Below are 57,146 nucleotides of genomic sequence, written 5' to 3' on the forward strand. Positions count from 1 at the left end.
GATTGCGAACATGAGTCTGCCAAGCCGCTGATGCATCGGACAATTCTTCGGCGGTTAATGGCACGACCAGTATTTCGAGTTCATCAACGGTCGTGTTTTCATCAACTGCCAACGCGAAGAACTCAGTTTCAGCAGCGGATACTTCATCCGTTTCCTGGCCAAACGCAATGAATGGAAAGATAAACAGCAACGCGCAAAGGCAAACATGCACGATCCGATTTCGCTGGTTCCGGTTCATTTTGAATGCTCCGTGGATGAATTTCGTGGCCACCCGAAGTGCGCCCTGTTTCACAATTTCGGGTGGCTGGATTTTTGCAGTGGGCGACCGCAGACACCCGGCACCTGACAGCAAATCCAGCGAGGATTGCGTTAATCATCGTCTCTGGAAGCCCCGCCAGTCGCCTTGATCCTTCCCATCAACACACGTTCCCTATTGGTCGCAGCCTCTTCGGAAGTCTGGATTGGTCCAAAAGTCTGCACGTCATCGACCTCTAAAGTAAACGCAGCCTTCATGAGGACGGGACCATCAACAACCAGCATTTCCCTCTGCGTCGGGTCAATCCTGATTTGACCGGTTACAACGATGGGTTCGTAGACTGTCGATGGCGCCCAGGCTTCACTCAGGCGCAAACGCACCATCTGGTTCGGAGGCGGAGGCGGCACGTGGCTGCACATTCCACGTTCCGGCACGATATATGCCATTTGGGAGCCATCTTCGTCGCGGGGGGCCGGGATCACAAATCCGCCCAATGAAACGGTCACGCCATCGATGTCGACATTGGCGGCCGTGCCCGCCTTCTCACGTCTTTCCATCACAACCCAGCGTTGGGAAATCAGCCAGTCCGCATCAACGCCTTCCTCAGAAAGGGTTGCTTCAGTCGCCTCGATATCCGCTTGAATTTGATCAAACAGCTCTGGCGTCGATCCGCCGTTCTCTAGCTGCGCGCGCAACCGGACCAATTTGCGAAGCGCGTTAAGCTGTTTGCCAGTCAATTCGACGAATGGATCTTCGTAGTCCTGAGCGGTTTCGTCGATCAAGTCTGCCCATTCGATACGTGCAACTTCGGAATGAGCCGGCCATGCTATTAAGCACGCGGCGATTATTGCAAAAGAAAAACGCATTGTCATATGCTCCTCAATCATAGGCCAGACAGCACACCACGCCACCGGCTCCGGCGCGTCAACATTCAGTTCCTCAGACTCGAAATGACGGTGACTTTTGCCCCTGGGCGAAGCAGCAACTCTGGATTCGGGAACTCGGCCCACACATCCATCAGCTGCGTTTTGGGATTAACCTTGAATGCCCCACCAAAGTAATAACCCTCGTAGGGGTACAATTCTCCGTCTGGCATCTGCAAAGAGAGACTGAGCCCTTCAAATGCTTCTGCATCTGTCTCAAATACTTGACGCCTTTTGGTGAATTCCTCGTAGGGCACTTTGACGACAACGTAGACCGGGTCGATATCCGATAGTATCGCCAGCGTTTCGTCCCCCCGTCTTTCCGTACTCAGATACTGATACTGCCTGACATGCGGTTGGCTGATAATCCCCGAAAAAGGCGCATGTAACTCGGTGAAGCTATACGCAAGCTGTGCCCCTTCATAAGCGAGGCCCGCCCGTTCAGCTGCGATTTCAGCAAGATCGCGGTTCACCTGGGAAAGCTGCAACTCCGCTTCCGGTATCAGCTCTTTCAGGTACAGTTCCTTTTTTCGGGCCAATTCAGCGTCGGCGAGCCTGAGTTGGGCTGTCGCATCCTTCAGAGCTGTTTCGCTTAGCCGCATTTCGATGAAGGGACCTTTCTTGCCAAACTCGAACAGAAGGTCGCCTTGCTGAACATATTGGCCGGCGTGAAACGTAATTCGGGTGACCACATTGTCGACCAGTGGCGACAGCTCTGCTTCGCGACTTGGCTGTACATAGCCCTCAAAGCGTATTGTTTGCGGGACTTCAGTTGCACCGTTTTCCTGAGCGAGTGGGGCGCGTGCTGACGAAAAGGTAGCAAGCGCAAAAAGAACAAGAAGGGCCTTTATCATCGTAGCGCCTCGGATCCGGGTTTTGAACTTGGGCCGGGGTCCACAAAATGATCGCCCCAGCCAGCGTCAGGACAAACGAGGTAGTTCTTGCCCTGAAACATCGTACTTTCGTCTAGTTGAGAAGATCACCGACGATGCCAACGGCATCAACAACGGTAGACAGGTCATTCGTAACTTCGAGGACTTCGCCATCGACCTGGATGTAACGGTTTCCTTTGCCCGGTTCCTTCAGCTTCCATTTGGAAAGGTCCCCAATATCCTCGAACTCCAGATCAGATGGGAGCTTGGCACCGCGCGTGTAGCGCTTGATCTGACCAGGCGGCACAGCCTTTGGGCCTTTGCCGGGTTTGTCTTCTATCTGAATGCTGACATCACCGTTCTTGCCCCCCTTGTTCGGCTTTTTACCCTTGTTGTCTTTGGCATGGGCATCGCTGCCTCCGAGGATGAAAAACACAACTGCTAAGGCTGCGAGAATTCCGTAGGCGATCTTCATAGATGGTTCCTTTGCTTCCCAACTTCATTCGACCGGCGTTGAAAATTCCGGCACGCGCTTCAGGGCTTCGACCATGTCCGCGCTCGTCATCAGTTCGATGAAGGTGTAGTCTTTCAGAACCCCCTGGCTCAGACGCGAAATATACATGGCCTGCACCATGCCCGGATCGTCCGGGAAGCGGACGGTGATGTAGTTCTTGCCATCGGCCAGTCCCCAGAAATAACTGATCATCTCACCGCCCATTGCGGCGAGGGCAGCGCCCATGTCCTTTTCCCGGTCGGTCGGATTGTCGATCATGATTTGCCAGGCATCGGGGTTTGGTTCCCCGATCCCCAGGTAGTATCGGCTATGAGACTCCTCCGCCGCTGCTCCGGAAACACCAATCCCAACTGCGCAAAGAGTTACTGCGATTGCCTTGTTCATTGATCGCTCCCCTGTTCAGGATCGACGGCGCAAGACGCAGGTGTCAATTTCCTGCATACTCCGTTCATTCGAGTGTATTCTTGTAGAAGACACCGTCTTTCATGATCACGCGAATGGTCTCGAACCCTCGATCACGCGCGGGTGCATCAAACCACTTCGGATTTGCTCCAAGAACCGACAGGTCCTCCAGCGGATTTCCATCGACAATCAGGATGTCTGCATAGGCCCCTTCTTCGATCACGCCCAGTTTGTTGGGATAAGGGTTCCGCCGCCCTGTCAGTTGGGCGAGTTCACCGCCAGTCGAGGTCGCTGCAACCAGGAAGGCGTGGTTACCCAGCAATTCAGCGAAGTAGTACTTTTCAAAGTCCCGGTGCGCGCGGCCAAACCCAATGGTGGACAGCACGGTGTCGACGTTATGCACGATCTTGGGCTTGTACTTCTTGATGTACTCAATGACGTTTTCTGACCCGACCAGATATTCTTCCAGTTTCGGTTTAACCGTCGGCATGGAGAAATTGGGGTGATCAAGCAGCGCCGGGTCCATTCCAGCCACATTCAAGGCCCAAAAGATGCCCTCATCCGCAATCCGCTGCACAGTTTCCTCGCTCACCATCTGAGCGTGCTCCAGTGACTTGACGCCCGCATCCAGAGCCATTGTGACCGTTTCGTCCGTATAGGCGTGGACAGTTACATATGTATCAAAGAAGGACGCAGCCTCGACCGCAGTTGCGATCTCATCGACATTGTAAGCAACGGACCAAAGCGGATCGAGCTCGGATGACACACCGCCACCGGCCATCAGTTTCAGGAAGCTCGCCCCGTGCGCGAAGTTAAGCCGCGATGCTTTCCGGATTTCCTCGGCACCATCAGCAATATAGGACAGGTTGAACGTATTGGCGACGTCGTCCGAACCCATGTTGAAGGTTCGCTGCTCGGGGTTTCGCCAGTCACCATGCCCAGAAGTTGGGCCGATGGCCGCACCTGACGCATAGATACGTGGCCCGTCGACGATCCCCTTGTCGATCAGTTCGCGCAGACCTGATCCCATTCCGCCAGTATCCCGCACCGTGGTATAACCATCGTAGAGATAGTCGCGGGCATTTTCAGCCGCGGTGGCACCGATCTGATCCCACTTGGCGGCCTGAAGGCCTGAGAAGGATTGCACGAGCCCTGTAGCGTAGAGATGCACGTGACTGTCAATCAAGCCCGGCATCAGCGTGCGACCACCCCCGTCAACAAGCGTTGCGTCGGGCGCATCAATACCATCGGTCGAGACTGTCTTTATGAGATTGCCTTCAACCAGAACATTTGCGTTTTCGATCCGCTCTTCACTAATTCCGTCAAAGATATGCACGTTGGTGAACAAAGTTTGCGGGAGCGCGTCCTGTGCCAACGCGCCGCTTGCTGCCAAGGAAAAAAATCCAGCGATTGCTGTCAGTGAGGCCAGTGTTTTCACGTGTCAGTACTCCCATTTGTCAAACTAAAGGGGCGCGGGATGCCGAGGTAAATTCACCCCGCGCGACACTCAATTGAGTGTATTCTTGTAGATCACGCCATCTTTCATGATCAGATCGATGTTGTTGGTGTAGTCGACCAGAATCTCGGCGTCCTCGACCGGGTTCCCTTCCACAAGCAGCAGATCGGCGTATGCGCCTTGTTCGATCACGCCCAGCGGGCCTGCTGTGTAGGGGTTGAGTTTTCCTGACAGTGCCAGAAGTGCCGCCGATTTTGACGTGGCCTGTTGCAGGATTTCGTAGGAAGTCCACGCCTCCAGCCTGTATTTGAACTCGTCATTCTGCTTGGTCAGCGCGACGGGATCGCCGATAATGTCCGTGGAGAACGCCACGTTCTCGATCCCGAAATCTTTGATCAACTGCATCTGATTTCGCGCACCCGCTTGCACGCTGAGGAACTTTTCGGCGGACCCAGGCCCAAGTGCAGTAACAATGGTTTGCTCGTCGATCCCCAGAAGAGAATAGAACGGAACAATCCAGGCATCCGCGTCTTTGATCGCTTGAGCCCCGACTTCGGTCATCAGTTGTCCATGTTCAATGCTGATCACACCTGCCTCAATCGAGCGCACGATGGATTCGTCTGTATAGGCGTGAACCATGACATAGGTTCCCCAATCGGCAGCGGCCCGGACAGACGCCTCAAGCTCCTCCGGCAGACCCTGAACGGTGTGTAACGGATCAACCTGAGAGGATACCCCACCGCCAGCCATCACCTTGATCTGGACAGCGCCAAGGCGCAGGGCTTCGCGTGTCGCGCGCAGCGTTTCCGGCACGCCATCGGCCAGGAATTCCAAGTGCTGGTTAAAGAAGGATGGTTGCGCCCCCATGAAGTTGGGATGGGGTTCGGTGTAGACGCGATGCTCTCCATGCCCCGAGGTTTGCGAGATCACAGGCCCAGAAGCGTAGATACGCGGGCCAACGGCCTTACCCCGATCAATCGCTTTTTGCAGGCCAATTGCCGGGCCGCCCGCATCCCGCACTGTTGTGAACCCTCGCATAAGCATTTTTTCAGCTTCAATTGTTGATACAGCACCCCAGTACATCCAGTCGAAGTTATCGCGCAGATCGGCCACGGGTTCCGTGACTGTCATATGCACATGTGCGTCGATCAGGCCCGGCATCAGGGTTCGACCACCACCGTCAATGATCTGGGCATTGGCGACGGCCAGTGGTTCCGCTGATACGTCTGCGATCAGGTTGTCCACGACCAGAACGTTTGCGTTCTCAAGTCGCTGTTCATCGACACCGTTAAACACGTGCACGTTGGTAAATAGGATCGGAAAGCTCTCTTCCTGCGCAAATCCTTGGCCCGCGATTACCAGGCTTGCAGAAAAGGCTGTCGTGGCCACCATGCGTTTGAGTTTCGGCGTCATCGAGGTCCTCCAAATGCGAATCACAGATGTATATTTCTGAATGTGATTTTAGAGTGATCGCCGAATATTGCCTGACAGTATGACGGGCTTCGCCAAATTGATTTTGCATTCTGCAAGCTTTTCGCACCTTTTTGTGTGTTTTCTGTCTATCTGTCGTTACCTTCATGATATTTGAGGGCGACATGGACGCATTTGACCAAAACACAAAGAAGGCCTTGCCGCTGGTTCGGGCATCGGTTGCTGCACCGGTGGTAGATGCTTTGCGTGGTGCCGGTGTTGAACCAGCCTTCGTTCTGGACCCTCTTGGCGTGAGCGAAGTTCAGGTGATGGATCGCCAGAATTTCCTGCCACACGAAACGATTTATAAAATCCATCAAGCCGCTGCTGACGCAACATCACCGGACTTCTGTGCGCAAGTTGGTCAATCAATCGACCTTGTTCGGTTTCTGCCTCTTGGTGACATGTTGGCCGAGGCGTTGACGCTGGGTGACTTCTTTACGCGCTACACTCAAGCCGTCTCGAAAGAATCCAACGCGGTCACACAGTCTATGCTTGTGGAAGGCGAGCACGCTTATTTCAGTGCCAAGCGGAACTTCAAGTTTTCAGTTTCGCCGGGACAGACCGACGCATTTCTGGCGAGCATTTGGATATCACTATTGCACCGGGTTATGGATTTCAGGTGGGACCCGAGCCAAATCATTTTACGGGTAAGCGAACCTGATGTGCTACCTAGGCACTTTCATGGTGTTCAAGCCATCAAGTGCAGCCCGCAGGGATTTTCGATCCGGTTTCCCTCAACCTGGCTGAGCCATCAGTTACTCTCGGAAACATTGGAAAACCCGTCAGACCTGCCAGGCGCTACCCCCGACCAGCATGCGCCTCAAGATTTCTTAGCCGGACTTCAGGGCCTGATCCGGATTCATCTTGGTGAGCCGGGATTTGGTGTAGACGAACTGGCGCGCCTATGTGGTTTCCACCGGGAGACATTGAACAAGCGGCTGGCCCCATATGGGCAATCAGCCTCTCAGGTCATATCTGGCGTCAAACTGGAAGAAGCAAAGAAGCTGCTGGGTCCGGCAGGAAAGTCCGTTGGTGAGACCGCACTGCGGCTTGGTTACGCGGACTCCACAGCGTTTTCGAGGGCCTTCCGAAAATGGTCCGGAATGTCGCCTTCGGATTTTAAGAAAACGGTAAAAGAACTGGGCTGAAAAACCGGCGCCAGTGCGGTCGCATGCTGCTCGCCGTCGTTTCTTCGGGCATAGGATGAGAACACTAGCCGAATAAATCCCAAGTTGCGCGCACGTTGTGAAAATCTGGTCGAGCGCCTGCAACACCATTCACTCATGTCCGGTTCTGCTAAAAGCTAGAATTGCAAAGTCTTGGGTTGAATGTCCGGTTTGGGCTGTCTTCGGTCCTTCGGAGTGAAAATGCAGATCGCAGCAAAGTCCCGCGCTGCGGTCACTGAAGCACTGCGCAACAAACGACGCTCCGGGTCCAAAACCGACGCTAACCTTTGGGCGGCTTCTCATGACCTTTTCGAGAAATCGTTGCCGTCCAGTATCTACGTTTGTGTGGAGTTGGCTGTGCTTTCGAATTGCCCACAAAGTTGTGTTCAACTAGCAGATCTTGAGCTAGGATTTGACGGGCGATTCAACCTGCGTTGCCGATTACAAAACTTGACCATTCGGCTGTTAATCTGCGCCGAGGCTCCAGTAAATCTGATCTCTGGTAAGACCGCTCTGTCTTGTTTCCAACTTTGTGAGCAAGGCAGGCTTCCGAAATCGCTTCAAGCCCAGGACGATTTTCACGCTGCCAGTCTTTGAAACTGCTTCGAAATCCGTGAGGTCGACCAGGTTCTCCTAGCCCATCAAGCGCCTTTAAGAGAGCATTCCCATGAACCGGTTTGCTCCGGTGCCCTGGAAACAGGAATCCGTTTTTTTGTCGTTTCTTGCATTCCTCTACAATACGCAGCGCCTCAGGTGACAAAGGAACGCGAAAGTCTTGTGCTTGGGTCTCCGTATTTTTCATGCGCTCTGCCGGTACGGTCCAAACGTTACCTTCAATCTCGTCAAACTTTGCTCCACAAACACTGTCAGCCCGTTGTGCAGTCAGGATCAATAACCTCAGGGCAAGATGGCTTGACGTCGGCTTATTCAAGCGGAGGTACAAGGCGGGCACGTTCAGCCAAGCGGTGGCTTCGATGTTTTCAGTCTTATGATTGACAATCGGGAGACGGCCTACCGCTTTATTCACGATGAGAGGGTCTACTTTGGCGCCTTGATCCAAGCAGAAGTTCAATACCATTCTGGTTCTTTGAACTACTTTGTCGGCGGTCGGTTTGCGGTTTTTCCAAATTGGTTTCAACACTTGGATGATGTCTTGGATGTTTAACGAGGAAACACGACGCTTTCCCAGTTTTGGAGTTACATGCGTGTCCAATGGAGAGCGCCACCTGCCGGCAACCCCACCGTTCTTCAATTTGGCCGCATTGTGTTGGAGGCAGCTTGACACAGCGTCTTCGAAAATCGGATCAAAAGCATTCTGTTCGATTTTCTTTTGTGCTAATTCCTCTTCTCTAACGTCAATTGGATCACAACCATTGTTCTTTACGCTTTCCCAATGGTCACGTGCCACGCGGGCACCAGCCAAACTAACGCTGGGGTAGGGTCCCAATCCCATATCTCTTCTTCTGCCAAAACGGCTGTAGCGGTAGATCCATTTCCCTGAGTTTCGGGATGTCTTTTCAAGTTGCAGACCGCCCCCATCGTATAGGGTCCCAGTTTCTAAGTTCTTTACCTTTGACGCACTTAGTTTGTTTCTTGCTCTACTCATTTCCTTGCCTTTGGCCCCACAATTAGCCCCACATTTGACTTGCGTTTCTCTGCATCAGCATGCGGCGACTGGCAACGGTACCTCGGGTAAGTTGTTGAGTTTAAATTGTTCGTGCCTCAGCCTGCAACGCTCTGCTGCACAGAGTGTGTCTTCTCGACCGCACCACATAGTTCATCTCGTTGTGTAATTTCAATTTATTATGTTGGCGTGAACGATCTTGGTCCACCTAAAGGCTTGTGATTTGGTCATCAGCACAACGTAGTCGCTTTCGCTGCTTCTGCACGCGTGCGCTGATGCCTCCGATCGTCGAGTAGAGTGCCCGACAACCGATCAAGTGCATAAATGGCTTCCACCAATTACTGTTTATCGAGGATGGATCTCCACTGCTGGTTAAAAGGCTGTATGAGTGCGTCAACGAAATTAGCTGCCGCACTTGTGAAGTCTGATTAGCCGCGAATATTGAGATAAACGTGCAATACGGGCTTAAGAACTGTGACAACCATACAATCAGAGTTGGGCGTCAAAACTTGAGTGAATTAATTCAAATAGAGTGCGCCCAATCGATGAAAAAGCTGAATATGTTGACAGTCCGGCGGTCATTGGCTTTTTTGTTTCCGGTTTACACCAATTAGAACAACTAAAACGAACAAAACACGAGAAATTCTCGGTGCTTGGACAGCTCATCCCTTATGATGTTCATAGTAATATCGCGGCCTGCAAGTAGTAGGCCTATTTGCCGAAAGTTGTAAATCTACTGCATCTTCGGAAGTGTATTTGGTAACGAGTGTGCTGTTTCGATCGTATGATCGGGACAGCATTTTCTTTTTGGAGTTGCTTTGGCAATACATAGACTCCTTCCTTTTACCACTGACGATCTCGAGTGTGCCACGAGGTCTTGTGATCATAGGGATAACTTCACCACCGAAAATCCGCTACTGAATCACGGGATTGCTTCAAAAATCCAAAGTGATGTGCCATCGAAATTGCTCGGCAGGAATCCGTTATCGTTGCTCCGGTTGCGTGGCGCAGGGTAGTGAGGTGTGCTCTTCTCCGGTGGAACCTACTTCATGTCCGCTTATCGCAGGCAATTTAATGAAAAACTCTGTGCCTTCACCAAGTTTGCTTCTGTAGTCTATTGTTCCGCCAAAATGCTCAACAATTTCCTTTGAAATGTGCATCCCGAGCCCTGTACCGCCTGCGTGACGTTCATCGGAGGAGTCTATCTGGGAAAATCGATCGAAAACTTTGTCATGGCACCCCTCAGGTATCCCGATGCCATGGTCTTTGACGAAGAGGCGAATATTCCCGCCCACTTTCTCGCATCCGACGGTTATCTCGCCTCCATCAAGGGAGAATTTAGCTGCGTTGGAGATAATGTTGGCCAACACCTGAAGCAGGCGGGAGGGATCACCTTTAACGTACAGATCATTGTTTCCCCTTAAGTCTTCTACAATTTCTACGTTGTGAGCACTGGTGTATCCCATGTTACAGGCAATCGCTTCCTGAATCAGCGCATGTACATCAACAGTTCCTTCACGGTAATTCATCTCGCCCGCCTCCATTTTTTGAATGTCCAGCACATCATTGATTAGGGATGCGAGCCGTTCGCAATTTTTACCTGCTAAATGAATGAGGCTTTGCATTGATTCTGGAGCTTCACCCAATGCGCCTGTGTTGATTAGGTCAAGTGATCCCTTGATCGAAGTGAGAGGCGTACGCAGTTCATGGCTAACTGTCGATATGAACTGAGTTTTCGCAATGTAGGCCGCTTTTGTTCTTTCGTGCTCTGCTTTGAGCTTTTCGAGTTGTTCCAAATTCCTGCGGTAGAGCTTCAGAAACACCATCGAACAGTCAATCAGAAAATACATTACAAAGATAACGGTGAAGAAGTGCAGCCAGAGTTCAGATGAAAGCTCGGGGCGTTCGATCCAGATATCCTTGACGACAATCAACATGAACGATACGCCGTACATGGTCAGACGGATAATCATTGCCCACAGAAACTGATGGTTGTTCATTGCTGCAAACAACGCCGCAGCAAACAAGAAGAACATTGGAGTAAAGTGACCACCGGCGGGCTGTGCGAAAGCAACTGAAACAGCATACAGGCAGATTGCGGCCGCGCTGAGGATCGTGTTCAACAGAATCCAAACAACCATCATACTAATTGCTTTGTGCTGATCTGGCTTCAAGCGCGGTACGCGTTTGGCCAACAATAAATCTTGCGCTTCGCAAATGAGGATTGTCCCATAGAACAGCATGGCGTTAATGGGATCGAAGAAGAACGCAGTTAAAATGGTCGTGGCCAGATAAATAGCCTGCCGCTGCCACAGAAGCGCAAAGCTCATGGCAGTATAATCTATGATGTTTTGCAGAAGCCGGTTTTCCGTTTCACCGGAGTCCCGGTTCGGCAGATTGGCGTCGATGGCTGTCATCTAGATGTCTTCGTTTTTCGCGCTTGGAAAGTACCATTAGCAGCACAATGAGGACTTAGTTGGTCTGAATTGGGTTCACAGTTTGGCGCTAATCCTTTGAAGGCCACCGGGATTGTTGGGGTTTCACGCAAGATTCTGGTGTGAGAGGTTGAAAAATTTTTGTTGCGCAAATGCAGTGTGGGGCGCCCAAAATTGACGATCTCGTTGCTAAGTGCATTTTTTATCTTAATGTGCCAGAAAGAAGGAGAAAATCTAAAAGGGTTGGGGTTTGACTGCAGTTGAATTTACGAAGTTGGGGCAGGGCGCTGTCGCTCCTGTTTCGGCTAGGCTTGCGAAAAAGCCGGTGACACTGCTTCAGTTTGCAAGGTCCGCTGGTCGAAACATGTTTGAAGTCATCCCGGCCGAAACTCTGCGTGAAACTTATGTTCGTGGACCTTTGAACATACACTATATATGCGATCCTGAAATAATAACCGAGTTACTTGTCGGGCAGGGCCGTTCGTTTCCCAAAGCCAAGTTCACTAAAGACATTATTGGATCGGCTGTAGGCAACGGTTTGATACTCTCTGAAGGGGAAAAATGGCGTCAACAGAGACGTAGATATTCGCCACTATTCGCCGCCAGGAACCTCCCGGTTCTGGCTCGACATTTTGCAGAGACTGGTGTCGAGATTGCAGATTCATTGGCGGAGCACGAAGGCCCCGTAGATGTTGCACAAATTGCGCCTGCATCAACGTTGACGAATATTTCCAGGGTGATTTTTTCGGGTAACAAGAAAGTCAGTTCAGAGCAGATACGCGTGGGGCTGATCAAGTATTTTGAGTACATTTCTGATTTGTCTCTTTTCGATTTAATGGGTTTGCCAAAGTGGGTGCCGCGCAAGAATTGGCTACGCAGCCTGGCCCCGGTCACCAATATGCGGAACCTCGCCAGACAGGTCATTGATCAGCGTCGCTCCGAATGCCGCAGCGAGCCACAGGATTTCCTCGATTTCATGATTGAGGCGTTGAAAACTGATTTCGAGGATGAAGCGACTACCGTTGACAACCTTTTGACTTTTGTCGTCGCTGGTCATGAAACTTCTGCCAACGCTTTGGCTTGGGGATATTATTTGCTGGCCTTGCACCAAGATATGCAAGCTAGGGTTAGACAGGAAATTCGGTCCGTTCGCCCAAAAGGCCTAGTGGAATTTTCGGACCTGGAGGCAATGCCACTCCTGCGCGCCCATGTAAAAGAAACGCTGCGGCTTTACCCTTCAGCCGCGTTCTTTGCTAGAGACGCATCTGCCGACCTTGAAATCAAAGGGGTAAAGATTGCAAATGGTGACGCGCTGTTCTTCCCAGTTTACTCTTTGCACAGAAACGAAAAACTATGGGATGCTCCTAACCACTATTTGCCGGAACGGTTCTTGGGATCTACACTGCCTCGAGGCCAGTACATTCCATTTGGAGATGGTCCCAGAATCTGCATTGGCGCACAGTACGCTGAAACTGAGATCATGGTGCTCATGGCTTCGGTGCTCCGTCGAATAAATTTTTCGATTACAGAGTCTGAATTACCGGAACCAGTTTTGACATTCACCATGCGTACCAGTGGCCCACTCATCCTCAATGCCGAACGGGTTCGCGAATAAAGTTGATATCTAAACTCCAGTGCCTGACCTTTGATCGACGTCAGGTCTGGCGATAGAATTAGCTTACTGCCTGCGAGTGAGGTAAGTGTTATCGCCGTACAGCTCACGCAAGACTACATCAAACAATCTATCGTTGACTATTTCTTTGCGATGCGGAGTGGGCTCTGAAAATGTGGAAGAGGTTGTAACCAGGCCCTTTCTGAGATTGGCCTCACGATGATTCACTTTTTTGATAGCCATGTCCAAAGAGGCAAATGCTCCAACCTTCGTAAAAGAACGAAGCGATACCGGTGTACCTTTCACCACTTTAAGATGGACAGATGCGCAGCGGTTGCTGAGAACAGTCCCTAGTTCTTGGTTTAGGAAAGCTTCGGTCGGAATATTCTGGGTGCGTTCCCGCCCCTGTGTAACAACGAGAAATGTGCCACTTCCGCGATAGGAATAGATTCCTCCAGCAGCCTGTGTTGTTCTTTCAATGCAGAATCCAATGTCGGAAACAGATCGCCGAAAATCACCAAAATTCCCCAGATCAAAGTGATACTCGGCGTCACGATATTTGATTGCGGTGACCCAGGTGTCAAATCGACGCCTCCGTGAAAGCTGCTCGACATAGTTGTCGAATTCGACATACCCCAAGCATTGTTCCTGCTCGTCGATAGACAAAGGATCCTTGAAATTGAATTTCTGGTTGAAATCCAATTCACTGCGAAGATTTTCTATCGACGCCGATGAGGATTGGGTTTTCTTTCTCTCCATCATCAGAAGGTGAGCAGCGTTCATACGGCTGCGCAATTCAAAGAAGTCGAAGGGTTTAGTTACATAATCAAACGCGCCTTCCAAAAATGCCTTCTCGATGTTCTGCCTGTCATCCAGAGCAGTCAGCATTATGACAGGTGTTTCCAGATTTTCCGGCAGGTTTCGGATTTGTGAAAGCAACTCTATCCCTGAGGTTCCAGGCATCTGAATGTCAACAAGCAGACAGTCGAACGGGGCTTCTGATGCTTCTATCATCCCAAGCGCTTCATCAGCTGAACTGGCAGCAGCCACATTGCAGTTTTCGAGTTCAGGAAGCGCTGACTGGAGCAATTTCAAGATGTCAGGATCATCATCAACCGCCAGTACAGTAAGTGCGGTCTTTCTTTGTGCCCGATGCTCTAAATTTCTTTGGAACCGATCACTGCCAAATGTGGAATGTCTCATAACTGGTGAACCGCCGATATCCTCATAACGGGTTGAACCTATGAGGTGAGTGGGTCGAAACCGCGGCAAAAATCGAGAAATTCTTCGCAGAAAGGGGTTTTTTCTTGACCTTTGTTTGGCGCAAACGGCCTCAGCGACGAGTTGCCTATTTTTTGTTTTGAGCGGCCGTGGCGCTTTTTTGATGCTGTTTATTCGGCAATTTGTTCGCGTCTAAGAACAATTCACGATCTCAAAACAACGGAATTGAAATGCGATTGGGAATTTACGCATCAATTCTGGTAACACTGCTAACATGCACAATAGCCACGGTTTCCCAATAGCCTGAAAACAAAGCCTAGTCGCAATGAAGTCAGCGTCGGGCATTAAAAAGTACAATAGACGATCCAGCGGCGGGGTTGTTCAATTTACTTGTAGATGTTGAACAAAACTGACTGACTGACTGTGCCATCGATAGAGAACTTTGCGCCGACAGGTGAGGCATTGATACCCAGTCGCCGTGACCACCGTGCCCAGACTGAAGGAACGATGCCCAGTATGCTGGATGCACCACCTTCCATCGCGACAGTAGTCATCTGGTGAAACAACTCTTGTTGAACCTGCTGCCTGCGTGATGAAGCTACATCTTTTGTCACGAAGAAACGGGATGCTTCCCAGACAGATTGCTTTACCGGGGCTTCAACAAACAGAACGTCAGATGGGATATCTTTAAGGATACCTCTTTGTGCGTCGCGCAGCATATAACTGTATACCCCGCATTGTGCGGTCGTGGGCAGAAGTCGCACACCTGCCAAAATTTCACCAAACTCGTGCAACACAACCCATCGACAGGCTGGCGTGTCGTATTGGTCGAATTCCATCCCGTCAGCTTCGGCGACTTGCCACTTTAGCTGATCTATGAAAATTGACTTTCTGGTTTCGAGGTATTTTGCCAGCAGTGGGCCATACTCGTGAATATTGCGAAAGCTAAGCGTAGTCGCACGAATATTGCCAACGTCACTACGTGGCATTGGCTGGCTACTTCTAACCGCGAAAACTTCTATTCGCGCCGATTTACTCGGAGCGCTTGAAGTGGCGTTAGCGGGTGTCAGTTCCGGAAATCCCTCCGGGACCGAGTATGTCTGCTTAAACCTGAGTGGACGGTCCATATTTTGCTCATATTATTGACGCACTTATGACAAGATTCAGCTCGGCAAGTCCACCAACCTATGCGGTAGTTAACCGAATTGATGAATGGGTGTGTCCAAATCTCCTCTCTCCCAATGGTTGAGTTCGCTGACAGATCAATTACGCAAGATTTTTTTAACTTTTCTTTTCACCCGTAGGCTTCATTCATTTCCGCGTGTGCAGCAACAGTTTGAAAAAAAAGTTTTTTTGCTCATTCTATTAGAACTTACCTATTAGAACTTACGCTGGATCAAGTGCCGTCTCGGTGTCTGATGAAAATTCAAGGCAGCCCTGACTGCTGATAGAAGCAGCCATCAAGATGACATCCAAATTTGGAGGGAGTTACTTTTCTAATTGCGTCCTCGGGCTGAGAAATTTGTACAGATTGAAAAAAATGTGCAGACATAAGGAAGTCTGCCTAATGTCACCGTTTTGCCACCTTCGTAAAAGAAAATAAGAGAGGATGAGTAATCCCTGAGTGTTTTATGCGCCAGCCAGCCGTTGCCTTAAAGTCTGCAATGCCCAACGGTTGGAGTGGTGTAAGAGGTTGGTGAAAAGTTATGCGTATACTTGCTGTAGACGACGATCCTAGCATCCTGGAGTTGCTAGATAAAGTTCTTGAATCGTTCGGGTACAAAGATGTCGTTACCGCCAGAAGTGGTCGGGAGGCCCTTGAAATACTGTCGAGACCAAATGAAGCGTTCGACTGCTTATTGCTTGATGTGCAGATGCCGCAAATGAACGGCATAACTCTTTGCGAAGAAGTGCGAAAATTACCAGAATACACGTACACGCCCATTATCATGGTGACCGCCATGGTGCAAAAAGAGTACATCGACGAAGCATTCGGAGTTGGGGCAACGGACTACGTTACAAAGCCTTTTGAGTTCTCGGATCTGAAGCAGAGGTTGTCTGACGCCTATAGAATGGCAGCGGAACGCAGAGCCGCAATCGAAGTGCTGGAAGCTGAAGCGGATTCTGAGTTGTGTTTTGGCAATAGTCCGGACGTTCGCTTAAGTGATCCGCAATGTTTCGGAGATTTGCCCGGTTGCATTGGGTTAGCTGAATTTGAGAATTACGTAATTCAGCTTTCAACGATGCACTCCATGGCTGCAAAGCTTGTGGCGGTGAAATGCATAGGCGCCGAACAAATCTATGAGGCGAGCACGGTCAGTGAATTCCGTAGTGCCATGACTTTAGCTGGTACCGCGCTTCTGACAGCCAATCAGCAAGGGCGCAAAGTAGCGACCTATTGGGGAAATGGCGTATTCCTGATGATCTATGACAATCAAATTGATTTGAGTGTGGACCAGTTGGGAGCACCGCTTCCGGAGGCATTGAAAGAAATTTCCAGTGACACCACTTCAGGTCGGCCAATTGGCTTCCAAGTTAGCGAAGAAGTTATGCTTAAAGCCAAAACCAAGATGGAGGCGTTGTTCTTGATAGACAAGGCCGTCGAAATGGCTGAAATGTCGGAGCGTCAAGCGGCGAATATCGGTTGAAAAACTGCATATATGGATGGTGATTAAGACCAGGCTGTTGGTGTAAAAAATAATTTGAACGCCCTGAGTTTTTCATTTTTCTGGTTTAAGTAGATCCGCGCGCTCGTTCATCAGACGTTCAACCTTTGTGCTTTTGGCCTACTTCGTCCGATCTCAGTGCCTACCCCGCGGCAACAACTCGGAGAAAGAACCCGTAAGCTTCTTCTCGAGATCTGATCTGATGCGAGATCTGGCGTATTCGCCTCTCTCTAATTTCCTGAAGGTTTCTTTCGCGACCACGATCAAAGCGTGATCGGTCTAAGCAGCTTCCCGGCGTATCCGTTCTTGTTCTTTGATGGGGTCTTTGCCTTGACGGGCTACGGGTCGCCATTTCTCTGCTTCTTGGCGTGGATCTTCAGAGCTATGGCTGACAGAGCGCCAAAACCCATCTCTCTGCGACGCCTGTAGACATGGACCCGAAGCAACTACTTGCCAGCATCACCGTCCTTTTTGGCAGCCAGAGGTTCTCGCCATCCAAGTACTAGCCGGTTTGAGTGTTCTTCACTTGCAAAGATAACAGCTTGTTGACTGCTATAATTGGTCCACCCCAAGGTCCAACTTTTACTGTGAGACACAGTGATCCATCTAGAGACTACTGGAAGCCTCATTATGTTGTTTTAAAATTATTCTTCTGGTTTTTCGAGGAGTCCGGAAACAGGCGTGTTTAAGTTTTCAATACATCTCGACCGCACCAAAATCCTAAAATCGTTACGCGATATTGTCAGGTGAGACGGGCGCCCTGTGGGTTGAAGCGATAGGTTCGATCCTGAGCATAGCCGAAATGTACGGATTCACCTGCATTAACCTGATGTTGGCCGAATAAGCGCGCGGTGATCTGATGGTCTTGCATCATCGCGATCACGTTGGTGTCTCCGCCCAGATGCTCGACATGAGTCACGTTCGCGGCCAGGGGGCCCTCGTCGGTCAGGTATAGGTCTTCGGGGCGTATACCCAGTGTCGTGTCCGCGCTGTCGCCGATCACGCTAGCGGGGAAGAAATTCATCGAGGGCGCGCCGAGGAAACCTGCGACGAACTGGTTGGCGGGATTGTTGTACAGCTCCATTGGGCTGCCGACTTGCTCAACGCGCCCGTCGCGTAGGACGACGATCTTATCCGCTAGGGTCATCGCCTCCGTCTGGTCGTGGGTGACGTAGATCATTGAAGCATCAAGCTGCTGATGCAGATTGGCGATCTCAAGCCGCGTATTCATGCGCAGGGCGGCGTCCAAATTGGACAAAGGCTCGTCGAACAGGAACAGTTTGGGTTCGCGCACAATGGCGCGGCCGATAGCGACGCGTTGGCGTTGTCCGCCGGATAGCTCAGAGGGGTAACGGTCGATATAGGGCTCAAGGTTCAGCATCTTGCTGGCCTTGGTGACCCGTTCTTCGATGACCTGCTTGCTCTGACCTTCCTGTTTCAGCGCCAAAGACATATTTTTGCGCACGTTTAGATGGGGGTAGAGCGCATAGCTTTGGAACACCATCGCGATGCCGCGTTTGGAGGGCGGGGTTAGGTTCATAAGTTCTCCGCCGATGCGAACCTCGCCCGAGGTCACATCTTCGAGCCCCGCAATCACGCGCAGAAGAGTGGATTTGCCACAGCCCGAAGGTCCAACGAAGACGACGAATTCTCCGTCTTCGACTTCGATGTTGATATCCTTAAGGACTTCGACAGTACCGAAGGACTTGTTCACGTTCGTTAGCGTCAGGGCGGTCATTTTTGTGCCTCTTTCAGCGAAATAGGTTGGCCGGTGCGGATGCTTTTATCGGCAGCCAAACAGATGGCCAGCGATTGCACGGCGTCGTTCATGTGGCGGGTCAGGTCGATGTCTTCAGCAATCGCGCGCAGCATATAGGCTTGTTCGGCATCGCAGAGCTCCTGATGGCCGGGTTCATCCGGCATGTCGATTGTCTGGTCGCCTTTGGGGCGATGGACCAGAAGGCCGCCGACTTTGGTGTGGCCGTCGATATCGGCTGACGCACCCTTGTTGCCATCGGTGATCGAGACCGACCCGTTGGGCGACACAATGTCTTTCACGAAGAACGCGGTTTCTGACATCATCGGCCCCCAACCGGCCTCATACCAACCGACCGAACCATCCTCGAAGACCACTTGAAATTGGCCGTAATTATACATGTCTTCGGCGACCTCATCGCTTAGGCGCAGGCCCATGCCGTGCACACGCACGGGGTCAGAGTCCGTGATCTGGCACATCACGTCGACATAATGCACGCCGCAATCGACGATGGGCGAGGTGGTCTGCATCAGTGCCTTGTGCGTCTCCCACTCAGCCCCGCTGCTTTGCTGGTTGAGATTCAGCCGGAAGACATATGGCCCGCCCAAGTCGCGCGCCTCGGAAATCAGGCGCATCCATGAGGGGTGATGGCGCAGGATGTAGCCGATGACCAGTTTGCGTTTGGTTTCAATGGCTTTCGCTACAACGCGTTTGGCATCAGCCACAGTCGTCGCTAGTGGTTTTTCAACGAAGACATGCGCTCCGGCCTCCATCGCAGTGCAGGCGTAATCTGCATGGCTGTCGGAATAGGTGGCGACGACTACCAGATCCGGGTTGGTCTCAGTCAGAGCTGCCTGAAAATCTGAATAAGCCGGATAGCCTGACAGGTCAGGATGGTCGACGCGACCGGATCGGTTCACCAACCCAACAATCTGCGCGTCCGGATGGGTGTGGTGGGCCAAAGCGTGGCTCAGCCCCATATTGCCGAGGCCAGCGATCAGAACTTTGGTCATTTGACAGCTCCTGAAGTGATGCCGCGGATTAACTGGCGTGAGAAGATGACATAGAGCACCAGCACCGGCAGGATCGCCATGCTGAGTGCCGACAGAACCGCGTTCCAGTCGGTGACGAACTGGCCGATGAAGACTTGGCTGCCCAGTGTCAGTGTTTTTGTTTCCTCAGCTGGGGCGAGGATCAGTGGGAACCAGAGGTCGTTCCAGATCGGGATCATGTTAAACACGGCCACGGTCGCCATAGCAGGGCGAACCAGAGGCAGGACCAATCGGAAGAAGATCGTGTATTCTGACAACCCGTCGACGCGACCTGCGTTTTTCAGATCGTCCGAAACCTGCCGCATGAACTCGGACAGGATGAACACAGCCAGCGGCAGACCTTGAGCGGTATAGACAAGGATCAGCGCCCAGAGGGTGTTCACCAACCCGGTTGCGACCATCATCTCAAGTATTGCAACGGTGCCGATGCGGATCGGGATCATGATCCCAAGCGCCAGATAGAGGCCCATCAGGGTATTGCCCTTGAACTTGTACTCGCTCAGCGCAAAAGCAGCCATTGCGCCGAACAACAGAACAAAAGCCAGCGATACCACGGTCACGATCAGCGAGTTCTGGAAGTAGAGGAAGAAATCCCCTTGTTTCATCACCGTCTGGTAGCCGATCAGCGAGAAGCTTTCGGCATCGGGCAGGGCGAGTGGCTCGCGGAAAATCGAGCGGCGCGTTTTGAAGCTATTGATGATGATCACGAAGACCGGGAAGAGGGCGATCAATGTGTAGAGGATCAGCGCCCCATGCATGGCGGCCGTGTTCAGCGGGTTATGGCGTGCTTTGTTCATCCGGCGATCCTCACAGCTGATACCGGCGCATCCGGGTCTGGATGCCGAAGAGGTAGATACAGACACCCACAAGGATGATGGCAAACATGGCGCCAGCGATGGCGGAGCCCATATGCGGGTCGCCCAGTTGCAGCTGGAAGCCAAAGAAGGTGCGGTACATGAAGGTGCCCAGGATATCGGTTGAGAAATCCGGCCCCGCCAGCGCGCCCTGCGAGACGTAGATCAGGTCGAAGGCATTGAAATTGCCTACAAAAGTCAGGATTGAGATGATCCCGATTGAAGGAATGATCAACGGAAGTTTGATCTTCCAGAATGCCGAGGCTCCGGTGATGCCGTCTATTTCTCCGGCCTCAAGGATCTCTTCGGGGATCGACAGCAGGGCGGCATAGATCAACATCATCGGGATGCCGACGAATTGCCAGACCGAGACAAGTGCCAGTGTCGTCAGCGCGTACTCTTCCTTGCCCAGCCATGGTGCAAACAGAGACTTAAGACCAACGGCGTCCAGCATCGAAGGTGCGATGCCCCAAAGCGGGGACAAGATTAGTTTCCACGCGAAGCCGACAATGACAAAGCTCAGAATGGTCGGAATGAAAATCGCGGACCGGTATAGCGCCGCAAACCGCAGGCGGGGATGCGAAAGTAGTGCCGCTAGAGCGATACCGATTGGGTTCTGCACCAGCATGTGGATCAGGAAGAACCAGAAGTTGTTGCCCAAAGCGTTCCAGAACTGCTCGGACCAGATTGGATCGAAGAACAGGGTGCGGAAATTCTGCAGGCCCACATAGATACGTGTCTGATCGACCTCGGTGAACAGTGCGAGGCGCAGAGTGTTGAACAAGGGGAAGATCATCACCGCCGTATAGACCAGCACCGCAGGGGCGAGGAAAACGGCAATGTGCCAGCGTATGCGGCGGGTCTGCATGGGAATCTCCGGGGAAAAGGTCCGGACGCGACGCGGTGGCCGCGTCCGGTGTGAGTGGCTTAGGTGTTACTGATGCGGTGCGTACCAGCTGGCCAGACCGTCTTGCAGTTGCTGACCCAGCGCTTCGGGTGTCTCTGCACCCTTGATGGCTGCGACGGATGCCCCCCAAGTCTCGTTTTCGAGGTTCGGCGTGCCGCGCGACAGGATTTGGTAGGTCGAACGGATCGTGCTTTCGCACTCTTCGCGCCAGCCTACGATTTCTTTGGCCAGTGGATCTTCCAGCTCGACCGGAGTGCTGGATAGCGGGAAGAAACCGGGTAGGGCGTTACCGAATATGCTGGCAAACTCGGGGCTCGCGACCCAAGCCAGGAAGGTACGCGCAGCTTCTTGGTTTTCGCTCGCGGCGTTCATACCAATGCCGATATCGGTGTGGTCCGAAATATAGCAGGTATCGCCCGCGTTCTGGACCGGTGGCTTAAAGGCGCCCATTTCAAAATCGGCCTGCGTGTTGAAGCCCGAGATTTCCCAGCTACCTGCTGGATAGACCGCTGCACGACCCAGCGTGAACAGGTTCTGGCTGTCGGGATAGGTTTGCGCCTCATACCCGTCACCCAGATAGTCCGCCCACTTGGCCAGCGTCGCATATGGAGCAACCCACTGTGGGTCGGTCAGCTTCTGCTCGCCCTTGATCAGCGCTTGACGGCCTTCTTCACCTTTCCAGTAATTGGGGCCGATGTTGTTATAGCCCATTGTGGCGGCTTCCCACTGATCATTGGTGCCCATCGCCATCGGGATATAGGTGCCGTCTTCCTTGATCTTGTCGAGCGCGGCAAAGAACTCGGCTTCGGTGGTTGGAACTTCGATGCCCAGCTCGTTGAACGCATCCTTGTTGTAGATGAAGCCGTGAATCACCGACGCCATCGGGACGCAGAAGCTGGCTGATCCATCATCAGTTTGCCAGGCAGATTTGGCGACGTCGGAGAAATTGCCCATAGCGTCAAGATCGGACAAATCCGTCAGGTGGCCGTCTTCATACAGCGCGAGCGACGCATCAAACGGACGGCAGGTAATCAGATCGCCGGCCGATCCGGCCTCGAGCTTCGAATTCAGAACAGCGTTGTATTCCGCCGGGGCAGATGGCGAGAAAATCACCTTGATGTCTGGGTGCTCGGCTTCAAAAGCCGGAATGATTTTTTCCTGCCACAGAGCCAGATCGTCATTGCGCCAGCTTTCGATTGTCAGGGTGGCTTCCTGCGCATAGGCGCTTGTGACCAACGCCGTACTCATCAGAGCAAGGCTCAGAACGTTGCGTGTCATTTGGTTTCTCCCAGGTTGATGGTTTCTTGGTTTTGCTTAATCCGCTCCAGGGCGGGGCGGAGGTGATCATTCGCGTCGTGCAACATGGCCTGTGCCTCGCTCAGTGTCGGAACCCCTGCTGCAAGCAAGGCGGCGCATTTCAGATTGCCTCTGGCCGTCATCAATGCTGTTTCGGCTTGTTCGGGGTCAACTCCGGCCAGTTGACAAACAATCCCTTTGGCGCGGGCGCGGAGCTTATCATTATCAGCACGCAGATTGATCATCATGCCGTCCTGAATATGCCCCAACTCCATTGCCATCAGGGTCGACAGCATGTTCAGCGCGATTTTTTGTGCCGTGCCTGCCCCCATGCGGGTTGAACCCGATACCAACTCAGGCGGTGTGGAAAGCAGAATGGGGTGATCAGACAGCCGCAACAGTTCGGTATCGCCGTTATTCGCGATCCCGACGATTGGGGCACCCTTGTCGCGCGCGATCTGGGCTGCGGCAACGGTATACGGCGTCGTACCGCTGGCAGAAACAGTGATCAAAGTGTCTTTGGGGGACAGATCCACAAGATCACGAGCAAGAGTGCTGGTCGCATCTTCCGTATCTCCGGGCATCTCGACACCCGTTGGCATACCACCTGCCATATGAATGCGTATTTGGCTTGGAGGTATTGAATAAGTTCCGCCGAGTTCCAGCGCATCCGAAGCGGCCATCAGGCCAGATGACCCCGCCGCGAGATAATGCAAGACCCCGCCCGTGCGGATCGTTTGCGCCATTGCCTTTGCTCCGGTGCAAATGGGGGTGAGCGAGGTGAGCGGGGTTGTCGCGGCCTCAGACTGGGATTGGGCCAGCAACTCGGCAACTTCGGTCAAAGGGCGCGCGTCTAGCCCGATCGCATCCTTGTGCAGTTGTTCCGTTACTGGCGTGGCCACGTGATTCTCCCCTCAGTTCTGGATATCATACCTTTTAGATACCATTAGTCTACCATTTTCTTTTTGTGTCGATATGTTTCAGAATTTTAGCCGTAATTCTGTAATTTGGTCGCAATTGGATCTTCAAAAACTTCAATAGGTATTATAAAGGTATTTTCATGAGTCGTCTTGCTGATACCATAGTGCTCGCTGTAGATGGCGGTGGTACGCGTTGTCGTATCGCTGTTTCTGATGGTTCCTTTGCTCGCCAAGTTGAGGTGGGGGCTGCGAACGTCTCGACCGATTTCGAAGCAGCTTGTGCCGAGCTGAATCGCGGTATTGCGGATCTGGCCAAGCAAGCCGGATTAAATGGCGCACAGATTGCAGGGACGTCGGCCTATTTGGGGTTGGCTGGGATCACTGGCAAAACGCTGGCAGGGCGTCTTGCGGCGAGGCTGCCGTTCGAACGCGCCCGAATTGAAGATGACAGGCCCTCCGCATTGAGGGGTGCGCTTGGGTCGAAAGATGGTTTCGTGGCGCATTGTGGTACTGGGTCGTTTCTCGCGTCACAGAGAGATGGTCAGAGTCGCTTGGCCGGTGGCTGGGGGCCGGTATTAGGGGATCAAGCTTCTGCGCAATGGGTTGGCCGGCAGGCTTTGGCGCGCACTCTCGATTGTGTCGATGGCATCGCGCCGACCTCCGAGATGGCGAATGGTCTTTTGGCACGCTTTGATGGTGCCGCCGGGATTGTAGGGGCTGCATCCATGATGACGCCCACCGAGTTCGGTGCGCTGGCCCCTGTAGTCACGCTTAGCGCTGAGCAGGGGGATGCGCTTGCGCGCGCTATCATGGAGGCCGGTGCACGATATCTGGCGGATCAGATCGAGGCGATGGGCTGGAAGCCCGGTCTATCGATTTGTCTGACCGGAGGGATCGGTCCGCAATACGCGCCTTACCTCTCGGAGATCATGCAGCAGGACCTGACTGAACCACTGGGCGATCCATTGGCCGGTGCAATCGCGCTGGCCCGTGCGTTTCATGAGGAGATCGAACATGAGCGTTGCTGACTTCCTGAAACCCGAAGGATGGCTGGGCCAGACCGCTGGTCCGCGTTATGTGCAATTGCGCCATCGGTTGGAGCAGGGGATAGAAGAGGGCATTCTAGCCCCGAACAGTTCACTTCCACCCGAACGCGAGATCGCTGAGCTCACGGATCTGTCGCGCGTCACGGTGCGAAAGGCGATTCAGGAATTGGTGCGCAAAGGTGCGATTGAACAGAGGCAGGGTTCAGGCTCATTCGTGCGTCAGCCCGTTGCACGGGTTGAGCAATCATTGTCTCACCTGACCTCGTTTACCGAGGATATGGAACGACGTGGTTTTGAAACAACATCAACCTGGTTGGAGCGCGGGGTGTTTCTGCCTTCTCCGGACGAGATGTTGGCACTAGGGCTATCGACCAATGATCAGGTCGCCCGAATTCATCGTTTGCGCGCTGCCGGAGGACGGCCAATGGCGTTAGAGCGCGCAGCTTTGCCGCTGGATATCCTGCCCAACCCGACCGAAGTCACTGGGTCCTTGTATGCCTTCCTGGAAAGATCCGGGAACCGTCCGGTGCGCGCGATCCAAAAGATCTCGGCCATCAATCTTGAAGCCACCGAGGCACGCTTGCTTGATGTGGCAGAGGGCACAGCGGGGCTGCGCATTCAGCGTACCTCATACCTCGAAAGCGGGCGCGTCGCCGAACTCACCCGATCCATCTATCACGGCGATGCCTACGATTTTGTGGCAGAGCTGCGTTTATCAACCTGAAAGGCGGGACATATGTCCACCGAAAAAACTCAAATGCGGCGGGAAATCAACGAGATACCCTTTGCCGTTGATCGACTTTTAACCGAAGGTGCCAGGGCGATCTCCGCCACTGCTGGCGCGATCCGCGAGCATGATCCTAATTTCCTGATCTCAGTCGCACGCGGATCGTCGGATCATGCCTGCAGCTATCTGAAATACGCGTCTGAACTGCTGCTGGGCCTGCCCATGGCGTCGGTCGGGCCGAGCGTCAAATCGATTTACGGGGTAGACATGCGCTGCCCCGGCGCTCTGTGTATCTCGGTGTCACAATCGGGCCAAAGCCCAGACATCGTTCAATTGACGCAATCTCTGACTGAAGGCGGATCATACTCGGTTGCAATTACCAATGATACGGGATCGGCCCTGGCCAAGGTCGCCTCTTCGGCTCTTTCGATCCACGCAGGCGCTGAACTGAGCGTGGCTGCCACCAAGACTTTCGTCACCTCTCTGGTTACCGGGCTTTGGTTGTTGGCCGAGGTCAAGGGCGATGAGGAATTGCTGTCTTCGATCCACAAACTGCCGGACGTTTTGTCGCGCGCGATCACATGCGATTGGGGCGCTGTCGTAGACGCCGTTGATGGCCAATCACTGTTCACGCTTGGGCGTGGCATGTCCTGGGCAATTTCGAATGAGGCGGCTCTGAAATTCAAGGAAACCTGTCAGATCCACGCGGAAAGCTATTCCTCGGCCGAGGTATTGCATGGTCCGGTTTCGATTGTCGATCAGGGGTTTCCAGTAATTGCCTTCGCCTCAGGTGATGCGGCCGAGGCCAATATTGCCGAGGTTGCGGATGCGCTTGCGGGCAAAGGGGCAAAGGTCTTTGCGACAACCAACAAGGTGGCTGATGCTGTGTCGCTGCCGCATGTGCGCACATCGCACTGGATGACGGATCCGGTTGCCTCGATTGCGTCTTTCTACGGTATGGTCGAGGCAGTAGCCACGCGGCGCGGTATCAACCCTGATGCACCACGCCACCTGCGGAAAGTGACGGAAACGGTATGACGGCTGCGACGATCACCTTCGCCGGAGGGCCGATTTTCGACGGCGAAATGCTGGTAGAAGGGCATGCGGCCCGCTTCGTCGACGGGAGGTTGGATTGCTTCTTGCCCGAATCTCAGCTGTCTGCGGGTGAAGTGATCGAGAATCTGTCGGGTGACATTCTCAGCCCTGGTTACGTAGATTTGCAGGTCAATGGCGGCGGAGGTGTCATGTTCAATGATGATCCGTCAGTCGAAACACTGCGGCGTATCGCAGGGGCACATCGCCAACTTGGGGCGACATCGATCTTGCCGACGTTGATTACGGATACACCTGAAAAGACCAGAGCCGCGATTGCGGCCGCAACGCAGGCCATCAAACAGGGGGTGCACGGGATTGCAGGACTGCACCTCGAGGGCCCGCACCTGTCCGTGCGTCGCAAAGGCGCGCATGACGCTGCACTGATCAGGCCCATGGAAGGTGCCGATCTTCAGCAACTGTTAGATGCGGCAAAGGTGCTGCCTGCGCTTATGGTCACGATTGCACCCGAAAGTGTCACGACGGCTCAGGTCGAAACGCTCACCAAAGCGGGAGTCATCGTTTCAATGGGGCACAGTGATGCTGCGTTTGAAACCTGTGTGGCGTACGTTAAGGCAGGCGCGCATTGTGCGACGCATCTGTTCAACGCCATGAGCCAATTGGGCAACCGCGAGCCCGGCCTCGTTGGCGCTGTCCTTTCCCAAGGCGCAATATCCGCAGGTCTGATCGCAGACGCGATTCATGTTCACCCAGAGACAATGCGCGCGGCCTTCGCCGCCAAGCAGGGGCCGGGCCGCCTGTTTCTGGTCAGTGATGCGATGGCCGTCGCCGGGACAGACTTGACCGAGTTCAAGTTGGAAGGGCGTATCATCCAACGAGAAAACGGCAGGCTAACCTTGCAGGACGGAACACTGGCTGGGGCTGATCTTGATCTGACCACTGCCTTGCGTGTGTTGACGACAAAAGTTGGCATATCACTGCCCGATGCCTTGGCAGCGGCAACGCGCATTCCCGGAGATATCATCTCGCAAAGAGCCATCTCTGATCTGAGCACGCTCACGCAGGCCATTCGAATTTCCCCGGATATGTCACAGGCTCGACCGGTTGTTGCAGGTTGAACGCCATTTTTGGCGAAACTCATGACACCACAGATTTCGCATCTCGCCGCAGCCGCTGCGGTTGTGTAAGACGTTAGGCAAACACAGTTTGGGAATGTCCTAATGTTTCAAGATATTGGCAAAATCGACATGAGGGCGGTTGCCCAGATTTTGCCATGACCCAGAAGCGAGGCGTTTTCATTGGGCAGCGCAAGGATCGTATGGGCGCGCGCCTGTTAATGATCCTGACCTGTATTCGTCTGGCTGAAGATTTTGAGACCGACTACCGCGTGAACTGGTTCCCACAGGGCGCGGACGCACCGGAACTGGATCAGCCCGAGGAGCTGTTCACTACTGATTGGATGGATGCGCATTTTCTTAATCAGCCAGAGTTCGACGCACTGAATGAGACCGCTCAGCCGATTTGGGCTTTCCAGAACGACCCATCGCCAGAGCGGTTGATGGACCATTTAGCCTCGGGCCGTTCGGTACTGGTCGAAGAAGGGTTCGAGGTGCTGGCGTTCCCTTGGGAGGATATCGAAGCCATCCGCCCCCGTTATCGTGATTTCATCCGCGGTGTTGGGTTCGTCGATAAGGTTCGTCAGATCATGGATCGGGCGGATGAAAAACTTTCAGGGCAGGGGGTTTCTGCCTATCACATACGTCGTGGCGATATCTTGAATGGATTGCCGTGGAAACACTCAACCTGGCCCGCCAAGATCGAGCCCGAAGAGTTTTATGAGGTCCATCTGGAAAAATCCAGGGGCCAGACGGCGATCATGTTCTCAGATCAGCCCGAGTTGATCGTACGGTTTAAGCAGCGGTTTCCGCAGCTTATGCAAATGTCGGACATTGCCGATCTGTCGGGTCTGACTCGAGCGCAACGAGACTTTCTGGAACTCTACGCAATGTCGCGGGCGGATCAGGTGATTGCACCATATATTTCGGCCTTTTCGATGGCAGCGGCGCGGATATCGGGACAGCAGCGCAAGGTGTTTCGCGATGTATTGACTGAGGAGGAATTGCAAGGGGCGAATGAGCGCGTCATCGAGCGGGTCGCGCAAGGACCAGCAGAGTTTCTGAATCCTTCGGAGGCTGCGCATATCTATGCAAAAGCGGCGCAATATCTATCGGCTCAGGATCGCTGTGAAGAGGCGTATGAAAGTGCGAAACCCATCCTGGACACCGGGGCTGACAATGCCTTTATGCCGTTGCTGCAATCACTGAATTGTTTTTACCTGTCCAAGTGGCAGGAAAGCGAGACGCTTGCCCGTGAGGGTTTGGAGAATCCGCATCTCTGGCCCGAAGATTATGCCGTCATGTGCGCTTTGCGTGGCGCCATTCTGGGTGTGCAGGGCAAACGCTGGGCGGCGACACGGCATTTCGCAAAAGCGTTCTGGGCCAAGCCATTACGGCCGGATGTTGTAGTGCTGGGTTCCAGAATGTTGTACCGGTCACATCTGGCACATCGACTGCTGCCGCCGGTTGACTGGTCGTTACAGCGCACGGTGCGTCAGCGCCGTTTTCCACCGTTCAACAACCTGTATCTGGTTCAGCACAAGGTGGTATCATGGCGGCCGTGCAACTTTGATTTCGTTCTGCTGGATTGGGCGGATCTGGCGCTGGATCAACGCGCAAGACGTCTGTTTGATCAGCGTAAGAGGCTGGAAGCATTGAGCTCAGCCTTGGACGATCTGCCTGACGTGCCAGCAGACGACCCGCGATTGCAGAGCGCGCAGGTGGTACTGCAAAAGCATCTGGGCGAGGTCTCCGGCGCCCAGGCCATCGACAGAACACGTCGGATAGTAGCCGAAGTGCCGGAAAATACACTGTATCAGAAACGACTAGCCGAGCTTTATGAAGCGGAGGGTGATACCGACGCCGCCCAAAAAACAATGGCCGAGGCGCTGGCCTGCGACCCCGAAAGCCCATTTCTTCTGTACGCAATGGGCCTCTTGTTGGAGCGGACGGGCCAGATCGGGCAGGGCGAGAAGCTGATCTTGCAAGCCGCTGATCAGGATGAAGTTAGTGTCGCTATTCAGGGTATGGCGGGGCAGATCCACATGCGACGTGGAAACAAGAAAAAGGCGCGGCCGTATCTTGAGAAAGCGCGCGATCTTTATCCGCCCTACAAGCGGTTTACCAATCAGTTGAACAGGCTTTCGGGGTAGACGCGGCCCTAATCCAGTGCAATCTCTTGCCGCAGTTTTCCGGTTGTCTTGTCAAAGATCAAAATACGGTTTTCTTCGGTCACGACCGCATACCAGTTGCTGCCGATGGTCAATGCTTGGGCCTTTGCTCCGCCAGGTAACTCGATCTGATCGGGCAGCTTGGGTGTGCGGTCGGATAGGCGGATGACAATCAGGGCGAATGTCACTAGAACCCCGCCAATCATAACCGCGGTCAACAGCATGACCATGCGCCGCAGTAGTCTAAGTTGCGGTGTTTCCTGCGGTTCCTGAGGTTCGGAAGGGACAGTCATGGGCACCCGCCTGATAGAGTTTCAAATCGCGGCCGCTCCGCCGCCCCGCCTTGATAAGGCGCTTGCGCGGGATGTGCCAGCGGAAGAGAACCTGTCGCGTACCCGACTGACACGATTGATCAGCGAGGGGGCAGTCACCGTCGATGGAGCGGTCATAAAAGACCCCAAGGCCAAAATTTCCGAAGATGCACAGATCGGGATTACAGTGGCTGAGGCCGCAGACAGCCATATCGGCCCCGAGGATATTCCTTTGGAAGTTGTCTATGAGGATGACGATCTGATCGTGATCAACAAGCCTGCCGGGATGGTGGTGCATCCGGCACCGGGCTCTCCGAACGGTACGCTGGTCAATGCGCTGCTTCATCATTGCGGCGAAGATCTTTCAGGAGTCGGCGGTGTCAAACGTCCAGGAATCGTACATCGGATCGACAAGGAAACCAGTGGCCTGTTGGTCGTGGCCAAATCGGATGTGGCGCATCATGGGCTGGCGACCCAGTTCGAGGCGCATAGCGTCGAGCGCTACTACCGCGCCATTTGTTATGGCGTGCCCGACGCCAACGATCCCCGATTGCGTGGGATAAAGGGCGTTAGCTTTGAGCCCGGCAACATTATGCGTCTGACGACTCAGCTGGCGCGACACAAAACGGATCGGCAAAAGCAGGCCGTGCTGTTTCACGGTGGTCGGCATGCGGTGACACGAGCGCGGATTGTCGAGGTATTCGGGTCGCCCGGTGGCCTATCGTTAGTCGAATGCTGGCTCGAGACGGGCAGGACACATCAAATCCGTGTCCATATGGCACACGCTGGCCATGGCCTTGTCGGAGACCCGGTTTATGGTGGCAAACGCAAACTGGCAGCGCGTGCGTTCGCACCTGAGGCGATTGAAGCTGTGCGTGCATTCCCACGTCAAGCGCTGCACGCAGCGGTGCTTGGGTTCAAACATCCAGTTTCCGGAGAAATACTGCGATTTGAGGCGCCGTTGCCGCAGGATATGTCATTGCTGTTGGAAAACCTGAGAAAGCCGCTGAAATAATCTGCAAAGGCTTGTGAAAATCGCAATTTCAGCTTTCCTTTACATAGGGTTAATTCCAGACTTGTATCAGATCCTCTTGAATGTACCGGGTCTGGTACCCATATCCCATGTTAAGGGCTTAAACATTTGTCCAAGGGGCAGAAATAAATGGCAAATTATTCAAATCTTCCAGCACCGACACCTGAAGGTGGACTGAACCGCTATATGCAGGAGATTCGTAAGTTTCCTCTGCTTGAGCCAGAGGAAGAGTACATGCTGGCCAAGCGCTGGGTCGAGGAGCAGGATACCGAGGCTGCACATAAGATGGTCACGTCACACCTGCGTTTGGCGGCCAAGATTGCTATGGGATATCGTGGCTATGGTTTGCCGCAGGCCGAGGTGATTTCCGAGGCCAATGTGGGCCTGATGCAGGCGGTCAAGAAATTCGACCCCGAAAAGGGCTTTCGTCTGGCGACTTATGCCATGTGGTGGATCCGCGCTTCGATTCAGGAATACGTCCTGCGGTCGTGGTCGATGGTAAAACTGGGGACGACCTCGGCGCAGAAAAAGCTGTTCTTTAACCTGCGTAAAGCGAAGGCCCGCATAGGCGCGTTGGAAGAAGGCGATCTGCGTCCTGAAAACGTGGCCAAGATCGCCGAAGACCTCGGCGTAACCGAAGAAGAAGTCATCAGCATGAACCGCCGGATGTCCGGTGGTGATGCCTCGCTGAACGCGACCGTCGGGTCCGAAGGCGAAGGCACAATGCAATGGCAGGATTGGCTAGAGGATGAAGATGCTGATCAGGCTGGCGACTATGAGGCGCGCGATGAACTGGAAGCCCGGCGCGAGCTGCTTGCCGCTGCGTTGGATGTCTTGAATGATCGTGAAAAAGATATTCTGACCCAGCGCCGTCTGATGGATCAGGCCGTCACGCTCGAAGAATTGAGCACTCAGTACAATGTAAGCCGCGAACGGATTCGTCAGATTGAAGTGCGCGCGTTTGAGAAGTTGCAGAAGAAGATGCGAGAGCTTGCGCGCGAGAAGGGCATGTTGAGTTCGAGCTGAACCGCTCGCATTCGAAGCGCCAACCGGTCTGATCCACGTCAGGCCGGTTTTTTTCTTGCCCAAGGGGTATGACAGTCCTGTCCTTCGCTGCTAATGCTTGGTGGCGCTAACATCGCGAGGAGATGGTGATCATGCAAAAGCCGGTTCAATGGGGTATATTAGGGGCTTCGAAATTTGCGCTTCAGCACATGGGGCCAGCTATCCACGCCGCTGATGGTGCTCGCCTTGCTGGGCTGGCCACGTCCGATCCGACCAAAGCAGCGCCATTTCAACAGTTTTGCCCTGATATCAGCGTTTTCCATAGCTATGACGCGCTGCTGGCTGATCCGGGGATCGAAGCTGTCTACATCCCATTACCAAATCATCTGCATGTCGAATGGAGCCTGAGGGCGCTGGATGCGGGCAAGCATGTTTTATGCGAAAAGCCGATGACCATGCGGGCTGATGAGTTTGAAACTCTGATTGCCAAGCGGGATCAAACCGGATTGCTGGCCGCCGAAGCTTACATGATCGTGCATCATCCGCAGTGGCAATTAACCCGCAATATGATCGCCGACGGAGCAATCGGGAAGCTGGTCCATGTCACCGGCGCGTTCAGCTATGACAACCGGGCGGATACTGCCAACATTCGCAACCGCGCAGAAACCGGCGGGGGTGGGCTGCGCGATATCGGGGTGTATGTGATCGGCAGCGCTCGCTATGCGACGGGTCAAGAGCCGACCTCGGTCAGCGCTGCGATCCGCTGGGAGAATGACGTGGACGTCTTCACCGAAATTCGCGCGCAGTTTACCGACTTTACCTACTCCGCCTACGTCTCGACCCGAATGCATCCGCATCAGGAGATGGTGTTTCACGGCGAATGCGGTGTGATCCGCCTGACCGCGCCTTTCAATGCGCGTGTATTTGGTGAAGCAAGGGTCGAGTTGCACCGCCCTGGGCTTGAGGTACAGGTGACGCGCTTTCCAGGGGACGATCACTATAAGCTGCAGGTCGAGGCATTCTGCCGCTCAGTCCGCGATCGGGCTGACTACCCCTGTCCGTTGGAATTCGTGCGGGGCACGCAAGAGGTTATCGATCAGGTCTTTGATACAGCTGTATCGCTCTAGCTTGCCACGCCCTTGGTGTCTCGCGTATCCTGTCCCGACCGGATCAGGAGGGTCAAATGGCGGGCGGTTGGGCGCGCGATGGCGCGGTGAGTGAACAGATCGAAGCGTCGATTTCGGATGAGCTGGCGCGGATGCAGGCGCAAAAGCGACCTGTGGGCGAAAGCCTGACCCATTGCGCCGAATGCGAGGAACCGATCCCCGAAAAACGCCGCCTTGCTTTGCCCGGCGTAAAGCTGTGCCTGGACTGCCAGCAAGAGCGTGACAGCAGCTTCAAGACCCGTGGCGGGATCAATCGGCGGGGTTCGAAAGACAGTCAGCTGAAATAACGCGAGGAGCACCCGGTGAAGGATCAGCCGCAGAGATCATTGCTGCAAAACGGGTTGGTTCTTGGGTTCCTCGCCGCGTTTCTATGGGGCACGCACAGCGTTATCGTGCGGTACCTGACCAGTGATCTCGGCGGGTTACAGATTGCCGTATCGCGCTTGTTCATAGCCGCATTTGCGATCTTCTGCATGTTGCGGTTTATAGGCGCACGGGTCTCGGTCCAGTACAGGGATTGGAACTTCCGGCTGGCGGTGTTGTCGACGTTGGTGAACTATATTCTGTTCCACATAGGCTTGGAACATACAGGTGCTGCTAATGCGATGGTGCTTGAGAATACCGCGCCGTTCTTCGTGTTGATTTTCCTATATTTCTTCGCGGATACCGCCGTTGGCCGCGCCGATGTATTGGCGACGCTGCTGGCGATCCTCGGTGTGTTTCTGACCGTCTACCGGGATTTTCAGGGCGGGGGAGAGCCCCTGTTGGGCGATCTGATGGAAATCGGGGCGGGGTTCAGCTGGGCGGTGTTCCTGATTTCCAGCAGCCGCGCGATGCAGACCTCGGAAACTACCGCCGAAAGGTTGAACTTCCTGTTTGGCATCTTTTTGTGTTCGGGCGTCTTGTTGATGCCACTGGCGGCTTTCTCGTTCCAGATGCCAACCGCAAATGATGTGATCTTCTTGATCCTTTTGGGCGTTTTGCCCACCGCGCTTGCCTATTATCTTTGGTACGAAGCCGCCGCGCGCGTGTCGACATTGACGGCGACGCTGCTATTCGCCGCGTCGGTTGTGTTTACCTTTGTCAATTCGGCGCTGTTTCTGGGCGCAACGATCACACCGCTTGCGATTGTCGGCGCGTTTTTGATCGTGACGGCCATTTTCGTGACGACGATGAAATCAACCAAAGAGAAATGAGGCAGCCCTTGCAAGCTGCCCCTTAGATTTAGCTTTCCATCGCTTCCAGTTCGTCAATAAAGCTTGAGATCATCGACAGGCCTTTGTCCCAGAACTCGGGATCGCTGGCGTCCAGTCCGAACGGGGCAAGAAGCTCTTTATGGTGCTTCGAGCCACCGGCTCGTAGCATCTCGAAATATTTGTCTTCGAACCCGTCCGCACCGCTTTCGTAGACCGAATAGAGCGCGTTCACGAGGCCGTCGCCGAAGGCATAGGCATAGACATAAAACGGCGAGTGGACGAAGTGAGGGATGTAGGCCCAGAAGGTCTCGTACCCGTCCATGAATTCAAATGCGGGGCCAAGGCTTTCGGCCTGAACGCTCATCCACAGGGCGTTGATATCGTCCGGGGTCAGCTCGCCTTCGCGGCGTGCGGCGTGCAGTTTGCATTCGAAATCGTAGAAGGCGATCTGACGGACGACCGTGTTGATCATGTCTTCGACTTTACCGGCCAGCAGCACTTTGCGCTGTTCTGGGGTCTCGGCTTGATCCAGCATCTTGCGGAAAGTGAGCATTTCACCAAAGACCGAGGCGGTTTCGGCCAAGGTCAGTGGAGTCGAAGACAGCATCTCACCCTGATCGGCGGCCAATACCTGATGTACGCCGTGGCCCAATTCATGCGCCAAGGTCATCACATCGCGCGGTTTGCCCAGATAGTTGAGCATCACGTAGGGATGAACCTCGGTCACGGTGGGATGCGCAAAGGCGCCGGGCGCTTTGCCGGGCTTCACCGCCGCGTCGATCCAACCCTTCGAGAAGAAGGGGGCTGCGATCTCACCCATCCGAGGATCAAAGGCGTTATAGGCATCCATCACCGTCTTCTCGGCCTCGGCCCAGTCAACGATCCGGGTGTCTTCCATCGGCAGCGGTGCGTTGCGATCCCAGACCTGCATGACGTCCAGACCCAGCCATTTGCGTTTCAACTCATAATACCGATGGCTCAGCTTGGGGTACGCGGCCACAACGGCCTCGCGCAGGGCTTCGACCACTTCGGGCTCAACGTCGTTTGACAGATGGCGACCAGTCTGGGCGGTTGGCATTTTGCGCCAGCGATCAACGATCTCTTTTTCCTTGGCTTGCGTGTTATGAACGCGCGCGAAGGTTTTGATGTTGCTTTGGAAAACACTCGCGAGCTCACGCGCAGCGGCCTCACGCTTGGTGCGATCCTGTTCGGTCAGCAAGTTCAGCGTGCCTTCGATATTCAGCTCTTCACCATCAACGGTAAAGGTCAGGCCCGCGATTGTTTCGTCGAACAGCCGTTCCCACGCGTCACCGACAACGCCGAGGTCGTGCAGAAATTTCTCAAGCTCGTCGGACAGCTGATACGGTTTCATCGCACGAATGCGACGGAACACAGGTTCGTACCGTGCCAGATCGGCATTGGCGGCAAAATGCGCAGCCAGCGCGTCATCGTCGATGCGGTTCAGTTCCAACGTGAAAAACACCAGTGGAGTGGTGAATACGGTGATCTTTTCCTGCATGTCCGAAAGGAACTTGGCGCGATCCGCGTCGGTGGTGAGCTGGTAATAGCGCAGACCAGCAAACGACATGATCCGCCCGGCGATGGTGTTGATCTTTTCGTTGCACAGCACGCAGGTCAACAGGCCAGCGGCGTCCAGATCGGCCAGCTTGCCCTCATAATCTGCGGCAAAGGACGCACATTCGCCTTCCAACCAGTCCAGATCGCGGGACAGTTCAGGCGCATCTTCCGAGGCGTAGAGGTCCGTCAGATCCCATTCCGGCAAATTGCCCAGATCATCGGCACCGCCGCCTGCATGTGCGTCACGGACGGGAAAGGGAAGGTCGCGCATGGATCACCTCGAATAAACTGCGTTGGCAAACATTTAGGCGCGGCGTGTCCGGATCACAAGCAACCTGTCGGCTTAGGCCTTAATGACAGGGCTCGGGTTTTGGTTTCGCCGCGGCTGCCGAGAAATGTGCAGCCAGTTGATCAAAGACCGGCCCGCGCACCTCGGGTGCCTCCATCAGAACTTCGTGTTCGCCGTTGGGAATTTCGACCAGAGTACCACTGGGCCAGTCGGCCATGCGGGTGCGGATCGCTTTGCGGTCCACAATCTGTTCGTGACTGCCCAGATAAGTCAGGGCAGGGATGTCGGGCGCGGTCTGTTCCATCAGCCAGGTGCATTCATCCAGCGCCTCGCGCAGCCAGATGGTGGAGGGGGCACCCAAAGCCAGCTCGGGATGCGCGGCCAGCTGGTCCTGCATCATTCGGTACATCGCCGGATCGCGCGTCAGCACGTTTCCTTCGAAAGGTTGCGACACCACATAGCTTTCCAGCGAAGTTGTGGGCGGCTTTTTCTCTCCCAACCCCAGACGCGGCCCCCAATAGGCGGTCAGCTGGCTGAGCGGTTTCATGATCGGAGTAAAGAAAATACCCCACATCGGTCCCGTGAAGGCGCAGGTCGTAAAATCAGCTCCTTCCAGTACGGCGCGCAGCCCGATAGCTCCGCCCATGGAATGGCCGACCACGTGCCAGGGTTTGGGCAGTTCCAACTGTTCGGCCAGCTCTAATGTCGAGCGTACGTCATGCTGGTAATCGGTGAATTGTTCGACATGGCCGATTCTCGGATCATCAAGCAAACGATCCGCCAGACCTTGCCCGCGCCAGTCAACGGAAAAGCAGGCAAAGCCCCGGCTCACGAATTCAAGGGCCGCGTCGCCGTATTTCTCAATATATTCCGTTCGACCGGGGAACAGCATCACCGTGCCGCGAGCATCACCTTCGGGCAGCCAATGTGCCACGCGGATGCGTTTGCCATCTTCGGTAGTCAGCCAATGGGCCACTCCACCAGCAGGGCCGCCGGCCACGTCTTCGAATAAGGGGGCCGGCGAAAACTCCATCAGGCCAGCACCGAGGCGAGTTTCATGGCGATTCCCATGTCTCCGTCAACGCTCAGCTTGCCGGACATGAATGCACCGGTTGGGTTCAGGTCGCCGCTGAGGATTTGTTCAAAGGTGTCCGCATCGGCGCTGAGGGTCACATCAGCCTCGTCGTCGCTGACGCGCGCACCGCTTGCATCAAGGATGATAGATCCCAGATCGGCGATGGCAAACTTGGCTGACGCGTCGAAATCGCCGCCCGACAGTTTCTCATTCAATGCTGCCGCGGCTTTTTCCAGAATATCGCTCATGGTCTTCCTCATATTGTTCATGCGCCGTGAATGGACATCCCCGGTCGCAACGCTACACTGACCATTGTTATGGGTATTGCAATCACCAATCTCAAACGTACCGTCGCGGCACTTGCCGTCATAGTCACGTTTTCCACCACTTGTACTGCGCAAGAGGCGGATTCGCGCGACGAGGCGGAGCTGTTGCAGCAACTGGCGCAATCGACGCCCGAGCAGGCCATTGGTTTGGATCGGCAATTGCAGGCGCTGTGGTCACAATCCGGTTCGGCCTCGGCTGATTTGCTGCTTGAGCGCGGGCGAGAGGCGTTGGATGATGGCGATGTCGAGGCTGCTCTGGACCATCTGACAGCGCTCACTGATCATGCACCTGAATTCGCCGAAGGCTGGCACGTGCGTGCATCGGCTTTTTTCGGCATAGAGCGGTTTGGTATGGCAGCTGCGGATCTTGAACACGCTTTGACCCTTAACCCAAACAATTATGAGGCTATCTATGGCCTTGGGCTGATCTTCGAGATTGTAGGTAAGCCCGAGCAGGCGTTCGAGGCCTATTCGCGCGCATTGGCTATACATCCCCATCATGAAGAAGTAACCAATGCCGTGAATCGGCTGAAGCCTCAGGTTGAAGGCAAGGCGCTGTAAGTCTCAGGGCGCAGGGGGCGAAGGTGAGCGGGTCATCCCGAATCGTGGCCGTACTTGGCCCAACGAACACAGGTAAAACCCATTACGCGATTGAACGTATGCTGGGGTACCGGACAGGTGTGATCGGCTTGCCCCTGCGTCTGTTGGCGCGCGAGGTTTATGACAAGATCGTTGCCATTCGCGGTCATTCGGTCGTGGCGCTGGTGACGGGCGAGGAACGTATCGTGCCGCCGCGGGCGCAATATTGGGTCTGCACGGTCGAGGCGATGCCCGAAGGGATGGGCGCCGATTTCGTTGCTATCGACGAAATCCAGCTCTGTGCCGACCCTGAACGCGGTCATGTTTTTACCGACCGTCTGCTGCGCTCGCGTGGAACTAATGAGACGTTGTTCCTTGGCTCTGACACCATGCGGGGTGCGATTGCCGCGCTTGTTCCCGAGGCGCAGTTTGTCCGGCGCGAACGGATGTCTCAACTGGTCTATTCTGGAAGCAAAAAGATCAGCCGAATGCCCTCGCGCAGCGCGATTGTCGGGTTCTCGGTCGACAATGTCTACGCCATCGCGGAATTGCTGCGTCGTCAGAAGGGCGGGGCGGCGGTGGTCATGGGGGCGCTCAGCCCTCGCACGCGGAATGCGCAAGTTGACCTCTACCAGAACGGCGAGGTTGATTATCTGGTGGCCACCGATGCCATCGGCATGGGGTTGAACTTGGATGTGAACCATGTGGCGTTCTCATCCCTGACCAAGTTCGATGGCCGCCGAATGCGGCCTTTGGCGCCCAATGAACTGGCCCAGATCGCAGGGCGGGCCGGGCGTGGAATGTCAGATGGCACTTTTGGCGTGACCGGTGAGGCTCCTCCGCTTGATGAAGGCGTGGCCCAAGCCATTATGGACAGCCGGTTCACGCCGATGAAGAAGCTGAACTGGCGGAATGCCGCCTTGCGGTTTGGCACGTTCGAGGCATTGATCGACTCGCTTGAGGTCAGCCCCGACAATGAGCACCTGATCAAGGCGCGGCCCGCCGACGACCTGAACGTTCTGAAATCTTTGTCCCAAGTCACCGAAGTTGTCGCCCGTGCCAGCGATGGACCATCGGTACGCTTGTTGTGGGATGTATGCCGAATTCCTGATTTTCGCGGTATCAGCCATGCGGAACACGCCAGCCTGCTCGAGGTGATCTATGGCCACCTGCATGAGCGCGGATCCATCCCTGACGATTTCATGGCGCGGCAAATCCGCCGCATCGACCGCACGGACGGAGATATTGATGCGCTCTCCAAAAGGTTGGCATATATTCGCACTTGGACATATGTTGCGCAACGAAACGGTTGGGTGCGTGACGAATCCCATTGGCGCGAGGAAACGCGCACTGTAGAAGACAGGCTGTCGGACGCTCTGCATGACCGACTGACTCAGCGATTTGTGGACCGGCGCACATCCGTTTTGCTGCGCCGGCTCAAACAGAAGGAGGCCCTTTTGGCCGAAGTAAATGACAAGGGTGAAGTGACTGTCGAAGGCGAATTCGTCGGTCGTCTGGAAGGGTTCCGGTTTTCGCCGGACAAAAGCGCGCAAGGAACCGAGGCGAAGGCCCTGAAATCGGCGTCCCTGCAAGCACTCGCGCCGCAATTCCATCTGCGCGCCGACCGCTTCTACAATGCGCCCGATACCGAGATTGATTTTACCGATCAGGGCGGCCTGATGTGGGGCGAATATGCTGTTGGCAAGTTGGTTGCCGGGGCCGAGCCGCTCAAGCCCGTGGTCGAGGTGTTTGTTGACGAAGCCGCTGGCCCGGATGTCGAGCAGAAAGTGCAACGCCGGTTGCAGCACTTCATCGACCGCAAGGTCGCGGCGCTGTTCGAGCCGCTGCTGAATCTGTCGCGGGACGAGGAACTGTCGGGTCTGGCCAAAGGGTTCGCCTTCCGCATGGTCGAGGCGCTGGGCGTGCTGCCCCGCGCTGGCGTTGCGCAGGAGGTCAAGGATCTGGATCAGGACGCCCGTGGTGCGCTGCGCAAACACGGTATCCGGTTCGGCCAGTTCACCATCTTCATGCCGTTGCTGCTGAAACCCGCGCCAACGCGACTGCGTCTGGTTCTGTGGGCGCTCGCCGGCGGTCTGCAGGAATTCCCCGAAGCACCGCCTCCGGGTCTGGTCACCGTGCCGGTCGCGAAGGATGCACCGCAGGGTTATGACACCATGTGCGGTTATCGCGATGCGGGCGAACGCTCGATCCGGATCGACATGCTCGAACGTCTGGCCGACATGTTGCGGTCCGAGGACAGCCGGGGTGGTTTCGAAGCCAAGCCTGATATGCTGTCGATCACTGGTATGACGTTGGATCAGTTTGCCGACCTGATGCAGGGGCTGGGCTACAAGGCTGAACGTGGCGAACGTGAGAAAGTGAAGCCAGTACCGGTCGAAACCGCACCCGAAACTACGACAGACGCGCCCGAGCAACCTGTCGCTGAAGATAACTCTGCGCCAGATGCGCCGACCGAAGAAGTCGCGACACCCGCCGAGGCGTCAGCCGAGGCCACCGACAGCACCGAGACGGCAGACGAGGCACCTGCTGTGGACGAACCCGAGGTCGAGGTGTTCTATACCTTCACCTGGGGTCGCCAGCGCCAGCAAAACCGTGGCCCACGTCGCGAGCAGGGGCAGGGTAAAGGCAAGCCGCGTGGTAAGCCGCAAGATGGTCGCAAGCCGCATGGTAAGAAAGGTGGCAAACCGCAGGGTGCCAAGTCCTTCTCGTCTCGGCCGCCCAAGAAGGAAAAGGCCATCGATCCCGACAACCCGTTCGCAGCAGCGCTGATGGGTCTGAAGGACGGTAACTGATCCGCGATGGCCGAGGCCAAGCTGCGGATCGACAAATGGTTGTGGCAGGCGCGGTTCTTCAAGACCCGCAGCTTGGCCGCTAAACAGGTCAGCGGCGGCCATGTCAGACTAAACGGAAACCGGGTGCTGAAACCGGCGCAAGCTGTGGCACCTGGAGACGTCCTGACCTTTCCCCAGGGGCGGATCGTCCGCGTTGTGCGTATCGAGGCGCTCGGGGCGCGTCGTGGCCCGGCCCCCGAGGCGCAAGGTTTGTACTTCGATATGACCGAAAAGCAGGATGTACCGCCCAAGAATCCCGGATTTGAAGGAAAAGGTCGTCCAACCAAGAAGGAAAGGCGCGCGCTTGATCTTTCTCGCACCCCAAAGGGGTGATCTGACCTTGAAGAGGCGGGCAGACTGGATTAGCTAGTCGCCAAAGCGCAAACGGGAATTCCAAAATGACCTACGTTGTCACCGAAAACTGCATTGGCTGCAAATACACCGACTGTGTCGAGGTATGTCCGGTGGATTGTTTCTACGAAGGTGAGAATACACTGGTCATTCACCCCGACGAATGCATCGACTGCGGTGTTTGCGAACCCGAATGCCCCGCCGACGCAATTCGCCCCGATACCGAGCCGGGGATGGAGCAGTGGGTCGAGTTCAACCGGAAATACTCGGAAATGTGGCCGGTGATTGTGACTAAGAAAGACCCCTTGCCCGAGGCCGAGGAACGCGACGGCGAAGAAGGCAAGATGGAGAAATATTTCTCGGAAGCACCCGGCGAAGGTGGTTAACCGATTCGGCGGCCCCTAACCGTACGTTAGACAACAATCTGCGCTATAATACATTGAGGTAAAAAGGGAATCTCCCATTTGCCTCAGGTCGGTCTTTTGAGTGTCGCAATTTTGTGATATACTTGGGGTCAAATGATGACTGTGATTGGGATTTGCTCCGTAAGTATGCTCGCTTTGGAGTTCTGATTTTATGACAAATAAGCCGCCTGACGGGGCCGTTTAGGGCCTCGGCTGTGGTCTTTTTGTCGTTTCATATCCCAATCAGTAATGAAGGATAAATCTGAATGTCGAAATCGAAAAAGCTTGAGTTCCGCCCGAACGATTATGTCGTCTACCCGGCTCACGGTGTAGGTCAGATCGTATCGATCGAAGAGCAGGAGGTTGCAGGCTTCTCGCTTGAGCTGTTCGTAATCTCCTTTGAAAAAGACAAGATGACGCTGCGCGTGCCAACCAACAAGGTCACCGAATCCGGCCTGCGCTCGCTCAGCTCACCTGATGTGATCAGTCAGGCCATGAAAACGCTTAAAGGCAAGGCCAAGGTCAAGCGCGCCATGTGGTCGCGTCGGGCGCAGGAGTATGAGCAAAAGATCAACTCAGGTGATCTGATCTCGATCGCTGAGGTGGTCCGTGACCTGCACCGCACCGACGACCAACGCGAGCAGAGCTATTCCGAACGTCAGCTTTATGAGGCCGCGCTTGAGCGTCTGACCCGCGAAGTTGCTGCAGTGTCTGGTGCAGATGAAATCTCGGCCGCCAAGCAGGTGGATGAGGTGCTGACCTCGCGCGCTGCCTGATCAAAGGCACCACCCATTTCAAAGCCGCTCCGGTATCGGGGCGGCTTTTTTTTGAACCGTCGCTTGGTGCTGTAGTCGTTTCAGGGTATTTTTCTCTGAATATTAGGCTGATACGGGGTAAAGATGAAGCAGGCTGTGAAGTTTCTATACATCAGCCACGACCCGATTTCGGTCTGGTTTCGATATGGTCTGATCCTGTTCGACATCGCAACGATCGTGTTTTTTGTTGCGACCGCGCATATTCCGCACGGTCCAGGTATTACCGCAGCCAGTATTGGGGTCGGTGTGCTCATTCTCATGGATTTTTCAGCCCGGCTTTGGATATCGAAAGATCGTTGGAAGCTACTGCGTCAGATTTACACGCTGGCGGATATTGTTGTTATCGTTTCGCTTTTCCTTGATCCGTTTCTGACCGGCAACCTGGCATTTCTGCGCATTCTGCGCGCCTTGCGTCTGATTCATTCATACCATTTGCTCAGGGATTTGCGGCGTGACAGCAGGTTTTTCCGAACCCATGAAGACGCGGTGATCGCTGCAATCAATTTGCTGGTCTTTGTCTTTGCGACTTCGACCGCTGTATTGGTCTTTTTTGTGCCGGAAGACACCCAGACGCCCTATATCGACGCGCTATATTTCACGATGGCCACACTGACGACAACTGGGTTTGGTGACATCACTTTGTCGACGCCGGGTGGTAAGCTGTTTTCGGTTTTCATCATGGTTGTTGGTGTGGCCCTGTTCGTGCGTCTGGCGCAGGCGATCTTCATGCCGCAGAAAGTGCGTTACAAATGCCCCAGCTGTGGTCTGTTTCGCCACGACCCGGACGCTGTGCATTGCAAGCACTGCGGCGCGACGCTGCGGATCGCGACGGGGGGTGCCAGTTAGATCAAAGCGATCAACGTCAGCAGGAATGTGATCTCGGTTATCTGCTGCGTTGCCCCCAGAATGTCGCCGGTCTGACCTCCGATCTTGGCCTTGGCGATCTTCGCAACAATCAGGCTGGCGATCATCGCAAAAAGCATTGGGATCAACGCCAGAACCCCCAACAAGCCCAAAGCCAACAGAGCGGCCACTACCAACCCGGCTAAAACCGCAGATACCGGCAGTGCGCCGATCGAATGGCTTAGCCCTGAGTGTCGTGCATTTCTTAGAAAAGTCATCAAGACGGGCATAAGAGATCGGGAAAACACACATGCAGCCAGCACACCTGTTATCACCTCGGCACCAACAAGAGCTGCAATGGCTGTGATACGTAGAATCTGAATTAGCAGCAGTGCCAGCACACCGTAGGTGCCGATATGGCTGTCCTTCATTATCTCGAGCCGCCGCTCGGGCGTGAACCCTCCCCAAAGGCCATCGAACGTATCGGCCAACCCGTCTTCATGCATTGCACCAGTGGTTGCGATCAGCGCGGCAACGATCAGGCCTGCGACTGCGAAAACGGGCAACTGCGCCCAGATTGCGATCCAACCGATACCACACGCCAGGGCACCAACGATCAGCCCTGCAAGGGGAAATGCCCAGACGGCGCGCGACTGGCGAGTAAACGCCTCTTCCGGCAAGCGTGGCAGTGGCAAGCGTGTCAGCAAGACCAGCGCAAGCGGAATATCCCACATGGAAAATGGGGCAGTGTCGTTTTTGGTCACTCCCAGGCCTTTCAGGGTCTTGTTGCTTTGTCAGGTTTGGTTAAACACACAGCACCACTCTGATGCAACGAGGCTTTCAATGCTGCCTGAACTCGACGATTTGAACAGTTTCCGCGACGCGCTGACCGGTGCGGCCGGTCCGGATACTTCTGCCGTGCAGGGCGCGCAAGAGCGCAACAGCCAACTAACCAAACCACCCGGAGCCTTGGGACGGCTTGAGGATTTGGCGATATGGTATGCGGGCTGGCGTGGGGATGCGCAGCCACAGATCAACGCGCCTCAGGTCATCGTGTTTGCTGGCAACCACGGCGTGACGGCGCAGGGTGTTTCAGCGTTTCCATCTGAGGTCACTGTTCAGATGGTCATGAATTTCGAACACGGCGGTGCTGCGATTAATCAACTGGCCAAGGCTGCGGGCGCCAAGATGGATGTGCATGCATTGGATCTGGACTGTCCGACCGCAGATTTTACCCAAGCCCCTGCGATGAGCGAAGATGAATTTCTGCGCGCACTGCGTACAGGCTGGCAGGCGGTTGATCCGCAGGCGGATTTACTCGTCGTTGGAGAGATGGGTATCGGCAACACCACCCCTGCAGCCGCCATCGCCTGCGCGCTGTTTGGCGGAGATGCATCTGACTGGACCGGGCGCGGCACAGGCGTAGATGATGCAGGGTTGGCGAACAAAACACGCGTTGTTGCCGAAGGCGTCGCCCTGCACGGTCATGGCGACAGTCTGCATATCCTTCAGTGCCTAGGCGGGCGCGAGATTGCAGCCATGGCAGGGGCGATTGCAGCTGCACGTGTATTGCGCATTCCAGTCATTCTGGACGGATTCATCTGTACGGCAGCAGCGGCCTGTTTGGCGCAACTTTCGGACACTGCGCTGGATCACACTGTTGCGGGCCATCAAAGTGCCGAAGGTGCACATTCCGCAATGCTGAAAAATCTAGGTAAGGAACCGTTGCTAAGCCTTGGCTTGCGCTTGGGCGAAGGTTCGGGCGGGGCGCTGGCGATCAACATTCTTAAAAGCGCCGTGGCCTGTCATTCCGGCATGGCAACGTTTGCCGAGGCCGGAGTTACAGACGGTTAAGCCGACTTCTTGGCGTGTTCCTCCGCCAGTTCCAGCAGCGCGGTTTCCAGATCTTTTTCAAGTTGCCGCGCCCGCTCGATATACTTTTTGTTTTCTGCAGTAGGCATGCCGGGTATCCACAGCTCGGCCAACTCACGCACCGATCCTCGGTCGTGGTGATAGAAAGTTTGTTCTGCTTGCGCGGCTTCATATTCACTAAGGCCGATATTCTCGAGAACATAGCGACCCGCACGTAGTGACCCATCGAACATTTCGCGTACGATGTCATTGGCCCCGGCCTGATAGAGTTCGTAAACATGAGTGCGATCGCGCGCCCGAGCGATGATGTGCAGGTCAGGCCGCTGGCGGCGCGCATATCCGACCAGACGAGTGACCTGTTTGTAATCATCCATGGCCGCGACCAAAACCGAGGCTTTTTCAATCCCGGCGGCGCGCAGCAGTTCGGGACGCGTCGGATCACCCAAGAATCCTTTGACGCCAAACCGGCGCATAAGCTGGATGGTTTCAATGTCGTGATCCAGAACCACGGTCTTGAATCCGCTTGCCTGTACCAGGCGATTCACGATCTGACCAAAGCGACCGATCCCGGCAATTATGACAGGCCCTCTCTCATCAATCTCATCTGGTTCGACCTTTGGCTTGCTCTCGCCGATATAGCGAGAAAGCAGATCGTAGAGGATAAACAGGAGAGGGGTGATCAGCATGGTCAGCGCGATGATCATAAGCAGTTTTTGCGAGAGGCCTGGAGGGATCACGTTTTGCTGTGTCGAGAATGCCAGCAGTACAAACCCAAACTCGCCAGCCTGAGCCAATCCCAAAGTAAACAGCCAGTGATCACGTCCACGTAGTTTGAAAGCACGCCCAACGATGAACAGGATGATACCTTTGGCCAAGATCACAAGTAGCGCCAGCCCGATCAGATCAAATGGATCGGCGAAGAAATAGCCCACATCGATCCCGGCACCAACGGTGATGAAGAACAGACCCAGCAGCAGACCTTTGAAGGGCTCAAGGTCGCTTTCCATCTCATGCCGGAATTCCGAACTGGCCAGAACAACGCCCGCAAGAAACGCGCCAAGGGCGGGGGAAAGGCCCACCAGAGTCATCAAGAACGAGATGCCAACCACGATCATCAACGCCAGTGCCGTGTACATCTCGCGCAGGCGGGTGGCGTGGATGAAACGGAAAAGGGGGCGGGTCAGGTAGATTCCCGCCAACACGACAAAGGCGACCACTCCGATTGTAACCAGCGTGACGGCCCAACCGGGCAAACCCTCGACCAGCGAAAGTGTGGCGTGATGATCGGCTCCGTGGGCGGAATCCACACCTCGATTGATCGAGCCATCGTCTTCTATGTGGACGCTGGCAGGCAGTGCAAGAAGGGGCAGAAAGGCCAGAATAGGTATGACGGCGATATCTTGCGTCAACAGAACTGAAAATGTGGCTCGCCCGCCATTGGTCTGCATCAACCCCTTTTCGGACAAGGTTTGCAGAACGATAGCGGTGGAAGACAGTGACAACGTAAGGCCTACAGCCAGCGCCACCGACCATTGATGGCCCGCGTAGAACGCCACAGCTGCGATCGCGGCGGTGGACAGGCCAACCTGCAGCCCGCCCAGCCCCAACAACTTGTCGCGCATGTCCCATAGGGCGCGGGGCTCAAGCTCTAGCCCGATCAGGAACAGCATCATGACAACGCCAAACTCAGCGACGTGTTGAAGGCTTTCTGTTTCCGCGCCTACAAGGCCCAGAATCGGTCCGATTGCAATTCCGGCGGCCAGATATCCCAGCACCGAACCCAGGCCCAGACGTGCGGATAACGGAACGGCGATCACCGCTGCTGCCAAATAGATCGATGCCTGATAAAGGAACTCGTTCATTATATTCCTCTTACATCCGCTCAGGTCGGGAGCGGCGCGTCGCGTTTCAATTGGTCCATCACGATCTGGCTTTGCACACGTGCCACTGCAGGATGCGGCAGGATGACTTCGTGAAGCAAGCTATTGAGTGCGGATAAGTCGTCACAATAGACGTGAAGCAGGTAATCTGCCTCACCCGTCATCGTCCAGGCACTCGTGATCTCGGGGCGCGTGTCGACCATGCGGGCGAAGCTGGCGGATTGTTCGGGGCCATGTGTGCCCAGATGCACCTGAATGAACCCTTGAACCTGCAATCCCAGCATCAGCGGATCCAGCCGTGCCGTATATCCGGTAATATAGCCCTCAGCCTCAAGGCGCTGTCGGCGGCGGCCCGCCTGACTGGCCGACAGGTTTAACATCTCACCCAATTGATGTGCCGTCAGGTGCGCATCTTTCTGCAAAGCTGACAACAGTCGTGTGTCTGTTGCATCCAGCATGTGCGGTGATTCTCCGGTATTTGTGCGTTTCGTGCGGATGTTCCGCGTTAAAATTCAGTCTACATGAAAACAATGCGCAGAAACAGCACCGAATAAGGCGTATTTTTGAATCAGCAAAGAAATTCCTGTTTTCCAAGGAGACGCGCCATGGGTCCTTTCCCGCATAACGCCCCGAAATCTGTCATCAGCGAAGAAAACCCCGCCGGCACCGATGGGTTTGAGTTCGTTGAATTCGCCCATCCCGAACCGCAGGAACTACGCGATCTGTTTGCGCGGATGGGGTTCGAATATGTCGGCTACCACCGCGACACCCCCAAGGTCGAGCTGTGGCAACAGGGTGATGTGACCTACATCCTGAATGCTGATCCGGACAGCTTTGCCGCGAAATTCGTCGCCGAGCATGGTCCTTGCGCCCCTGCGATGGGCTGGCGCGTCGTGGATGCGCAGAAGGCTTATGATCACGCGATTGCCAAAGGGGCCGAGCCCTATGACGGTGCCGACAAGACCATGAATGTCCCGGCGATCAAGGGTATCGGTGGCTCACTGATCTATTTCATCGATCAGTATTATGACACCTCGCCTTATAACGAGGAGTTTGAGTGGCTGGAGCAATCGAAACCGCGCGGTGATGGGTTCTATTACCTCGATCACCTGACCCACAACGTATTCAAGGGTAACATGGACAAGTGGTTCAAATTCTACGGCGACCTGTTCAACTTCCGCGAAATTCGCTTCTTTGACATTCAGGGCAAACATACAGGTCTTTTCAGCCGAGCGCTGACTTCTCCTTGCGGTCGCATCCGCATACCGATCAATGAGGACCGGGGTGAAACCGGGCAGATCGTCTCTTACCTAAAGAAATACAATGGCGAGGGTATCCAGCATATCGCGGTGGGTAGCGATGATATCTATGGCTCGACCGATGCGATTGCCGAGAAGGGGTTGAAGTTCATGCCTGGCCCGAACGAGACATATTATGACATGTCTTACGACCGTGTGTCTGGCCATGATGAGCCCAAGCATCGAATGATGAAGCACGGTATTCTGATCGACGGCGAAGGCGTTGTTGATGGGGGTGAGACCAAGATCCTGCTTCAGATCTTCTCTAAAACCGTAATCGGCCCGATCTTCTTTGAATTCATTCAGCGCAAGGGTGACGACGGGTTTGGTGAGGGTAACTTCAAAGCCCTGTTTGAATCGATCGAACGCGAACAGATTGAATCGGGTGAAATCTCGGCGGCCTGATCTGACATCAATGAAAATAACTGAGCGCACTGTTTACCAAACAGGGCGCTCTTCTTTTATCCGCGTGGCATCTTGAGGGTGATGTTCTTACCGCGTTTCTGATAGCGCAATTCGCTATCTCCGATGGCCACGACATTCCCACCATCGATACGATCACCCACTTTCAGCTTCTTATAGCGTCCGCTGGGCAGGCGTACCAAGGCACGGCGATTGGCCGGGGTGCCATATACACCGATCAGGTTGAGCTTGCGTAGGTTGATGGCATTATCGATGGTCGCCTGTCGCGCAACCGAGGCGGTTGTCGGTATCTTGGGTTTTACAGCCCTGGGCTGGAATGAACCGGCCTCATCACTGCTGGTTGCAACATTCGCGGTCGATCCCAGCGAAGCACTTTGGGTGCTGGGTTTCTTGGCAACCAATGCGGCGATATTCGCAGGGCGTGGCTTGGGGCGTGGAACGCGAACCACCGCCAGAGCGGTTGGTGTTTCGTCAACCTCGGGCTTGGATTGCAGGCTTTCCGGACGCAGTTTTGGTCGCACCGAAGCCAATTCCTGGCGAGACCGGCCACCCAATTGTTGTCTTTCGAACTGATCAACAAGGTTGTCGGGCCTTGGGCGGGGTCGGATTGATGCGAGCCTTTCGTCAACCTCTTCAACAACAACGGGCTCTGTCTCAAACCGTGTTGGGGATTCCGGAGGCACCGATGAAGGGCGGCCCAGGTAGACCATCACACCGGCTGGATTCAGAGTGCCCTCTGCGGTCGGCGTCACCAGACCACGTTCGTCCAACTCAAACCTCTGACCCGCGGCGCCGGGCAGGGCGGTCAACTCAAAAGCTTCGTCAGTTTCGAGGCTTTCATGCGGTGGCAGGGCAACGGTGTCGGTCGACAGATCAGCGCGATCAACCGAGGTTAGATAGACATCAGCAAGCTGTTCCAGCGGTGGTTCGGCCAACGGGTTCGGTTCAACAGGCGCGGTCCCGGTGAAGTCATGAAACTCTGCCCCGAAGTCTGGCAGGCCAGCAATTTCTTCAACCGGTTCAGGAGCAACCTTCAAAGCTTCGAGAATGGCCTCATCAGTTGCAGACAGATCAGTTTCGTCACCGGTGTTCGGCTCGGCGGGTTCAGGTTCAATTGCGAGTTCCGCAACATCTGGTGCGCTGGGTTCAACGGCTGTCGGGACATCTTGCTGTGGCTCTGGAACTAAAACGGGCGCCTCTGCCACGACTGGTTCTGGGGCATCGACCGTAGGTTCATCGCTGTTCAGTGACCAGAGACCAAGTACCATGCCCAATAGAACGGATGCAGCAACCGCCGGAATAACATATTTTTTCACCTCTACCGACGAAGATATCGTGGGCGATTCAGCGCTTTGAGCGGAACGGAAAGCGGTCGGATCAGCGGTATCCGCGATGGGATGGATGGGAATACTCGATGCCTCATCAGGCGTGGCTTCCGGCGATTTTGCCACGAGCGCAGAGCTGATTTCATTTGACTGGGAGTCCACCTCAGACGCAGGCACGTCGTAAACGGACCCTAATAGAGCGTCTTCACCATCGGCACTAAGCCAGAACCCTTCAGGGATAAATCCATGTTCCACCGCAAATGAGTGCGCTTCTTTCAAAGTTTGCTGCGCGACTGCCGCGACGTGAATGTCCGAGCCGTTCGGAGTTGCGACAAAGGTCAGCTCGGACAACTGGTATGGCGTTGCTGAGGCTAAAGTTTCTTCAACTTTCTGCGTTGCCGCTTCGCTATCCATTCCATCGGTATCGACCGTCAAAAGACGTACCTGATCCGAAGGAATCACGAGCTTGCAGCTTAGGTTGTTTTCTAGCGCGAATCCCTGATCGCGCAGGGTCCGGATCTGATCAGAGAAATCCGGTGCATCCAACGGGATAGTGCCAATGCAGTACCAGTCTCCATCCGACTGGTGATGCAAGGAAATTCCGTTTTCAGAAAATGACAGCGCAAAGGCGGGTTTCATGATCGCGATGAACCATAATTGTCAGCTTCAATGCAAACGCTTGGATGTCTGCCCGACGAGATTAGAGCAGGAACTCGCCGAGGGAAAGAAAAAGGCGCGTTTCCCCCTTGCCGTGTAAGGAGTATGACACCCATCTTAGCGACAAGTCATAAGGAGAGATCACCTTGAAGACACTTGCTTTTCTGGCTGCCATGACCGCAGCCGTCGCGGCGTTGCCTGCCCATGCGGAAGAACGTCGCATCACCGTCAGTGGAACCGGAACGGCCCTGGCTGCGCCGGATATGGCAACCATAACGCTTGGCGTGACGAACCAGGACGCGCAGGCATCGGTTGCGATGCAGGCGACCTCTGACGCTGTGACACAGATTCTAAAACGGTTAGATGAGATGGGCTTGGAATCACGGGATGTGCAGACCCGCGATCTGTCGTTGTCACCAGTCTGGTCTGGGCACAGAAACTCAAGCGACGAAGCACCCAGGATCACCGGATTTACAGCCTCAAACCGCGTTTCTGTTCGGGTTCGGGATTTGGATAAACTGGGTCAGATTATGGATGCCGTCATCAAGGACGGGGCCAATGATTTTGGCGGCTTGAGCTTCAGTGTACAGGAGCCTAAGCCGCTTGAGGCCGAAGCGCGCGCGAAAGCGGTCGCAGACGCAACCGATAAGGCGCAACAATTGGCCGAGGCCTCAGGCGTGACTTTGGGTCCGGTGATTTCGATAAACGATCACGGTGGGGGCGTTCGCCCGATGGCCCAGATGCGCGAAATGGTGATGTCCGACGCCGGTGGCGTTCCGGTTGCGGGCGGTGAGATTTCTGTATCGGTCAATATCGCTATGGAGTTCGAAATCGCGGACTAAGCTACGCTCCAACGCGGGCTTGCAGCGGTTGTCGCTGCTGGCCCGCCGCATCGAAATTCCCCGGTGCAAGCCAATTCTCGAATGCTGCGCGAATGCGCGGCCATTCGCTGTCGATAATCGAGAACCAAGCGGTATCCCGGTTACGCCCTTTGTAATGGGTCGCTTGTCGGAAAATACCTTCGAACGTAAATCCCAAGCGTTCGGCCGCGCGCTTTGAGGGTGCGTTCAAAGCGTCGCATTTCCATTCGTAACGGCGATAGCCAAGCTCATCGAATACGCGTCGCATCATCAGATACATCACTTCGGTTGATTGCGGTTTGCGTTGGAGCAGGGGTGAGAAATGGATATGGCCCACCTCGATTGCACCCGCTGCTGGTTCGACACGCAAATACGAGGCCATACCCACCGGCGTTTCGTCGGCATCCAACACCGTATGGAACATGGGATCGGCGTCCATGCAGTTGTTCTGCGCCCATGTGGTGAAATCAGCTTCAGAGGCGAAGGGGCCATAGGGCAGATAGGTCCAGTTATGGCCATCCGTGTCACTGGCAAACGCCCGGTACAATCCGGGCGCATGCCGGTTCACATCTAGCGGCACAACGGAACAGAACCGGCCTCGCATCGGTGTGTAAGGCGGGGTGGGGCGAGGAAACTCGCCCGTGACCGGCAAGCCAATAGGCTGGCCCAATTCATTTGTGTTGTGCCCTGCCATCTGTTCAGGCGCTCGCCTTGGACAGCGCTTGATCCAGATCGGCGATCAGATCGTCTGCGTCTTCGATGCCGATGGAGACGCGCACGACTCCCGGGCCCGCGCCTGCAGCTTCCTGCTGCTCAGGCGTCAACTGACGGTGGGTCGTCGAGGCAGAGTGGATGATCAGCGAGCGCGCATCGCCCAAGTTGGCCACATGACTGAAGATTTCCAACGCGTTGACCAGCTTGATGCAGGCGTCATATCCGCCCTTGACCGCAAATGTGAATAGCGCACCGGCCCCGCGCGGGTAATGCGCTTTGACCCGATCATGATAAGGCGACGAGGGAAGGCCTGCATAGGTCACGTAGTCCACGCGATCATCCGCTTCCAGCCAGGCGGCGATCTTCTGGGCGTTTTCGACATGTCGCTCCATCCGCAGTGAGAGTGTCTCGATCCCCATAAGGGTATAATGTGCTGCCTGCGGGTTCATGGTCATACCCAGATCGCGCAGACCGATTGCAATGCCGTGGAAGGTGAAGGCCAGCGGGCCGAAAGTCTCGTGGAATTTCAGTCCGTGATACGCAGTCTCGGGCTCGCTGAGCGAGGGGAATTTGTCATTCGCAGACCAGTCAAACTTACCCGAATCCACAATGCAGCCGCCGGTGACTGTGCCGTTGCCGGTCAGGTACTTGGTGGTTGAATGCACGACCAGGGTCGCGCCATGCTCGATCGGACGGCACAGGTAGGGCGTGGCCGAGGTGTTGTCGACGATCAGCGGGATGCCAGCCGCGTCTGCGACGTCCGCCAGCGCGCGGATGTCAGTGACATAACCGCCAGGGTTGGCGATGGATTCGCAGAACACCGCCCGGGTGTTTTCGTCGATGGCGGCTTTTACGGCGTCCAGATCGTCGGTGTCGACGAATGTGGCTGACCAGCCGAAACGTTTGATGGTCTGGCTAAACTGCGTGACCGTACCCCCGTACAGGCGGGTTGAGGCGACCACGTTGCAGCCCGGACCCATCAGTGGGAATAGCGCCATGATCTGCGCCGCGTGACCCGAGGAACAGCAGACAGCGCCGACGCCGCCCTCAAGCGTTGCCACGCGTTCCTGCAAAACAGCGACGGTCGGGTTGGTCAGACGCGAATAGATGAACCCAACTTCTTGCAAGTTGAACAACGCAGCAGCATGGTCGGCATCGCGAAACACATAGGCCGTAGTCTGGTAGATCGGTGTCTGACGCGCGCCGGTAGCAGGGTCGGGGCGGGCCCCAGCGTGAATCTGCAGCGTGTCAAAACCATAGGTGGGGCCATCAGACATCTTCGAAATCTCCTGTTGGAATGTGCGTTAGTAAATCTCTAGGACATTGCTTTGCACCACACAATGTCCACGTCACCGCAGCCAAAGTCCCTTGGCCTTGATGGTCTTGCGTATGACCTGTTCGCGTGCTGGCAGGTTGTTCCTGTCGAACATTGCCCGGATTTTTGCGCCTTTGCGCTGGATCACCAATTTCTTCATCGGATCATAGCCTTTGAGCACCTTCTTGATCTTGTTGGGAGCCACAACGGTCTCTAGCACCTCGACCACATGATCGCTTTCTCGTGCATAGAGCATCGGAAACAGGTGATAATGGCAGCTGACTGACCCATCCAGCAGACCTTTTGGCAGCGCATCCCGACCACCGCCGAACGAGTGGATGACCAGCGGCAATGCCACCTGATCCAGCCAGGGGTCTAGGACCTGCCCGGTGAGTTCGGGGATACCTTCGTCCCGAATGGTACGGGCGTAATCAAGATACCGCCGACCAAACTGGTGAGGGCATTTGTAGAAGAAGTATCCCGCATTGAAATACAGGTAGTGTCGCCAATATCCCGGTGGCTGTCTGGAATCGAGCGAGCTTTCGAAATCCAGCCCAAAGCGGTTATAAAGCGCGCGCCAGATGCCGTCATAACCGGGGCCATAAAGTGTGGGCTTCGGCCATGTGCCTTCGACACGGAGCGAAGCGCCGGGCCGGTTGAAATCAAATGGCACATCGGCAATTTCACCGGTGATCAATGTATCGGTGTCGAAGAAGACAAATGGCTCGCCTTCCGGCATCGCCAGTAGCGCTTCAATCTTGTTGCCGTGGGGATAGCTTGCTCCAAAGATTTGCGATTCGAAGGGCAGGATCTCAGCACCCAATTGCCGCAAGGCTTGCAACACGTCCTCATCCCGAATGCTCGGGTCTTGGGACCACAAGGGGCCTTTCTGAGGAACGCCAACAAATAAACGTCCGGTAAATCCGGGTGAGCTATGGCGCAGCGATGCCGCGAACAATAGTGCCTCGTATTGCAGACGGTTGTTTTGCCCGATGATGAGGATGTTGAACGTCGTTGGGCTTGCCTGCATCTTTTCGCGCTTTCTAAACGGGCCGGAATTGGGCACCGGTCTCGACCGGAAGTACAACAAGCTGTGAAGGGCGTCAAAACCCCAGACGTGCCCGGTTTGAAATTCCGTGTCATGCTCCCATCTATTGTGACAGCAACGCAGGAGGATTGCAGATGCGCGTCAATGCAGATTTCACACAGCGGGTCGCTGTCCACTTTGATCAAACCGCATGGGTCGCGTCACCGGCTGCCGGCGTTGAACGCAAGATGCTGGACCGCATTGGCGAGGAAGTGGCGCGGGCCACAACCATCGTGCGTTTTGCCCCTGGCAGCGCATTTTCGGCTCACACCCATGACGGAGGCGAGGAATATCTGGTGCTGGATGGTGTGTTTCAGGATGAAACCGGAGATTTTCCGGTCGGCAGCTATGTGCGTAATCCTCCGACTTCATCTCACACTCCTTCGGCCAACGAAGGCGCGACGATCCTCGTCAAGCTTCACCAGTTCGACCCCAAAGACCGCACCGAAGTGCGTCGTTCCATCAACGGGGGCGGAGATATCGATTTGTTCAAGGATGCGCATGAGGATGTTCAGGTGCAATGCTGGGCTGCTGGTGAGCAAATTGAACTGGACTCTGGCAAGGGGCTTGAGGTCTTCGTTCTCGAAGGCAGCTTTATCGAGACAGGCGAAGAATTTGGTGTTTGGGATTGGCTGCGATTACCACCTGGATCACGCTCGACAGCCATCGCAGGAGAGAGTGGAGCCCGTGTTTGGATCAAATCCGGCCACCTAAGTGGGATGATCTGACACCAAACGTGCTAACAATGTGGGCAATTATTAAGGAAATCCGGGTCATTTTTCCCGGATTTCTATTTTTTTGACCATTTGGTAAATTTACTAATTGATAAAAAATCAGAATGTGGCAAGCTGAAGCTCATAACAAACATATCTACAGGGAGTAGAGTGATGGCACAGGGCCAGATGGCACCCGGGATCGTCTCCGGGCGGCTTTCCAGCGATGAGCTGACCTCGAATTTCACCGATCTGCATCCGCCTCTGGCTCCGCATGAGGCAGCCGTGGCAGCAGATCGTTGCTATTTCTGCTATGACGCACCATGTGTGACGGCCTGTCCGACGGATATCGATATTCCGTTGTTCATCCGCCAAATTCAGGCCGGACAACCAGCTGCGGCCGGACAGACCATTCTGGAACAGAATATCCTAGGCGGCATGTGTGCTCGGGTTTGTCCGACCGAGTCTCTTTGTGAAGAGGCTTGCGTGCGTGAGACGGCCGAAGGCAAGCCAGTCGAGATTGGACGCCTGCAGCGTTATGCAACCGACGATGTGATGGCCTCGGGCGTTCATCCGTTCGCGCGTGCAGAACCAACGGGCAAGACGGTCGCCGTGGTCGGGGCAGGGCCCGCTGGTCTGGCCTGTGCCCACCGTCTGGCGATGCTGGGGCATGATGTGGTGATCCACGAAGGCAAGCCCAAGCCGGGCGGGCTGAACGAATACGGCATTGCGGCGTACAAATCGACCAACGACTTTGCGCAGGCCGAGGTCGACTGGCTGCTGAAAATCGGTGGGATCGCGATTGAGACCGACTCAGTTCTGGGTGAGACGATTTCACTAGAAGGGCTGCAACAGAACTATGACGCTGTGTTCCTGTCGATCGGACTGGCAGGGGTGAATGCGCTACGTGCAGATGGGGTAGATAAAGACGGGGTGCGCCCGGCGGTCGACTTTATCTCAGATGTGCGGCAGGCCAGCGACCTGGCTGATCTCCCAGTCGGTCGGAATGTCGTTGTGATTGGCGGCGGCATGACAGCAGTAGACGCGGCAGTGAAATCGAAGCTGCTGGGGGCAGAGCATGTCACCATCGCTTATCGCCGAGGTCGCGACGCAATGGGTGCCAGCCGGTACGAACAGGATTTGGCGGCGTCGCACGGTGTTCGTATTCTGTGCAACGTTCAACCTGTGGCCATTCACGGAAATGGAGCCGCGGCTGAGATCGAATTGGAGTATACTGCTAGTCATGATGGTCGACTGACCGGTACAGGAGAAACCGTTCGTGTGCCTGCCGATCAGGTTTTTAAGGCCATCGGTCAGACGCTTGACGGTGCGCCGGAAGGGCTAACGCTGGATGGCAGTAAGATTGCTGTGACCGGGGCAGGACGCACCTCGATGACCGGTGTGTGGGCTGGCGGAGACTGTGCAGCAGGTGGCGAAGACCTGACCGTGACCGCCGTGGCCGAAGGCCGCGATGCCGCGATGGACATCCACGCAAGTCTGGGCGCGTGAAACTCAAAGACAAAGATGCAAACCTGCATCAGGGAGGCCGGATAAATGGCTGATTTAACAACAAACTTTCTGGGAATTTCAAGTCCAAACCCTTATTGGCTGGCCTCCGCGCCACCGACGGATAAGGAATACAATGTTCGCCGCGCCTTTGAG

At 54.9% G+C, this 57,146-nt stretch carries 53 protein-coding genes (2 of these 53 cut by a window edge); 25 read left to right on the forward strand and 28 right to left on the reverse strand.

Annotation, left to right across the window (positions count from 1 at the left end; genetic code table 11):
- From ACR0MQ_RS00575 to ACR0MQ_RS00605, 7 genes are all read right to left on the reverse strand, one after another.
- Positions 1-238, reverse strand: the beginning of a protein-coding gene (locus tag ACR0MQ_RS00575) for a mechanosensitive ion channel family protein (protein WP_480603763.1). The gene continues 1,067 nt to the left of window position 1, outside the view; 238 of the gene's 1,305 nt are visible here — the first part of the coding sequence; its start codon is at positions 236-238; its stop codon lies off the left edge, out of view.
- A 131-nt stretch (positions 239-369) separates the two neighbouring features.
- Positions 370-1,122 carry a DUF3299 domain-containing protein gene (locus tag ACR0MQ_RS00580; RefSeq protein WP_480603766.1) on the reverse strand — a complete coding sequence of 251 codons (753 nt, stop codon included), beginning with the start codon at positions 1,120-1,122 and terminating at the stop codon, positions 370-372.
- A 65-nt stretch (positions 1,123-1,187) separates the two neighbouring features.
- Positions 1,188-2,033: an efflux RND transporter periplasmic adaptor subunit gene (locus ACR0MQ_RS00585; protein WP_480603769.1), complete on the reverse strand. Its 846-nt coding sequence runs from the start codon at positions 2,031-2,033 to the stop codon at positions 1,188-1,190.
- 112 nt (positions 2,034-2,145) lie between these two features.
- Complete coding sequence (locus tag ACR0MQ_RS00590; RefSeq protein ID WP_480603772.1) at positions 2,146-2,526, reverse strand: hypothetical protein; 381 nt, start codon at positions 2,524-2,526, stop codon at positions 2,146-2,148.
- A 24-nt stretch (positions 2,527-2,550) separates the two neighbouring features.
- Complete coding sequence (locus ACR0MQ_RS00595) at positions 2,551-2,949, reverse strand: hypothetical protein (RefSeq protein ID WP_480603774.1); 399 nt, start codon at positions 2,947-2,949, stop codon at positions 2,551-2,553.
- Between the two features lie 64 nt (positions 2,950-3,013).
- Positions 3,014-4,405, reverse strand: a complete 1,392-nt coding sequence (locus ACR0MQ_RS00600) for a metal-dependent hydrolase family protein (RefSeq protein WP_480592361.1) — start codon at positions 4,403-4,405, stop codon at positions 3,014-3,016.
- Between the two features lie 69 nt (positions 4,406-4,474).
- Positions 4,475-5,836, reverse strand: a complete 1,362-nt coding sequence (locus ACR0MQ_RS00605) for a metal-dependent hydrolase family protein (RefSeq protein ID WP_480592359.1) — start codon at positions 5,834-5,836, stop codon at positions 4,475-4,477.
- Between the two features lie 182 nt (positions 5,837-6,018).
- Between ACR0MQ_RS00605 and ACR0MQ_RS00610 the strand changes: the two genes are divergently transcribed.
- Positions 6,019-7,044: a helix-turn-helix domain-containing protein gene (locus tag ACR0MQ_RS00610; protein WP_480603777.1), complete on the forward strand. Its 1,026-nt coding sequence runs from the start codon at positions 6,019-6,021 to the stop codon at positions 7,042-7,044.
- A gap of 442 nt (positions 7,045-7,486) precedes the next feature.
- Here the strand turns inward: ACR0MQ_RS00610 and ACR0MQ_RS00615 are convergent, their stop codons facing one another.
- Positions 7,487-8,668 carry a tyrosine-type recombinase/integrase gene (locus tag ACR0MQ_RS00615; protein ID WP_480603780.1) on the reverse strand — a complete coding sequence of 394 codons (1,182 nt, stop codon included), beginning with the start codon at positions 8,666-8,668 and terminating at the stop codon, positions 7,487-7,489.
- Positions 8,669-9,669: 1,001 nt separating this feature from the next.
- On the reverse strand, positions 9,670-11,103 hold the full coding sequence (locus ACR0MQ_RS00620; protein WP_170770418.1) for a sensor histidine kinase: 1,434 nt from the start codon (positions 11,101-11,103) through the stop codon (positions 9,670-9,672).
- A gap of 268 nt (positions 11,104-11,371) precedes the next feature.
- On the opposite strand from ACR0MQ_RS00620, the gene ACR0MQ_RS00625 reads away from it, so the two are divergent.
- Entirely contained in the window at positions 11,372-12,736 is a 1,365-nt protein-coding gene (locus tag ACR0MQ_RS00625) for a cytochrome P450 (RefSeq protein ID WP_170770427.1), read from the forward strand.
- Between the two features lie 63 nt (positions 12,737-12,799).
- On the opposite strand, the gene ACR0MQ_RS00630 is transcribed toward ACR0MQ_RS00625, so the two are convergent.
- Positions 12,800-13,936: a response regulator gene (locus ACR0MQ_RS00630; protein ID WP_170770429.1), complete on the reverse strand. Its 1,137-nt coding sequence runs from the start codon at positions 13,934-13,936 to the stop codon at positions 12,800-12,802.
- A 404-nt stretch (positions 13,937-14,340) separates the two neighbouring features.
- The gene (locus tag ACR0MQ_RS00635) at positions 14,341-14,943 is read right to left on the reverse strand and encodes an acyl-homoserine-lactone synthase (protein ID WP_170770431.1); all 603 of its coding nucleotides are present in this window, start codon (positions 14,941-14,943) and stop codon (positions 14,341-14,343) included.
- A 717-nt stretch (positions 14,944-15,660) separates the two neighbouring features.
- Here ACR0MQ_RS00635 and ACR0MQ_RS00640 point away from each other — a divergent pair.
- A complete protein-coding gene (locus ACR0MQ_RS00640) occupies positions 15,661-16,602 on the forward strand; it encodes a response regulator (RefSeq protein ID WP_170770433.1) in 942 nt (313 codons plus the stop codon).
- A 760-nt stretch (positions 16,603-17,362) separates the two neighbouring features.
- Here the strand turns inward: ACR0MQ_RS00640 and ACR0MQ_RS00645 are convergent.
- The 6 genes from ACR0MQ_RS00645 to ACR0MQ_RS00670 all read right to left on the reverse strand — a co-directional run bounded on the left by ACR0MQ_RS00645 (position 17,363) and on the right by ACR0MQ_RS00670 (position 23,387).
- A complete protein-coding gene (locus ACR0MQ_RS00645) occupies positions 17,363-18,358 on the reverse strand; it encodes an ABC transporter ATP-binding protein (protein WP_170770435.1) in 996 nt (331 codons plus the stop codon).
- Positions 18,355-19,389, reverse strand: a complete 1,035-nt coding sequence (locus tag ACR0MQ_RS00650) for a Gfo/Idh/MocA family protein (protein ID WP_480603784.1) — start codon at positions 19,387-19,389, stop codon at positions 18,355-18,357. Before ACR0MQ_RS00650 ends, ACR0MQ_RS00645 begins: the two co-directional genes overlap by 4 nt.
- A complete protein-coding gene (locus tag ACR0MQ_RS00655) occupies positions 19,386-20,225 on the reverse strand; it encodes a carbohydrate ABC transporter permease (protein ID WP_170393445.1) in 840 nt (279 codons plus the stop codon). Before ACR0MQ_RS00655 ends, ACR0MQ_RS00650 begins: the two co-directional genes overlap by 4 nt.
- 10 nt (positions 20,226-20,235) lie before the next feature.
- Positions 20,236-21,150: a carbohydrate ABC transporter permease gene (locus ACR0MQ_RS00660; RefSeq protein WP_039534942.1), complete on the reverse strand. Its 915-nt coding sequence runs from the start codon at positions 21,148-21,150 to the stop codon at positions 20,236-20,238.
- 66 nt (positions 21,151-21,216) lie between these two features.
- Positions 21,217-22,467, reverse strand: a complete 1,251-nt coding sequence (locus ACR0MQ_RS00665) for an ABC transporter substrate-binding protein (protein ID WP_170770439.1) — start codon at positions 22,465-22,467, stop codon at positions 21,217-21,219.
- Positions 22,464-23,387, reverse strand: a complete 924-nt coding sequence (locus tag ACR0MQ_RS00670) for an N-acetylmuramic acid 6-phosphate etherase (RefSeq protein ID WP_170770441.1) — start codon at positions 23,385-23,387, stop codon at positions 22,464-22,466. Before ACR0MQ_RS00670 ends, ACR0MQ_RS00665 begins: the two co-directional genes overlap by 4 nt.
- 158 nt (positions 23,388-23,545) lie before the next feature.
- Between ACR0MQ_RS00670 and ACR0MQ_RS00675 the strand changes: the two genes are divergently transcribed.
- The 5 genes from ACR0MQ_RS00675 (at position 23,546) to ACR0MQ_RS00695 (ending at position 29,499) form a co-directional block, all read left to right on the forward strand.
- Complete coding sequence (locus ACR0MQ_RS00675) at positions 23,546-24,433, forward strand: BadF/BadG/BcrA/BcrD ATPase family protein (RefSeq protein ID WP_170770443.1); 888 nt, start codon at positions 23,546-23,548, stop codon at positions 24,431-24,433.
- Positions 24,420-25,175: a GntR family transcriptional regulator gene (locus ACR0MQ_RS00680; protein WP_170469405.1), complete on the forward strand. Its 756-nt coding sequence runs from the start codon at positions 24,420-24,422 to the stop codon at positions 25,173-25,175. The genes ACR0MQ_RS00675 and ACR0MQ_RS00680 overlap by 14 nt, the downstream gene beginning before the upstream one ends.
- 12 nt (positions 25,176-25,187) lie before the next feature.
- Positions 25,188-26,216 carry an SIS domain-containing protein gene (locus ACR0MQ_RS00685; protein ID WP_170770445.1) on the forward strand — a complete coding sequence of 343 codons (1,029 nt, stop codon included), beginning with the start codon at positions 25,188-25,190 and terminating at the stop codon, positions 26,214-26,216.
- The gene (gene nagA, locus ACR0MQ_RS00690) at positions 26,213-27,349 is read left to right on the forward strand and encodes an N-acetylglucosamine-6-phosphate deacetylase (RefSeq protein ID WP_170770447.1); all 1,137 of its coding nucleotides are present in this window, start codon (positions 26,213-26,215) and stop codon (positions 27,347-27,349) included. The genes ACR0MQ_RS00685 and nagA overlap by 4 nt, the downstream gene beginning before the upstream one ends.
- 155 nt (positions 27,350-27,504) lie before the next feature.
- The gene (locus ACR0MQ_RS00695; protein ID WP_170770449.1) at positions 27,505-29,499 is read left to right on the forward strand and encodes a hypothetical protein; all 1,995 of its coding nucleotides are present in this window, start codon (positions 27,505-27,507) and stop codon (positions 29,497-29,499) included.
- Between the two features lie 8 nt (positions 29,500-29,507).
- Here ACR0MQ_RS00695 and ACR0MQ_RS00700 read toward each other — a convergent pair whose 3' ends face one another.
- Positions 29,508-29,810, reverse strand: coding sequence for a DUF6476 family protein (locus tag ACR0MQ_RS00700; protein WP_170770451.1), 303 nt, complete (start codon positions 29,808-29,810; stop codon positions 29,508-29,510).
- Between ACR0MQ_RS00700 and ACR0MQ_RS00705 the strand changes: the two genes are divergently transcribed.
- From ACR0MQ_RS00705 to ACR0MQ_RS00725, 5 genes are all read left to right on the forward strand, one after another.
- Positions 29,809-30,843, forward strand: coding sequence for an RluA family pseudouridine synthase (locus ACR0MQ_RS00705; RefSeq protein WP_170770453.1), 1,035 nt, complete (start codon positions 29,809-29,811; stop codon positions 30,841-30,843). The two genes, ACR0MQ_RS00700 and ACR0MQ_RS00705, sit on opposite strands and share 2 nt — an antisense overlap.
- A gap of 147 nt (positions 30,844-30,990) precedes the next feature.
- Positions 30,991-31,887: an RNA polymerase sigma factor RpoH gene (gene rpoH, locus ACR0MQ_RS00710; protein ID WP_010439375.1), complete on the forward strand. Its 897-nt coding sequence runs from the start codon at positions 30,991-30,993 to the stop codon at positions 31,885-31,887.
- A gap of 131 nt (positions 31,888-32,018) precedes the next feature.
- Complete coding sequence (locus tag ACR0MQ_RS00715; protein ID WP_170770455.1) at positions 32,019-32,993, forward strand: Gfo/Idh/MocA family protein; 975 nt, start codon at positions 32,019-32,021, stop codon at positions 32,991-32,993.
- 56 nt (positions 32,994-33,049) lie between these two features.
- The gene (locus tag ACR0MQ_RS00720; RefSeq protein ID WP_010439380.1) at positions 33,050-33,319 is read left to right on the forward strand and encodes a DksA/TraR family C4-type zinc finger protein; all 270 of its coding nucleotides are present in this window, start codon (positions 33,050-33,052) and stop codon (positions 33,317-33,319) included.
- 15 nt (positions 33,320-33,334) lie between these two features.
- Positions 33,335-34,228: a DMT family transporter gene (locus tag ACR0MQ_RS00725; RefSeq protein ID WP_480603789.1), complete on the forward strand. Its 894-nt coding sequence runs from the start codon at positions 33,335-33,337 to the stop codon at positions 34,226-34,228.
- Positions 34,229-34,256: 28 nt separating this feature from the next.
- Here ACR0MQ_RS00725 and ACR0MQ_RS00730 read toward each other — a convergent pair whose 3' ends face one another.
- From ACR0MQ_RS00730 to ACR0MQ_RS00740, 3 genes are all read right to left on the reverse strand, one after another.
- Positions 34,257-36,077 carry a M3 family oligoendopeptidase gene (locus ACR0MQ_RS00730; RefSeq protein WP_480603792.1) on the reverse strand — a complete coding sequence of 607 codons (1,821 nt, stop codon included), beginning with the start codon at positions 36,075-36,077 and terminating at the stop codon, positions 34,257-34,259.
- A 79-nt stretch (positions 36,078-36,156) separates the two neighbouring features.
- Positions 36,157-37,128: an alpha/beta fold hydrolase gene (locus tag ACR0MQ_RS00735; protein ID WP_480603793.1), complete on the reverse strand. Its 972-nt coding sequence runs from the start codon at positions 37,126-37,128 to the stop codon at positions 36,157-36,159.
- Entirely contained in the window at positions 37,128-37,418 is a 291-nt protein-coding gene (locus ACR0MQ_RS00740; protein WP_010439389.1) for an SCP2 sterol-binding domain-containing protein, read from the reverse strand. The genes ACR0MQ_RS00735 and ACR0MQ_RS00740 overlap by 1 nt, the downstream gene beginning before the upstream one ends.
- 30 nt (positions 37,419-37,448) lie before the next feature.
- Here ACR0MQ_RS00740 and ACR0MQ_RS00745 point away from each other — a divergent pair, with 30 nt between their 5' ends.
- The 6 genes from ACR0MQ_RS00745 to ACR0MQ_RS00770 all read left to right on the forward strand — a co-directional run bounded on the left by ACR0MQ_RS00745 (position 37,449) and on the right by ACR0MQ_RS00770 (position 43,343).
- Positions 37,449-38,057: a tetratricopeptide repeat protein gene (locus tag ACR0MQ_RS00745; RefSeq protein ID WP_170770464.1), complete on the forward strand. Its 609-nt coding sequence runs from the start codon at positions 37,449-37,451 to the stop codon at positions 38,055-38,057.
- 23 nt (positions 38,058-38,080) lie between these two features.
- A complete protein-coding gene (locus ACR0MQ_RS00750; RefSeq protein ID WP_170770466.1) occupies positions 38,081-40,888 on the forward strand; it encodes a helicase-related protein in 2,808 nt (935 codons plus the stop codon).
- Between the two features lie 6 nt (positions 40,889-40,894).
- Positions 40,895-41,260, forward strand: a complete 366-nt coding sequence (locus ACR0MQ_RS00755; RefSeq protein WP_170469444.1) for a S4 domain-containing protein — start codon at positions 40,895-40,897, stop codon at positions 41,258-41,260.
- Positions 41,261-41,325: 65 nt separating this feature from the next.
- A complete protein-coding gene (gene fdxA, locus ACR0MQ_RS00760) occupies positions 41,326-41,664 on the forward strand; it encodes a ferredoxin FdxA (protein ID WP_010439399.1) in 339 nt (112 codons plus the stop codon).
- A gap of 284 nt (positions 41,665-41,948) precedes the next feature.
- Complete coding sequence (locus ACR0MQ_RS00765; protein ID WP_010439402.1) at positions 41,949-42,458, forward strand: CarD family transcriptional regulator; 510 nt, start codon at positions 41,949-41,951, stop codon at positions 42,456-42,458.
- 123 nt (positions 42,459-42,581) lie between these two features.
- Positions 42,582-43,343: an ion channel gene (locus ACR0MQ_RS00770; protein ID WP_170469450.1), complete on the forward strand. Its 762-nt coding sequence runs from the start codon at positions 42,582-42,584 to the stop codon at positions 43,341-43,343.
- Here the strand turns inward: ACR0MQ_RS00770 and cobS are convergent.
- On the reverse strand, positions 43,340-44,104 hold the full coding sequence (gene cobS / locus ACR0MQ_RS00775) for an adenosylcobinamide-GDP ribazoletransferase (RefSeq protein WP_480603798.1): 765 nt from the start codon (positions 44,102-44,104) through the stop codon (positions 43,340-43,342). The two genes, ACR0MQ_RS00770 and cobS, sit on opposite strands and share 4 nt — an antisense overlap.
- A gap of 79 nt (positions 44,105-44,183) precedes the next feature.
- Here cobS and cobT point away from each other — a divergent pair, with 79 nt between their 5' ends.
- Positions 44,184-45,194: a nicotinate-nucleotide--dimethylbenzimidazole phosphoribosyltransferase gene (cobT, locus tag ACR0MQ_RS00780; RefSeq protein WP_480603801.1), complete on the forward strand. Its 1,011-nt coding sequence runs from the start codon at positions 44,184-44,186 to the stop codon at positions 45,192-45,194.
- On the opposite strand, the gene ACR0MQ_RS00785 is transcribed toward cobT, so the two are convergent.
- Together ACR0MQ_RS00785 and ACR0MQ_RS00790 are read right to left on the reverse strand one after the other, a co-directional pair.
- Positions 45,191-47,074, reverse strand: a complete 1,884-nt coding sequence (locus tag ACR0MQ_RS00785; RefSeq protein WP_480603804.1) for a monovalent cation:proton antiporter-2 (CPA2) family protein — start codon at positions 47,072-47,074, stop codon at positions 45,191-45,193. The genes cobT and ACR0MQ_RS00785 overlap by 4 nt on opposite strands.
- Positions 47,075-47,094: 20 nt before the next feature.
- Positions 47,095-47,550, reverse strand: coding sequence for an Lrp/AsnC family transcriptional regulator (locus ACR0MQ_RS00790; protein WP_170469462.1), 456 nt, complete (start codon positions 47,548-47,550; stop codon positions 47,095-47,097).
- Between the two features lie 147 nt (positions 47,551-47,697).
- On the opposite strand from ACR0MQ_RS00790, the gene hppD reads away from it, so the two are divergent.
- A complete protein-coding gene (hppD, locus tag ACR0MQ_RS00795; RefSeq protein ID WP_170770473.1) occupies positions 47,698-48,795 on the forward strand; it encodes a 4-hydroxyphenylpyruvate dioxygenase in 1,098 nt (365 codons plus the stop codon).
- A 56-nt stretch (positions 48,796-48,851) separates the two neighbouring features.
- On the opposite strand, the gene ACR0MQ_RS00800 is transcribed toward hppD, so the two are convergent.
- Positions 48,852-50,777 (reverse strand): hypothetical protein, encoded by a 1,926-nt coding sequence (locus tag ACR0MQ_RS00800; RefSeq protein ID WP_170776831.1) that lies wholly within the window; start codon positions 50,775-50,777, stop codon positions 48,852-48,854.
- Between the two features lie 164 nt (positions 50,778-50,941).
- Between ACR0MQ_RS00800 and ACR0MQ_RS00805 the strand changes: the two genes are divergently transcribed.
- Positions 50,942-51,637: an SIMPL domain-containing protein gene (locus ACR0MQ_RS00805; RefSeq protein ID WP_480603807.1), complete on the forward strand. Its 696-nt coding sequence runs from the start codon at positions 50,942-50,944 to the stop codon at positions 51,635-51,637.
- A 1-nt stretch (position 51,638) separates the two neighbouring features.
- On the opposite strand, the gene ACR0MQ_RS00810 is transcribed toward ACR0MQ_RS00805, so the two are convergent.
- From ACR0MQ_RS00810 to ACR0MQ_RS00820, 3 genes are all read right to left on the reverse strand, one after another.
- Entirely contained in the window at positions 51,639-52,349 is a 711-nt protein-coding gene (locus tag ACR0MQ_RS00810; protein ID WP_170770476.1) for a GNAT family N-acetyltransferase, read from the reverse strand.
- A 4-nt stretch (positions 52,350-52,353) separates the two neighbouring features.
- Positions 52,354-53,646 carry an O-acetylhomoserine aminocarboxypropyltransferase/cysteine synthase family protein gene (locus tag ACR0MQ_RS00815; protein ID WP_170770478.1) on the reverse strand — a complete coding sequence of 431 codons (1,293 nt, stop codon included), beginning with the start codon at positions 53,644-53,646 and terminating at the stop codon, positions 52,354-52,356.
- A gap of 72 nt (positions 53,647-53,718) precedes the next feature.
- Positions 53,719-54,714, reverse strand: a complete 996-nt coding sequence (locus ACR0MQ_RS00820) for a hypothetical protein (RefSeq protein ID WP_480603811.1) — start codon at positions 54,712-54,714, stop codon at positions 53,719-53,721.
- Positions 54,715-54,866: 152 nt separating this feature from the next.
- Here ACR0MQ_RS00820 and ACR0MQ_RS00825 point away from each other — a divergent pair, with 152 nt between their 5' ends.
- The 3 genes from ACR0MQ_RS00825 to preA all read left to right on the forward strand — a co-directional run.
- Positions 54,867-55,499, forward strand: coding sequence for a cupin domain-containing protein (locus ACR0MQ_RS00825; protein WP_480603814.1), 633 nt, complete (start codon positions 54,867-54,869; stop codon positions 55,497-55,499).
- Positions 55,500-55,658: 159 nt separating this feature from the next.
- A complete protein-coding gene (locus ACR0MQ_RS00830; RefSeq protein WP_480603817.1) occupies positions 55,659-56,993 on the forward strand; it encodes an NAD(P)-dependent oxidoreductase in 1,335 nt (444 codons plus the stop codon).
- A 45-nt stretch (positions 56,994-57,038) separates the two neighbouring features.
- Positions 57,039-57,146, forward strand: partial view of an NAD-dependent dihydropyrimidine dehydrogenase subunit PreA gene (gene preA / locus ACR0MQ_RS00835; protein ID WP_170770486.1) — the 5' end (the start) only. 1,197 nt of this gene lie beyond the right edge of the window; 108 of the gene's 1,305 nt are visible here — the first part of the coding sequence; it begins with the start codon at positions 57,039-57,041; the stop codon falls past the right edge of the window.

It is taken from the genome of Ruegeria sp. AN6 (assembly GCF_056540425.1).

Coding starts and splice junctions, on each gene's coding strand:
- ACR0MQ_RS00580 (WP_480603766.1), bottom strand. CDS start 1,122: ATGCGTTTTTCTTTTGCAATAATCGCCGCGTGCTTAATAGCATGGCCG.
- ACR0MQ_RS00585 (WP_480603769.1), bottom strand. CDS start 2,033: ATGATAAAGGCCCTTCTTGTTCTTTTTGCGCTTGCTACCTTTTCGTCA.
- ACR0MQ_RS00590 (WP_480603772.1), bottom strand. CDS start 2,526: ATGAAGATCGCCTACGGAATTCTCGCAGCCTTAGCAGTTGTGTTTTTC.
- ACR0MQ_RS00595 (WP_480603774.1), bottom strand. CDS start 2,949: ATGAACAAGGCAATCGCAGTAACTCTTTGCGCAGTTGGGATTGGTGTT.
- ACR0MQ_RS00605 (WP_480592359.1), bottom strand. CDS start 5,836: ATGACGCCGAAACTCAAACGCATGGTGGCCACGACAGCCTTTTCTGCA.
- ACR0MQ_RS00610 (WP_480603777.1), top strand. CDS start 6,019: ATGGACGCATTTGACCAAAACACAAAGAAGGCCTTGCCGCTGGTTCGG.
- ACR0MQ_RS00615 (WP_480603780.1), bottom strand. CDS start 8,668: ATGAGTAGAGCAAGAAACAAACTAAGTGCGTCAAAGGTAAAGAACTTA.
- ACR0MQ_RS00620 (WP_170770418.1), bottom strand. CDS start 11,103: ATGACAGCCATCGACGCCAATCTGCCGAACCGGGACTCCGGTGAAACG.
- ACR0MQ_RS00630 (WP_170770429.1), bottom strand. CDS start 13,936: ATGAGACATTCCACATTTGGCAGTGATCGGTTCCAAAGAAATTTAGAG.
- ACR0MQ_RS00635 (WP_170770431.1), bottom strand. CDS start 14,943: ATGCCACGTAGTGACGTTGGCAATATTCGTGCGACTACGCTTAGCTTT.
- ACR0MQ_RS00640 (WP_170770433.1), top strand. CDS start 15,661: ATGCGTATACTTGCTGTAGACGACGATCCTAGCATCCTGGAGTTGCTA.
- ACR0MQ_RS00645 (WP_170770435.1), bottom strand. CDS start 18,358: ATGACCGCCCTGACGCTAACGAACGTGAACAAGTCCTTCGGTACTGTC.
- ACR0MQ_RS00650 (WP_480603784.1), bottom strand. CDS start 19,389: ATGACCAAAGTTCTGATCGCTGGCCTCGGCAATATGGGGCTGAGCCAC.
- ACR0MQ_RS00655 (WP_170393445.1), bottom strand. CDS start 20,225: ATGAACAAAGCACGCCATAACCCGCTGAACACGGCCGCCATGCATGGG.
- ACR0MQ_RS00660 (WP_039534942.1), bottom strand. CDS start 21,150: ATGCAGACCCGCCGCATACGCTGGCACATTGCCGTTTTCCTCGCCCCT.
- ACR0MQ_RS00665 (WP_170770439.1), bottom strand. CDS start 22,467: ATGACACGCAACGTTCTGAGCCTTGCTCTGATGAGTACGGCGTTGGTC.
- ACR0MQ_RS00675 (WP_170770443.1), top strand. CDS start 23,546: ATGAGTCGTCTTGCTGATACCATAGTGCTCGCTGTAGATGGCGGTGGT.
- ACR0MQ_RS00680 (WP_170469405.1), top strand. CDS start 24,420: ATGAGCGTTGCTGACTTCCTGAAACCCGAAGGATGGCTGGGCCAGACC.
- ACR0MQ_RS00685 (WP_170770445.1), top strand. CDS start 25,188: ATGTCCACCGAAAAAACTCAAATGCGGCGGGAAATCAACGAGATACCC.
- nagA (WP_170770447.1), top strand. CDS start 26,213: ATGACGGCTGCGACGATCACCTTCGCCGGAGGGCCGATTTTCGACGGC.
- ACR0MQ_RS00695 (WP_170770449.1), top strand. CDS start 27,505: ATGACCCAGAAGCGAGGCGTTTTCATTGGGCAGCGCAAGGATCGTATG.
- ACR0MQ_RS00705 (WP_170770453.1), top strand. CDS start 29,809: ATGGGCACCCGCCTGATAGAGTTTCAAATCGCGGCCGCTCCGCCGCCC.
- ACR0MQ_RS00700 (WP_170770451.1), bottom strand. CDS start 29,810: ATGACTGTCCCTTCCGAACCTCAGGAACCGCAGGAAACACCGCAACTT.
- rpoH (WP_010439375.1), top strand. CDS start 30,991: ATGGCAAATTATTCAAATCTTCCAGCACCGACACCTGAAGGTGGACTG.
- ACR0MQ_RS00715 (WP_170770455.1), top strand. CDS start 32,019: ATGCAAAAGCCGGTTCAATGGGGTATATTAGGGGCTTCGAAATTTGCG.
- ACR0MQ_RS00720 (WP_010439380.1), top strand. CDS start 33,050: ATGGCGGGCGGTTGGGCGCGCGATGGCGCGGTGAGTGAACAGATCGAA.
- ACR0MQ_RS00730 (WP_480603792.1), bottom strand. CDS start 36,077: ATGCGCGACCTTCCCTTTCCCGTCCGTGACGCACATGCAGGCGGCGGT.
- ACR0MQ_RS00735 (WP_480603793.1), bottom strand. CDS start 37,128: ATGGAGTTTTCGCCGGCCCCCTTATTCGAAGACGTGGCCGGCGGCCCT.
- ACR0MQ_RS00740 (WP_010439389.1), bottom strand. CDS start 37,418: ATGAGCGATATTCTGGAAAAAGCCGCGGCAGCATTGAATGAGAAACTG.
- ACR0MQ_RS00745 (WP_170770464.1), top strand. CDS start 37,449: ATGGACATCCCCGGTCGCAACGCTACACTGACCATTGTTATGGGTATT.
- ACR0MQ_RS00755 (WP_170469444.1), top strand. CDS start 40,895: ATGGCCGAGGCCAAGCTGCGGATCGACAAATGGTTGTGGCAGGCGCGG.
- fdxA (WP_010439399.1), top strand. CDS start 41,326: ATGACCTACGTTGTCACCGAAAACTGCATTGGCTGCAAATACACCGAC.
- ACR0MQ_RS00765 (WP_010439402.1), top strand. CDS start 41,949: ATGTCGAAATCGAAAAAGCTTGAGTTCCGCCCGAACGATTATGTCGTC.
- ACR0MQ_RS00770 (WP_170469450.1), top strand. CDS start 42,582: ATGAAGCAGGCTGTGAAGTTTCTATACATCAGCCACGACCCGATTTCG.
- cobT (WP_480603801.1), top strand. CDS start 44,184: ATGCTGCCTGAACTCGACGATTTGAACAGTTTCCGCGACGCGCTGACC.
- ACR0MQ_RS00785 (WP_480603804.1), bottom strand. CDS start 47,074: ATGAACGAGTTCCTTTATCAGGCATCGATCTATTTGGCAGCAGCGGTG.
- ACR0MQ_RS00790 (WP_170469462.1), bottom strand. CDS start 47,550: ATGCTGGATGCAACAGACACACGACTGTTGTCAGCTTTGCAGAAAGAT.
- hppD (WP_170770473.1), top strand. CDS start 47,698: ATGGGTCCTTTCCCGCATAACGCCCCGAAATCTGTCATCAGCGAAGAA.
- ACR0MQ_RS00800 (WP_170776831.1), bottom strand. CDS start 50,777: ATGAAACCCGCCTTTGCGCTGTCATTTTCTGAAAACGGAATTTCCTTG.
- ACR0MQ_RS00810 (WP_170770476.1), bottom strand. CDS start 52,349: ATGGCAGGGCACAACACAAATGAATTGGGCCAGCCTATTGGCTTGCCG.
- ACR0MQ_RS00815 (WP_170770478.1), bottom strand. CDS start 53,646: ATGTCTGATGGCCCCACCTATGGTTTTGACACGCTGCAGATTCACGCT.
- ACR0MQ_RS00820 (WP_480603811.1), bottom strand. CDS start 54,714: ATGCAGGCAAGCCCAACGACGTTCAACATCCTCATCATCGGGCAAAAC.
- ACR0MQ_RS00825 (WP_480603814.1), top strand. CDS start 54,867: ATGCGCGTCAATGCAGATTTCACACAGCGGGTCGCTGTCCACTTTGAT.
- ACR0MQ_RS00830 (WP_480603817.1), top strand. CDS start 55,659: ATGGCACAGGGCCAGATGGCACCCGGGATCGTCTCCGGGCGGCTTTCC.